We start from the raw sequence: 54,561 nt of genomic DNA on the forward strand, positions 1-54,561 counted from the left end.
AACCCAGCTTGAACCCCACATGCTCTTCAACACGCTGGCCAACCTGCGTGTGCTGATCACCACCGACCCACCGCGTGCCGTGGCCATGCTCGACCGGCTCAACAGCTACCTGCGTGTCACGCTCACCGGCTCGCGCGCACTGGCACATCCGCTCGCGGCCGAATTCGAGCGGCTGTCCGACTACCTGGAGCTGATGTCGGTGCGCATGGGCAAGCGCCTGCGCTACACGATGGAACTGCCCGACGACCTGCGCCAGGTGCCGGTACCGCCGTTGCTGCTGCAACCGTTGGTGGAGAACAGCATCCGCCACGGCCTGGAGCCCAAGGTCGAAGGCGGCGAGATCACCGTGCGCGCGCACCGCCACGGCGCGCAACTGGTCATTGAAGTGCTCGATACGGGCGTGGGCCTGGTCGACCCTCCTGGCAGTAGCAACCTGGGCATTGACGGCGATGACATGGGCGGTGGTGGCTTTGGCAGCAGCGGCTTTGGCATCACCCAGGTGCGTGAACGGCTGAGCACCGTCCACCAGGACCGCGCGCATCTGCAACTGTCGCGCCGCGTGGGCGGCGGCACCGCCGCCACGCTCACGCTGCCGCTGACCGAACAGAGCCCCCCGCCATGACCTTCACCGCCCTCATCGCCGAAGACGAAGCCCTGCTGGCCCAGGCGCTGCGCGCCGAACTCGCTGCCGCCTGGCCCGCGCTGGAGGTGGTCGCGACGGTGGGCGACGGCCTGAGCGCGGTGCGCGAGGCGCTGCGCCTGCTGCCACAGGTGGTTTTTCTCGACATTCGCATGCCTGGCCTGGACGGGCTGGGTGCCGCTGCAGAACTTGCCGACCGATGGCCGATCGACGAGGCGCCCATGCCGCAACTCGTGTTCGTGACCGCGTACGACGAATACGCTGCGCGCGCCTTCGACGCTCAGGCGATCGACTACGTGCTCAAACCCGTGCAGCCCGCGCGGCTGCAGCGCACCGTGACGCGCCTGCAGCAGGCGCTGGCGGGTGCGCAGACGGCAAAGTCACCGGACGAAGTGCTGGCAAGCACCCTGGCGCAGTGGCGCCAGTTGCTGGCTGCAGCAGGGGGTGCGCTGCCGGCGGCTGCCAGCCATCAGGGCGCAGTTCCCCTCAAGTTCATCGCCGCCAGCGATGCGGGCGCGTCAGGCGCGGTCGTGCGGATGGTGCCGGTCGATGAGATCCAGTACTTCGAGGCGGCCGACAAATACGTGCGCGTGTTGACCGTGGGGCATGAATACCTGATCCGCACGCCGCTCAAGCAGTTGTTGCCGCAGCTCGACACGCAGCTGTTCTGGCAGGTGCACCGCGCGGTGGTCGTCCGCAGCGATGCGGTCGAATCGGTGCACCGCGACGACATGGGCAAGACCCACCTGATGCTGCGCGGTCGCCCGGAGAAGATTCCGGTGAGCCGACTCTACGCGCACCTGTTCCGCGCGATGTAGGGGTCAGTTGGCGAGCTCCGCCGAAGGGGTGCGACGGCGCAGGCAAGGCCCGGTGGTCGAGCCTGTACCCGGCCTCGCGAATCAACGCCAGTCGCGACGGTGACCGTGGCCGTGGCGAGGGCCGTAGTCGCCCCGATAGCCTTCACGGTAGTAGCCGCGGCCCGGGCCGTAGTACGCCGGCGGCGGCGGCGGCGCGTAGTACACAGGCGCCGGACGGTAGTACCGCGGCGGGGGCGGTGCGTAATAAGCCTGCGGCGGCGGGCCATAGTAAGCGGGGCCACCGACGCCGACCACCACGCCTGGCACCGAGATGCCGACGGAGACGCCGACACCTGCGTTGGCCGAGGCCATGCCGAAAAGGCCTGCTGCAGCCACTGCACCGGCAGCAGCCATCTTGTAGAACGTTGAACGGGTCAGACTCATCGTGAACTCCTGAATCGGGCTGGAAGAGCCCATGGAACAATTAAACGCGTCAGGTGTTACTCAGGTTCGAGGTCTCCGGTGAAGTTCGTGAGGAGACGTAACGCGCAGAAGCCCCCGCCTAGAATCGCGGGATGACCTCTCCTGCAGACAAAGACGGCGCGAAAAACGCCGTGGCGCCCAGTAATTTCCTGCGCCACGTGATCGAAAACGACCTCGAAACCGGCATCTACCAAGGCCGACAGTGGGGCGGTTCGCCCGGCGACGCCCAGCACCATGCCAACGGCATGCCCGACCCGGCCAAGGTCCGCATGCGCTTTCCACCGGAACCCAACGGCTACCTGCACATCGGCCATGCCAAAAGCATCTGGCTGAACTTCGAACTGGCCAAGGAATACGGCGGCGTGTGCCACCTGCGTTTCGACGACACCAACCCGGAGAAGGAAGAGCAGGAGTACGTCGACAGCATCCGCGACGCGGTGAAGTGGCTCGGCTACGAAACCTACCTGGCCGACCGCCCCAGCGCGCCCGGCACGCTGCAGCCGCACGAGTACTTCGCCAGCGACTACTTCGACTTCATGTACCGCGCGGCCGAGTACCTGATCGAGAACGACCTCGCCTACGTCGACGAGCAGACGCCCGAGGAGATGCGCGCCAACCGCGGCGACTTCGGCAAAGCCGGTATCGACAGCCCCTTCCGTTCGCGGACGGTTCAGGAGAACCTCACGCGCTTCCGGGAGATGCGTGACGGCCAGCTCGAAGATGGCGCCGCCATCCTGCGCGCCAAGATCGACATGGCGAGCCCCAACATCAACCTGCGTGACCCGGCCCTCTACCGCATCCGCCGGGCCACGCACCACAACACCGGCGACAAGTGGTGCATCTACCCGATGTACACCTTCGCGCACCCGATCGAAGATGCGCTGGAGCAGATCACGCATTCGATCTGCACGCTGGAATTCGAAGACCAGCGACCGTTTTACGACTGGCTGCTCGACCGCCTGGCGGAAAAGAGGACGCTGCCTGACGGCACCGTCGTGGGCGGCCTCATCGCCAGCCCGCATCCGCGCCAGTACGAATTCGCGCGCCTGAACGTGACCCACGTGCTCACCAGCAAGCGCAAGCTGCGCCAGCTGGTCGAGGAAGGCCACGTCGACGGTTGGGACGACCCGCGCATGCCCACCCTCGCCGGCCTGCGCCGCCGCGGCTACACGCCCGAGGCGCTCAAGCTCTTCTGCGAACGCAGCGGCACCACCAAGTCCGCCGGCGGCTGGACCGACTACGCCGCCCTCGAAGCCGCGCTGCGCGAAACCCTCGACCCCATCGCCCCGCGCGCCATGGCCGTGCTCGACCCGGTGAAGCTCGTCATCACCAACTGGGGTGAACTGATGGGCGGCCCGAACAAAGATGAAAGTGTGCTCGACGACTGCACGGCGCCTGTGCACCCGCACCACCCCGAGATGGGCGAACGCCACTTCAAGATCGGCCGCGAAGTCTGGATCGAACGCACTGATTACGAAGACGTCCCGCCCAAGGGTTTCACTCGCCTGTTTCCGGCCTACACCAACACCAGCGGCCAAGCCATCGCGGCCAGCAAGGTGCGCCTGAAGTACGGCCACACCATCGAGTGCACCGGCGCTATGCGCAGCGCCGACGGCCAACTGCTCGAAGTGCAGGCCAAGCTGGTGCCCGACACCAAGAGCGGCACGCCGGGTGCAGACGCGATCAAGGTGAAGGGGAACATCACCTGGGTCGCCGTGGCGGATGCGGTGGCGGCGGAGGTGCGGTTGTATGAGCGGCTGTTTGCCGAGGCGCAACCGGGTGGTGGGGAACTGCTGGATGAACTGAACAAGAACAGCTTGGTGAAGTGCTCGGCGTTCGTGGAGCCTTCACTGGCGAATGCCGAAGGCGGGGCGGGGTTTCAGTTCGAGCGGCACGGGTACTTTGTGACGGACGCGAAGGTGGATGGCGCGGGGCAGCATGTGTTCAATCGTGCGGCTGGGATGCGGGACAGCTGGGGAAAGTAGCGATGCACCAGCAGTTCTGGGGTTGCAGCAACTATCTGCGCTGCAAATCCGTGTTAGTGAAGCGCTCGGCGTAGGCAGTCTTCACGGCACTGCAGACCGGCTTCATTCAACGATGACGCACGCCGCCGAACCATCACCCACCCAGCGCGCCGCATTCCGCAACGCCGCCGAACATCGGCCGGGCATCGGCCGCGATTGGCGCGACCCGATCATCGGCCTCGGCGCGCACGATGCGCGACTGTGCATCTTCGGGCGTAACCGGGGGCGCACGGAGGTGGAACGCGCCCTGCCCTTCGTCGGCAAAGGCGGGCAGCTCGAGGCCGAGGTGTTCTGGCTCAACACCGTCCCCTACAAGCATGGTCGATGGCGGTGAAGCGGCGCTTCCAGCCGCTGATGGCCGATCTGCTGATGAACACCTGGCAGAGCCACGGCGGGGAGCGCACGGTGATCGCGCTGGGACGCGAGGCGTTCTTATGGTTCGGCATCGCGCAAACCGCCGAGGTGCGCTGGGCGCTTGATGCCTTCTGAGCGCGGGGCGAGGCGCGCTACCGCGAGACGCTGCGCATCGACTATCAGCTGGGCGAAGCGATACACCCGATCACGCTGGCACCGCTGCCGCATTCTTCGCCGGCCAACGCGGTGTGGTCCTCGCGCTTTCCGGCGCTGATGGATGCCCGGTTGCGACAGTGCAGAGTCCTTGACACGCGAGTGTTTGCGATAAAATCTGACCTCTATAGTCAGACCACGGGTTTAGTATGCAAACATGGCAGATGCAAGACGCCAAGGCGCGCATGTCCGAACTCGTGAAGTCCGCGCAGACCCAGCCACAGGAGATCACGGTGCACGGCAAGTCCGTTGCGGTGGTGATCTCGCGCGGCACGTTCGACCGACTGTCGCAGGCACAGGGGTCGCTGGTGGATTTCATGCAGCGCTCGCCACTGTTTGACGCCGACGATGTGGTGTTTGATCGCGATATGAGCCTGACCCGCGAGACGGGGTTTTGAGCTACCTCGTCGACACGAACGCGCTTTCGGAACTGCGGCGCAAGGCGCCGGATGCAAACGTCGTGAGCTGGTTCGCCAAGCGACCGCCCGTGACCCTGTACCTCAGCGTGCTGACGCTGGGCGAAATCCGCAAGGGCGTGGAAGGCGCCGCAGACACAGCGCGCCGGCAGGCGCTGACGGACTGGCTCGAAACCGATCTGCCTTTGTTCTTCACCGGCCGGATTCTGAGCCTGGACGCCGCCGTTGCCGATCGCTGGGGCCGCCTAGTAGCAGAGGCGGGCCGACCGCTGCCCGCGATCGACAGCCTGCTGGCAGCCAGCGCGTTAGTACACGATCTGGTGCTGGTCACGCGCAACACCAAAGATTTCGCGGGACTGCCGGTGCAAGTCTTCAATCCCTGGACGGGCGATTGAATCGATAGCTGCCAGCCCCATCCCTACATTCCCTCTGCCCGAGCCACCCCGCACCGCCCTACGATTACCCCTCTTTCCTCAGCCAGGACATACCGCATGCCCATCACCCCAATCGATTTCGAACTGACCGCCAATGACGGCACCCCGATCGAGGCCCACCGCTGGCAAAGCGACGCGCCGCGCGCCATCGTGCAGTTGGCGCACGGCATGGGCGAGCATTCGCTGCGCTACCAGGCGCTGGCGGACGCACTCACGCAGGCCGGCTACGTGGTCTATGCGAACGAGCATCGCGGCCACGGCAAGGGCGCGGCCGCGCGCGATGCGTTGGGCGACTTCGGCCCGCGCGGCTTCCAGGGTCTGGTCGACGACATGGCGCTGTTGAGCCAGCACGCGCGCGAGGCGCATCCGGGCATGCCGTTGATCCTGCTCGGCCACAGCATGGGCTCCTTCGCCGTGCAGCACTACCTGACCCGTCACAGCGCGCTGCTGGCGGGTGCAGCGCTCTCGGGCACCACGGCGCTCGACCTGCTGGCCGCTGCCACGCAAGCCGGTTTCAAGCTGGAGGACCTCAACGACGCGCTGCCCGATGTGCGCACGCCCTTCGACTGGCTCACCCGCGACCCGGCGCAGGTCGATGCGTACATGGCCGACCCGCTGTGCGGCTTCACGGTCACGCCACAGAGCTGGGTGTCGATGTTCGCGGGCCAGGACGAACTGACGCCCGCAGCGCTGCGTTCGCGCGTCCGCCCGACGCTGCCGCTCTACCTCTTCATCGGCGACCGGGATCCGGTCAGCAACAACGCCGAGTGGTTCTACCCGCTGGTCCAGCGCTACCGCGAAGCCGGTCTGCAGGACGTGTCGTGCCATGTGTTCGGCGGCGCGCGCCACGAGACGCTCAACGAGACCAACCGCGACGAGGTGGTGGCCGTGCTGCTGGCATGGATCGCGAATGTGGTGCGCAAGGCCTGAAGCCTGAAACCTGAATCTGGCGCCCCTGCATGACCCTTGCACCCACGGCTGACGCCGCATTCGCTGGCGCCTCGTCCCGCCTGCTGCGCTTCAACAAGCCCTACGGCGTGCTCAGCCAGTTCACGCCCGAGGGCCGCTGGCAGGGCCTGAAGGACTTCATCGACCTGCCCGGCGTGTACGTCGCCGGCCGGCTCGATGCCGACAGCGAAGGCCTGCTGCTGCTGACCGACGACGGCAAGCTGCAGGCACGCATTGCCGATCCGCGCTTCAAGATGGAGAAGGTGTACTGGGTGCAGGTGGAAGGCGTGCCCGACGACAGGGCGCTGGCCGCCTTGCGCAACGGCGTGACGCTCAACGACGGTCCGACACGCCCGGCCCGCGCACGCCGGCTCGACCCGCCACCCACCGTGTGGGAACGCACGCCACCCATCCGCGTGCGGCAGGCCATCCCCACCACCTGGATCGAGCTCGCCATCAAGGAAGGCCGCAACCGCCAAGTGCGGCGCATGACGGCGGCCGTGGGGCACCCGACGCTGCGGCTGGTGCGCGCGGCCATCGGCCCCTACACGCTCGAGGGGCTGGCGCCGGGAACCTGGGCTGGCTGAAGGCTCAGCGTTCGCCGAGGAAGGCGCCGTCCACCGGTTTCTTCAACCACCCGAGGATGTCGCCACCGAGCGCGTGGGCCACGGTACCGACCATGCTGCAGGTGCTGCGCGGAAAGCCGATGTACATGAACATCTGCCGATGGGCCGTGAAGTGGACCGGCGCGGTGCTGGGTCGCTCCAACGTGCCATGCAGTTCAACGAACTTCGGGCCGCCATACATGCCCCCCGCATTCGCGAGCAGGTCGGTCACTTCGACCTTGAGCACCGGCGCGGACGCAGCACTCGGCGTCGGTGCCGCAAGCAGGTACAGCAACGGCGCTTCGAGCTGGTTTTCGACAGCCTGGCGCAGCAGCGCCGGCACTTTGCAATTGTCATCGGACTGCTGCAGGGGCAGCCCCTTGCCGGTGGTGCCGTAGGTCACCGCGGGCATCACAAGGCTGTTCTGCGCCGTCGCTTCCGGTGGCGGTGGTTCCGGTGTTTCCACGGCAGGCTGGCGTGTGCCACAGGCGGTGATGAGGCCGGCCGCGGCCAGCAAGGTGCCCAGCCGCATGGCCTTCGCCGTCGATTGCGTGCGATTGATCAAGTTGAATTCTCCCTGTATGACCCGCGCCGGAGCGCGACCCGCGATTGTCGAGGCGCCCCGGCACCGCCCGCAGAGCAACACATCGATGCAGGAGGCGCAACGTGACTTTGCCCACACTTGCAACGCTGCGTACAGGGTGCCACCCGCGCTCGCTCGCTCGCTGGACTTGCCCGATCGTTCCCCCCACTCTTCGAAAAATTCGGCGGCGCATCGAGCTGGGCCTACAAACAGCCGCTGACTTGCCGTTATAGAGCCATGCATCAATCCCGAAGCACGGACTGATGTGACGTAGCCCTTTCCACCAAGACCCTCAGGAGCCGTCATGGCTGCACACCGCCACACCGCCACCGCTCTGGCCACCGGCCGCCGCTCCGTGGGCACGGTCGGCTTCTCCATCATGTTCTGACTCACGCAGTCATAGGTGCGCGTATGAAACTCACCATCCAACAGAAAATGCTGGGCTTCAGCCTGATCGGCCTGACACTCATGGTGCTGATCGGCGCCACAGGCTATTCGGCAGTCCACATGCTGTCGTCGCACACCGACAAGATCGCCACCATCGGCACGGCCGTGCGCGTGCAGATGGACGCCGACATGATGCATGACGCCTTGCGCGCAGATGTGCTCAGCGCCATGCTCGCTTCGCTGGAGAATGACGCGGCCGAAGAGAAGCTCACCCAGGCTTCCTTGACCGAACACATCGACAAGTTCCGCGAATCGTTCAAGACCCTGGACGAACTGCCGCTGGACGCCGAGATCGTTAAAGCTTCCGCTCTCGTGCGTCCGGCCTTGAACGCCTACCTGGCGAGCGCCACCGAGATCATCGGCCTGGCCTTCACCAACCGCGATGCAGCGAAGGCCAAGCTGCCCTCTTTCAAAGACGCCTTTGAGAGCCTGGAGAAATCCATGGGTGAGCTGGCCGACCTGATCGAATCCCAGGCCAAGGTGGCGCAGGCGGCCAGCGACCGCACGGCCGCCATCGCACGCGCTGTCATGGTGGCCACCGCACTGATCGCCGGCGCCTTGTTTTTCGGCATCGGCCATGCGGTCAGCCGTGGGGTGGTGCTGCCCATTGGCCGTGCCGTGAAAGTGGCGCAGGCCGTGGCCAGCGGCGACCTGACATCGCAGATCGACACCCGCGGCACCGACGAAACCGCCCAGTTGCTACAGGCCCTCAAGGCCATGAACGACAGCCTGATCCTGACCGTGGGCTCCGTGCGCCGAAGCAGCGAGAGCATCGCCACCGGCTCCAGCCAGATTGCCAGCGGCAACACCGACCTGAGCCACCGCACCGAAACCCAGGCCAGCAACCTGCAGCAAACCGCCACGTCGATGGAAGAGCTCAGCAGCACCGTGCGCAACAACGCCGACACCGCGCGCCAGGCCTCGCAGCTGGCCAGCTCTGCCAGCGACGTGGCGGCCAAGGGCGGCAGCGTGGTGGCCCAAGTCGTAGGCACCATGGCCGAGATCACGCAGTCCAGCCACAAGATCAGCGAAATCATCGGCGTGATCGACGGCATTGCGTTCCAGACCAATATCCTGGCGCTGAACGCCGCTGTGGAAGCCGCCCGTGCGGGCGAGCAAGGTCGAGGCTTCGCCGTGGTCGCCTCGGAAGTGCGCAGCCTGGCACAGCGCAGCGCCAGCGCCGCCAAAGAGATCAAGGGCCTGATCAACGACAGCGTGGAAAAGGTGCTGAACGGCTCGCGCCTGGTGGACAACGCAGGGCAGACCATGGAAGACATCGTCGCCCAGGTGCGCCGCGTGACCGACCTGATCGGCGAGATCAGCTCCGCCACGCAAGAGCAGACCAGCGGCATCGAACTGGTGAGCGGCGCGGTGGCCCAACTGGATCAGGTCACGCAGCAGAATGCGGCGCTGGTGGAAGAGTCCGCGGCAGCAGCCGAGGGCCTGAAGCACCAAGCCTCCGAGCTGGTGAGCGCCGTCAGCGTGTTCCGGCTGACGCACGGATGACGCAGACTCACGGCGAACAGCGGTTTTCCGTGAGGTGTGGGTAAGGCAGCATTCACTCGCGGTCCAGTGACGCCAGGAATTTCTCAATTGCCGGGTTCACTGCTGTGGGATGCGTCAGATTGGCTGCGTGGCCCGCGCCGGGCACAGTGACGACATGCGCGTTCGGCAATGCATTGGCCATGGCCATGGCACGCGACAAATCGATCGCCTGGTCGGACTCGCCATGAACGACCAGCGCGGGCACCGCGATCTCCGGGACGCGGTCGCTGATGTCGTCGCGTGCTGCCAATGTCGTGAAGCATTGCAGCAGGTTGACGGGGAGGGTCTGCTTCCATTTCGTGTGCCATGGTGCAGCGCCCGGCCATCCGTCGCCGAGGATGATGTGCTCGATCACCTGAGCGTTGGCGTCGCTGAGCCCGTTTGTCACCCAGTCTTCCACCAGCGCCTGATGATGCGGCATCTGCGCCGGGTCTTCGAGCATCGCCTGCGTGTCGATCAGTATCAGGGCGCGCACCAGTGCCGGATGGGTCAGGGCACAGCGCAACGAGAGGTATCCGCCCTGCGACATGCCCGCGAGCACGGCGCGCTGCACGCCGAGGTGCGCAAGCAAGGCAGCAAGGTCGTTCGCGGAGTCGTAGTATGTGAAAGGTGTGCACGTGTCGGTAGCAGTTCGGCCATGGCCCCGCTCGTCCCACACGATGCATCGGTATCGCGACTTCAACGCAGCCACCTGCGGCTCGAACATGCTGCTGTCCATCAGCAGGCCATGGGAAAAAATAACAGCCGGGCCGTCACCACCGCTGTCTTCAAAATAGAGGTCTTGTCCGTTGAGGTGCGCGATGGGCATGTGCTCTTCCTTGATGGGTGTTTGACGTTAGGCGCCACCGGAAATGCTGTCCATAAGGACTCAAGCCGATACGAGTCGCGCGGGTGACTCCAAAGTCCGCTGCGAACCGTCTCGCGCCCGGCTCTCGTTCCCACACTTGCAACGCTGCGTACAGGGTGCCGCCCGCGCTCGCTCGCTAGACTGACCCGATGGTTTCCCCCTACTCTTTTGTCTCTTCTCCCCTCTCCTCGCATGCGTCCCAGCGTCGCACCGCCATGCTCGGTGCGGTCGGCGCGCTCGGCACCCTGCTCCTGCCGGCGATGCCTGCCCATGCAGCAACGCCCGTGACCACGCCCATGCTCTGGCCGCAGGCCGCTGCGGTGCCGGGCGGCGTGGTGCGGCTGTCGCTCGGCCCGGCGGCTGCGCGCCCTGCCGCGTACACCGAAGGCGAGGTGCCCGTGCTGGTGACCGGCGACCCGATCGAATGGACCGCGCTGGTGGGCATTCCGCTGGCCGCGCCGGTCGGCAATGCGCACATCGTGGTGCGTGACGCCGGTGGCAGCCAAAGATCCATCGCCTACGCCATCGCCCCCAAGCGCTACAGCGAGCAGCGCCTGAAGGTGGCGCCGGGCACGGTCGACCTGTCGGCCGCCGATCAGGCGCGCTACGAGCGCGAGCGCGACCACCAGGCGGGCGTGATGGCGACCTTCACCGAGGCGCTGCCCGCCGACCTCCAGATGGCGGTACCGGTGCCCGGCCGGCGCTCGAGTTCCTTCGGCCTGCGTCGCGTGTTCAACGGCCAGTCGCGCAATCCACACAGCGGCATGGACATCGCCGCAGGCACCGGCACGCCGATCCGTGCCCCGCTGCCGGGCCGCGTGATCGACACGGGCGACTACTTCTTCAACGGCGGCACCGTCTGGCTCGACCACGGCCGCGGCCTGCTGACGATGTACTGCCACCTGAGCGCCATCGACGTGAAAGTGGGCGACATGCTGCAGACGGGCGACCGGTTCTGCGCCGTCGGCGCCACCGGCCGCGTGACCGGGCCGCACCTGCACTGGGGCGTGATGCTCAACCGAACGATGGTGGACCCGGCGCTGTTCGTGCCTGCCTGAGCCCGATGCTGCCTAGCGCGCCAGGCGCGCGCCCGGCCACAGGCGGACGGCCAGCGCACCCAGCGCGCTCACGGTGGCCAGCACCACCACCGCACGCCAGCCCCACTGCGCCAGTGCCAGGCTGCCCAGCGCCGCACCGGCGGCCATGCCGATGAACATGCCCACGAACAGCACCGCGTTGAGCCGGCTGCGCGCAGCGGGATCGATGCTGTAGACGATGCTCTGGTGCGACACCAGCGTGGCCTGCACGCCCAGGTCGAAGCCAATGGCGGTGGCCACCAGCAGCACGATCTGCGCGTGTGTGGACAGCAGTGGCATGAAGGCCATCGCGGCGAACGAGACGGCGGCCAGCCCCACGCCCAGGCGGGTCACCAGCTCCGGCCCGCGCCGATCGGCGATGCGCCCTGCGATGGGCGCAGCCAGCGCACCGGCCGCGCCAGCCAGGCCGAACGCGCCGGCTGCGGCGCTGCCCAGGTGGAAGGGCGCGCCATGCAGCATCACCGCCAGGGTCGACCAGAACGCGCTGAAGCCGACTGAAAGCAGCCCCTGCGCCAGTGCCGCGCGGCGCAATGCGCCGTGGCGCCGCCACAAACCGACCAGCGACCCCATCAGCGCGCCGTAGCTCAGCTGCGTGGTCGGCCGGAAGCGCGGCAGACCGCGCCAGGCCGCAGCGCCGATCAGGGCGATGCTCGCCGCTGCAGCGAAAAACATCGAACGCCAGCCGAAATGCTCGGCCACGAACCCGCTGACCACCCGCGACAGCAGAATGCCCAGCAGCAGGCCGGTCATCACCGTGCCGACGATGCGGCCCCGGTGCGCCTCGGGTGCCAGCACGGCAGCGGCAGGCACGATGTCCTGCGCCAGCGTGGCGGCCAGGCCGATCGCCAGGCTCGCCACCAGCAGCACCCCGATCGATGGCGCAGCGCCCGCCAGCACCAGCGCCGCGCACAGTGCCGCCGCCTTCATCAGGATGATGCTGCGGCGGTCGTAGCGGTCGCCCAACGGTGCCATCAACAGGATGCCCAGCGCATAGCCGAGCTGCGTCAGCGTGGGTGCAAAACCCACCATGCGGTCCGACGCGCCGATGTCTGCACCCAGGATGCCCAGCATCGGTTGGCTGTAATAGAGCGCTGCGGCTGCCAGGCCAGCGGCGCTGGCCAGCAACAGCACGAGGGACGCGGGCAGCTGCGGGGCGTCCGTACTGGCATGCGTGGTGGGAATGGTATTCATGGGTAGTAACCCTCGATCAACAGAACAAGAGCGTGAGTCTGCGCGGCAATTGCCTCTGGCGGTAGCCACGAACTCCGAACAATTGTTATACGCTCAGCGCATGACAAAAGCTGCCTTTTCGGCGTTGCCCGGCGCCTCCGACCGCATCGAGTTGATGCAAACCTTTGTGCGCATCGTGGAAGCCGGCAGCCTGTCGGCCGCAGCCGTTCAACTGGGCGCGACGCAGCCCACGGTCAGCCGACGTCTGCAGGCGCTCGAACGCTCACTGGGCATGCGCCTGCTCCAGCGCTCCACCCATGCGATGAAGCTCACCGACGACGGCGAACGCTGTTTCGAACGCGCCAAGGCGCTGCTGGCCAACTGGGAGGTGTTCGAGTCCGATCTGCGCGGGGCCGGCGAAGAGCCCGAGGGCACCCTGCGCGTGGTGGCGCCGCACGCCTTCGGCCAGGAAATGCTGGTCGGGCCGCTGGCGCACTATTTGCGGGCTCATCCACACGTGACCGTCGAATGGCTGCTGCACGACCGCGCGCCCGACTTCATCGCCGACGGCATCGACTGTGCCATTCAAGTCGGCGAACTCGTCGACCCGGCCCTGGTGGCGATCAGGCTGTCGGAGGTGCCCCGCGTCGTGGTGGCGGCGCCCTCGCTGCTCGCCGGCCAGCCGACGCCACAGCACGCGACCGACCTGGCCGCCTTGCCATGGCTGGCGCTGCGCACGTTTTACCGCACCGACATCCTGCTGACCCATGCGATCACCGGCGAGAGCTGCCGGCTACCGATCCGCCCGCGCATGAGCACCGACAGCCTGTATGCAACCCGCAGTGCGGCCCTGCTCGGCCTGGGTGTGGCCGTGGTGTCGGCGTGGGCGGTCGCCGACGATCTGGCGCAGGGCCGGCTGCTGCACCTGGTACCGCGGTGGCATGCCGCGCCGCTGCAGATCCATCTGGTGTATCCGTACGCGCGCTTCTACCCCGCCAAACTCAGGCGCTTCATTGATCTGATGCGCCACGCCCTGCCGCAGGGCGTGGACACCCGGAACCCGTTGCACGCAGCAGGCGCAGAAAGCACCGACCGCACCGGTCAGCCGGGGAGCGCTTCCAGCCCAGGCACGCTGCCGATTTCCGACGGCTTGTAGATCTTGTGCTGCGCCGCGGGGGTGGTGGCATCGGTCACCACGGCCAGACGCCACGGATCGCCGCGCTGGGCGCCCGCACGCTCTTCACTCGACAGCTGGAACGTCGATACGCCAGGTGCGGTGCCCTTGATCGCCAGCTTGAGCAGGGTGGCGCCCTTCTTGTCGAACACCTCGATGTCGTGGCCCAGTTGCTGGCTGCTCACGTTCTCCGCCTTGTAGCCGTAGCTGGAGAAGTGCTTGGTCAGATAAGCGACGGCGGCAGCCTGCGCTTCTTGCGGCGACGACTGCACGATCACGACCTCGGGCTCTGGCGCGGGAACACTGCCGCGCGCAAGGCCCGCCTGCAGGTCTTCGTCCGTCGGCACCCAGCCGCGCGCGCCGCGCACGAGCACGGCGATCTTTTCGTCGGCGTCCCAGCGCGCGACATGCCATTCCTCATCGTCGGGCACCCGCACCGACACTTTGGCGGCCTTGTCGGTTTCCAGGTCGGCAATGGCCACCCGGTTGGTCTGCAGCACGGCGCGCACGCCCTGCCCTGCGTCCATGGCACGTTTGAGCAAGGCGATCCGGTCCTTGGCACGCTGCAACTGCAGCGCGCTGCGCTCACCACCGTCGGCGCGACGCGACGCGTCAAGCGACTCCAGGCAGAACCACCGCCCACCGGCACCGATGCTCACGAACTCGGCCCAGATGGTGGCAATGATGTTGTCGCCCGTCGCCAGCCAGGCCGAATCGGACGCTTTCTGGCGTGCATCGAAAACGCCCATCTTGGAAATGATCTCGACGGGCGTGCGCTTGTCGCCCAACAGGCGCTTTTCATTGATGACCGACAAAACGGCGGGGACGACTTCTTTTTCCATTCGGCGCGATTGAACTGAGTTGTGATCGCTCGAAGTATGCCGCGACTTCCGGCCGTCGCTGCCACGCTCAGCCGCGACGCTGCGGCGTGGTGCTCCAGACGATCAATGCCAGCAGCGCCACCTGCAGCGGCAGCCGCGCCACCAGCGCCCACCAGGGCACCGATGCAAAGCGCTCGGGCTGCTGCAGCATGTAGAAGTGCGCCGGCGTCACCGCCAGCGTCAACACGAACAGGCCCCAGCCGGCGGCGCGGCGGGTCTTGCGCCACAGCAGGCCCATCGCACCGACGAGCTCGAACACGCCGCTGACCAGCACCGCCTCGCGCGGCCAGGCGATGTAGGGCGGCACGATGCGCATCTCGGTCTCGGTCAGCGCGAAATGCGCGATGCCCCCGATGAAGAACCAGAGGAACACGAACCCCAGGCCCGCGAGACGCCAGCGGCTCATGGGCGGCTCAGAGCGGCCGGGTGAGGTACACGGCTTCCCGCCCGACGATCGGCGCGCGCGTGGGCATGAAGATGGTGCAGTCGTCGCAGGGTGAGCGAATTTCCTCGCCGCCGTTGTTCGCGATGAGCTCCCCCTTGGCAAAGGTCTCGAAGCCGACCAGCGGTCGCGTGAAGCTGAAGTCCGCCGACTTGACCATGTGCGTCTCCAGCAATTCGAAGCGGCGTTGTGCCGGCGGAGCGGCGGCGGCCGGCTCCTGGTCGATCAGGCCGAAGTGCGCGAGAAAGTCGAGCGTCACCGCGGTCGCGAGTTCAGCCGCCGAGCGCTTGAAATGCTGGCCGCACTCGACCACCATCGCCGCGCCGTGGCCCGCCGGGTCGCCATGGTGGCCATACTGGATCAGCGGCGTGCCCGAACCCAGGCCGCTGGGCATGACCAGATGCACCGGCGGCCGACCGATGGCCAAGGCCACCTGCGCATTGCGGTCATACGCCGGGTAGACCCAGAACGGCACCACGTCCTGGCTCGTCGAATGGATGTCCAGGATGTAGTCGGCCGCGTCGATGACCGGGCGCAGCACGCGGGCGCGACGCAGCTCCGGGCTGTCTTCGCCGCCGTCGAGCAGTTCGGCCGACCAGATGCGGTTCATGTTGTGCACCAGCTGGCGGCTCTCGAAGGGCTGTGCCTCGTTGAACGACTCGTAGGCCTCGACATTGGAGAAGCAGACGGTGAGCGTGCCGATCTTCGGGCGCACGCCGGTGTCGAGCAGGTGCGTGGCGGCGACCATGCCGCAGATCTCGTTGCCGTGCGTGAGCGCACTGATCAGCACGTGCGGACCCGGCTTGCCGGATTCGAAGCGATGCACGTAGTCGATGCCGACATTGCCTTCGCGGTAGGCAGACAGATCGCGGGGAAGGATTTCGAAAGCGGGAAGATTCTGGGTCATGACGGGGCAACAGGCGCAAGCAACGATGGAACGAACGAGTTTGCTACACATCGACACCGCCTGCCAGACACGCGTGTCATCTAATATGCGCCATCGGATGGCCGGCAGCGGTCGTCTCCACCCTAGAGAGGAAGTCCCGCCATGCCCCAATTTGCAACGATCGTCGGTGCCGTCACCTATACCCCGGGCGATGGTGTCCCCATCGCCATCCCCTTGGGCACGACCGTGGAGGTCAATCTCGCCCCCGACAGCGCCACGCTGAGCTGGGAAGCGGAAAGCGGCGTGCTCGGGCTCACCGCCATCCCCCGCATGCAGTACGAAGAGTATCTGGAAGCAGGAAAGATCAAGCTCAAGGACTGAACGCAGGGCCGGCCGGCCCGCGGCGCGGCGCGCGTCAGTGCACCTTGCGCCGGGCGCCGTCGGTCAGCGCTGCCATCGAGGGCGAAATCCAGTGCGGATCGTTGAGCACGCGCTGAAAATTTTCGCGCAGCCAGACATGCGCCGGATCGGCATGAAAGCGCGGGTGCCATGCCATGCGCATCGCCTGTGCCGCCACCTCGACAGGCAACGCGAAGATTTCCAGGCCCATGCTCGCGGCCATGTTGCGCGCCATGCGCTCCGGCACGCAGGCCACCAGGTCGGTGCGTGACGCAGCGCACACCGACGAAAACGTACTGGGCACGCGCAGCACCACACGGCGCGACAGCCCGTGCCCGGCCAGGGCAGCGTCCACCGACGAGGTCTCGCCCGGGCGCAGCGTCACGCTCACATGGCGCGCCTGGGCAAAACGTTCGATCGACATCGTCCGCTTGCCCGCGCGTCCGGCGAGGAACGGATGCGCGTCGCGCACCGCACCGACGAGCGATTGCTGCGACAGCACCAGCGCTTCGGTTTCCGGATCGCCGTTGCGAAAACTCCCCACGTCCAGATCGATGCGCCCTTCGCGCAGTCCGCTCGCGTCATCGTGTGTTTCCGGCAGGAACTGCAGCGTTGCCAGTGGCATGTGTTGTTCGAGCGCGTGCGACAGCGCTGCGCCGAACACCACGGCCACGCCTTCGGGCGCGCGCACCACGAAGCGTCGCTCCAGAGCGGCCAGGTTTTGAGCGTCGACAGGCGCGCGCAAGGTCTGGGCCTCGGCCAGCAACTGACGCACCGGCGCTGCCAACGCCAGCGCGCGCGGCGTGGGAACCAGGGCGCGTCCGGCCCGCACCAGGATGGCGTCGTCGAACACATCGCGGATGCGCGCGAGCGTGTGGCTCATGGCTGGCGTGCTCAGGTTCAGTTGTTCGGCCGCCTTTGTCACGCTGCAGGTTGCGAGCAAGGCATCCAGGGCTACCAGCAGGTTGAGGTCGTACGATTTCATCGAACGAAATCATATATTGAAAATATTGCACTGGACGAAACAATGGCCCCGCCAGACACTGCGCGCCAGATTCACTCGGTGCCTACCCCCATGTCATTGTCCGTCCCTGCGCCCGACGCTTGCGCCCCGGCCTCCACCTTTACTTCCATCCGACCGGTCATGGCGATGCTGATGCTCATCCTCGTGCTGGCCGCACTCGACCAGACGGTCCTGTCGACCGCCCTCCCCGTCATGTCGCGCGAGCTGCCTGGGCACCTGCCGCTGGCATGGGCCTTCTCGTCCTACCTGCTGGCCGCCACGGTGGTCATCCTGCTCTACGGCCGGCTGGCAGATCTGTTCGGTCGCAAGCCGATGCTGCTGTTCTCGATCGGCCTGTTCGTGCTCGGCTCCCTGGCCTGCGCGCTCAGCCAGAACCTGCTGCAACTGGTGCTCGCCCGAACGCTGCAGGGCGCAGGCGGCGGCGGGCTGATGACGCTGACGATGCTGGTGGTGGCCGACATGTTCTCACTGCAGGAACGCGGACGCTACCAGGCGCTGCTGGGTGCAGCGTATGGCATCGCGACGATGTTCGGGCCGCTGGCCGGCGGTTGGCTTACGCAGCATCTGTCGTGGCGTTGGGCGTTTTCGGTCAACGTGCCGCTCGGGCTTGTGGCCTTCGCCGTGCTGGCCGCAACGCTGCCGCCTCGCAGGCCGGCGGCACACCCCGCCGCCGAACGGCCGACGGTGGACAGCCTGGGCTGCCTGCTGATGGCCGTGTCGCTCGTCGCGCTGCTGCTGGCCACCCAGCACGACCGCCTCGATCTGCCAAAAAGCGCATCGAGCTGGCTGCTGGGCGTCACAGCAGCCGTGGCTGGCACGGCTTTCCTGTGGCGTCAGCACCGGGCGGTGCATCCGCTGCTGCCGCTGTCGCTGTTTGGGCGCGCCGACTACGCGGCAGCCGCGCTGCTCAGCACCGCCACCGGCGTGGCCTTGTATGCCGCCGTGGTGTTTTTGCCGCAGCACCTGCAGATCGCCCGCCATCTGAGCCCGACCGCTGCCGCCTGGTACCTGCTGCCGCTGATGGCGGGCATGACACTCGCAGCCATCACCAGCGGCAAGCTGCTGCGCGCCCGCAAGCCGCCACGCCAGCTGGCCATCGCCGCCTCGGGGCTGATGGTGTTGGGTTTCGCGCTGCTGGCGCTGGCGTTGCACTTCCTGGAGGATGCGCCCTTGGCCCTCTCCGCCTGCCTGGCACCCCTGGGCTTCGGCTTGGGCCTGCTGTTCCCGATCGTCAGCGTCGTGTCCCAACGCAGCGCACCGCAGACGCAGCTGGGCATTGCCACCGCCACGCCAGTGATGCTGCGCAACCTGGGCGGTGCGGTCGGCGTCGCGCTGCTGGCGTCGCTGCTGCAACTGCGGATCGCGGCAGGCGTGGCGCCGCTTCAGTGGGTGTTTGTCTGCGCGGCGGGCGTGAGCGTCGTGGCGCTGCTGGCCTGCCGCTGGTTGCCGGTCGATCTGCGGCCGGTGTCAGCAATGGCGTCGACGGCATCGGCCCCCAGGCAGGTAGCCTGAGGCCGGGCAACCTCAGTGCCCGCCGCCCAGGTACGCTGCCTTCACCGCCGGATCGCTGCGCAGCTTTTCAGCCGGCCCGTGCAGCGAGATCTTCCCGTTCTCCAGCACATAGCCATAGTCGGCCACGCCCAATGCGGCGGCGGCGAACTGCTCGACCAGCAGCATCGTCACGCCCTCGCTTTTCAGGCGCTCGATGATGCGGAACACTTCGGCCACCAGGATGGGCGCCAGCCCCATCGAAGGCTCGTCGAGCAGCACCACCTCGGGGTTGAGCATGACGGCACGCGCCATGGCGAGCATCTGCTGCTCGCCCCCGGACAGCGTGCCGGCCAGCTGGGTGCGCCGCTCCTTCAGGCGGGGGAACAACTCCAGCGCGCGCTCCAGGTCGCCGGCCACGTCGCCGCGCGGGCGGCTGCCCGTCAGCCGGGGAAAGGCGCCGAGCGTCAGGTTGTCGGTGACGGTCATGGTGGCGAATACGCGCCGCCCCTCGGGCGAGTGCGCCAGGCCCAGCTTGGCGATGTGATAGCTCTCCAGGCCGTCGATGCGCTTGCCGTTGAGCGTGATCTCGCCGGCCGTCGGCGCGATCATGCCGGAGACCGCACGCATGGTGGTCGTCTTGCCCGCGCCATTGGAGCCGATGAGGGTGACGACCTTGCCGCGCGGCACTTCGATCGAGATGCCGTGCAGCACCTGCACCTTGCCGTAGCCGGCCGATAGATTGTGGATGGTCAGCATGTGTGGCTTTCTGATCAGGTCGCGGTGCTGCCACCGAGATAGGCTTCGATCACTTTCTCGTCGGCCTGCACTTTCGCCGGCTCGCCCTCGGCGATCTTCTGGCCGAAGTCGAGCACCGAGACGGTGTCGCACATGCTCATCACCACATCCATGTGGTGCTCGATCAGGATCACGGTGATGCCGTGGTCGCGGATCTTGCGGATGATCGCGATCAGCTCCTTGATGTCCGGTGCCGTCAGGCCGGCCGCGGGCTCGTCGAGCAGCAGCAGTTGCGGGTCGAGCGCCAGCGCACGCGCAATCTCCAGCAGCCGCTGCTTGCCATAGGGCAGGTTGCGTGCCTCTTCGGCCACGAACTCGCCCAACCCCACGAAATTCAGCAGCCCGAGCGCCCGGCTGACCGCCGCGTCGCTCTCGCGCCGGTAGCGTGGCGTGTGCACGGCCACGTCGAACAGGTTGCTCGCAAAGGTATGGTGCAGGCCCACCTGCACGTTCTGCAACGCGGTCATTTCGCCGAAGAGCTGCACGTTCTGGAAGGTGCGTGCAATGCCCGACAGCGCAATGTCAGACGACGTGCGCCCGACCAGCGAGCGGCCCGCGAAACTGATGGCGCCCGCCGTCGGCACGTAGATGCCCGTGAGCACGTTCATCATCGTGCTCTTGCCCGAGCCGTTCGGCCCGATCAGGCCGTGGATGGTGCCGCGACGGATGCTCAGGTCGACGTTGTTGAGCGCCTTGAGCCCACCGAACTGCATCAGCACACCGCTGGCCTGCAGCACTTCGGCGCTGCCCCCTGCATGGGCGGCGGTGGCGACCGCATCGGTCGGCGCCACACCCTCGACGGTCGGCGGCAACTGCACCACCGGCCGGCGCATGTTGAAGGCCTTGCGCACGAAACCGACGATGCCGTCCTGCAGGTAGTAAACGACGAACAGCATGATCACGCCGAAGATCGACAGACGCCAGTCGGTCATCGTGTCCAGCCAGAACGCGAGCGCGGCCAGCGCAATGCTGCCGACCACGGGAATGGCCATCTGCGCCGGCGTGGCCCGTTCGCGCCGGATGGCGACCGCCGCGGTGACCAGCACCAGCACCGCCAGGACCACCGAGACATAGCGAAACAGCACCACGTCGTCCAGCAGCTTGGGCAGCAGCACGATGATGGCTGCGCCCAGCAGCGAGCCGATGCGGCTCTTGCGCCCGCCCATGATGACGGCCAGCAGGAACAGCACCGTCAGCTCGAAGTTGTACGAGTTGGGCGAGATGTATTGCTCGGAATAGGCGTAGAGGCAGCCTGCCAGCCCGGCAAAGCCTGCGCTGATCACAAAGGCGTACACCTTGTAGCGGTACACCGAAACGCCCATGCAGTCCGACGCCACCGGGCTGCCGCGCAGCGCCTCGAATGCGCGGCCCAGGTGCGAGCGCAGGATACGATGCACCACCACCAACGCCAGCACCATCAGCACCACGACCACCCAGTAGAACTCGCGTTCGTCGAGCTTGTGACCGAGCAGCGAAGGCTTGTCGAGCTTGATGCCCATCGGGCCTTCGGTCAGGAAGCTCATCTCGTTGATGAGGATCTGGATGATGGTGCCGAAGGCCAGCGTGACCATGGCCAGGTAGGGCCCCGACACACGCAGCGCCGGCAATGCCAGCAAGGCGCCGAAGCCCGCCGTGAACAGGATCGCCACCGGCACGGTGATCCAGAACGGCGCCGCCAGCTTGAACACCAGCACGCCAGCCGCGTAGGCGCCCAGGCCGAACAGACCGGCATGCCCCAGGGACACCTGCCCCGTGTAGCCGACCACGATGTCCAGCCCGAACAGCACGATCGCGTAGATCATGATGGTCTCGAGCAGGTGGATGTAGTACGGGTTGTCGATGCCGATCGGGAAAAGCAGCAGCGCAGCGACGCCCGCGATGGCCAGCAGCAGATGGCTGGTCTTCATTTTTTCGGATTGCAATGCCACGTCGTCACACCTTCTTGATGGCAGTCTTGCCGAACAGGCCCGCCGGCCGCACGGCCAGCACGATGAGCAGCAGCACCAGGCCCGGCACATCCTTGTACCCCGTGCTCAGGTAGAAGCCGGTGGTCGTCTCCGCAATGCCCAGGATGATGCCGCCCACCACGATGCCCATGCCGCTGGTCAGCCCGCCGATGATGGCCACTGCAAAGGCCTTCAAGCCGAGCACCGCGCCCATGGTCGCGCCGGTGAGCGTCAGCGGTGCAATGAGCACGCCCGCGAACGCCGCCGTCATCGACGACAACGCATAGGAAAACGTGATGACCAGCCCCGTATTGATGCCCATCAGCTTGGCGGCATCACGGTCGTTGAAGGTCGCGACCACGGCCTTGCCGTAGATCGAACGCCGGTTGAACAGCTCGACCGCCAGCATCATCAGGAGCGCGCCGACCACCACCAGGATTTCCATGGGCAGTACGTTGGCGCCGAGGAACTTCAGCGGCGACTCCGGCAGCGGCGACGGGAACTTCAGGTCGTCCCGACCCCACACGTTCTCGGCCACGTTCTTGAAGATGATGCCCAGCGCAATCGTCGACATGATCCAGCCGAACTCGCTCTTGATCTTGATCGCCGGCCGCACACCGATGCGCTCGACCACCGCGCCCTGGAACGCGCCGAAGAGACACACCAGCGGAATCATCAGCCAGTAGTTGACGCCCAGGCCGACCAGCGTGAGCCCGACCAGCGCGCCGAGCATCAGCGCATCGCCCTGCCCGAAGTTGAGGGTGTCGGAGGTTGCGAAAGTCAGCTGGTAGCCGAACGCGATCACCGCATAGATCATTCCCAGCGCAATGCCGCTGAAGATGAGTTGGGTCAGGATTTGCATGACGTCTCTCGAGGGCGTGGGTCGCAAAAGAAAAAGGGGCGCACGGCGCAAAACACGCGCGCCGCCACGGGAGCAACCCCCGGGGCGGCGCGCTCACTGCGGCTTACTGCTTGACGCGAACCTTGTCGGCGCTCTTCTGGTCGTCGGCGTTCGCAAACACCACGCGGCCGGCCTTCACTTCGCCGAACACCGGGATGTTGGAGGTGATGGCGTCATGGTCGGTCTTGGAGAACGGCTTGTTGTAGGTCGTCACCACGCCTTCGACCGGGGTGCTCAGGTCTTCCAGCGCGGCCTTGATCTTCGGTCCCTCGGTGCTGTTGGCCTGCTTGATGGCCGCAGCCAGCAGGTAGATCGAGTCGTAGCCCTGTGCCGCCGACACCGGCGAATCCATGCGGTTGTTCTTCGGCTTGAAGGTCTTCACGAAGTTGTCGATGAAAGCCTTGCGCTTGGGCGTGGTCGGCTCCTGGATGAAGGTCTGCGGCATGCGCGCACCATCGCCGCCGGGGCCGGCGTTGTCGATGAAGTTGGCCATGGCGAGCGTCCAGCTGCCGATCATCGGCACCTTCCAGCCCAGCTTGGTCATGCCGTTGGCGATCTGCGCGAGTTCAGGGCCGATGCCATAGGTCAGGATGGCCTCTGCGCCGGCTTCCTTGGCCTTGAGCAGCTGGGCCGTCATGTCGACGTCCTTGATGTTGAACTTCTCGACGGCCACCGGCGTGATGCCCTTGGCCTTGAGCGCCTTTTCCAGATCCTCGCGGCCGAGCTGGCCGTAGTTGGTGGAGTCGGCCAGGATCGCGACCTTCTTGTAGCCGCGGCGGCCCACGGCCTCCTCCACGATCATCGGCGCCTGGATGCTGTCGTGCGCCGCATTGCGGAAGATGTAGTTCTCAGGTTCCTTGTCGAACTGGTGCGTGATGACCGAGCCCGTCGCCACGTTGTTGAGCACCGGAATCTTCGCTTCCTGGAAGAAGCGCTGCGACGCGAGCGCCACGCCGGTATTGATGTAGCCCACCACGGCCACGACTTTTTCCTTGTTGATGAATTCCTGCGCAATCTGCACGCCACGCTCGTTCTTGGCTTCGTCGTCGCGCTCCACCAGCTGGATCTGGCGGCCCAGCACGCCGCCGGCCTTGTTGATCTCGTCGGTGGCCAGACGCACGCCGTCGCGCATGCTCACCCCCATGGAAGACGAACCGCCCGTGAACGGGCCGTCCACGCCAATCTTGATGGGGTCGGCTGCAAAGGCAGCGGCGGAAACTGCGATGAGGCCGGCTACGGCCAGGCGCTTGAACGGGAACTGCATGAGGATGATCTCCAACGGTTGTGATCTGAATGACAGCAAAGTCATCCGACGAACATATAACCAACGATGGAGCTTGCAGAGAGTGACAACCCTAGCGATTCGGGGCGCACTTTGGTGCGCCGCGTAAGGACTGCGTCAGGACCGCATCAGGGGGCCTCGGAAGGCGGGGCCGCCCGTCGCAACTTGGGCGAGCGCTTGACCTTGCTGGTGGCCTTTTTCTCGAGCCGCTCGGCGTCGACCTTCTGCCCTTCGGCCAGCCACTGCGCGAACTCCGCAGGCCGCTCCAGCGTGATGCGCCCCATGCTGCCGTCGCGGAAGGTGTGCATCACGATCTCGGCCGCCTTCTGCAGATTGATGCGCCCCTTGCCCAGCAACGCGCCCCGTTTGCGGCCGATGGCTTCGAGCAGCTCCTCGTCCTTCATGGCAGCGATGTCGGCCGGGTCGGACGCCAGCTTGAAGCGCGCCTCGACCAGTCCCGCATAGTGCTGCTTGAGGTAGTCGAGCAGTTCCAGCGCGACCTCTTCCTCGTCGAAGGCATTGCGGCCCACGGCGCCGCTGGCGGCCAGGTTGTAGCCGCTCTTGGCCACGATGATGCGCGGCCACAGCATGCCGGGCGTGTCCCAGAGATAGAAGTCGTCGGCCAGCGTGATGCGCTGCTCCAGCTTGGTGATGCCGGCCTCGTCGCCCGTCTTGGCCTTGCGCGTGCCGCTGAGCGTGTTGATCAGGGTCGACTTGCCCACATTCGGAATGCCGCAGATCAGCACCCGCATCGGCTTGGCCAGGCCGCCACGGTTGGGCGACAGTGCATGGCAGGCGTCGACCAACTGGCGTGCCGGGGTGGTCAGGCTGGCGTCCAGGCCGATCGCACGGGTGTCGGGCAGCGCGTTGTAGTGCGCCAGCCATTCGGCCGTGCAGGCCGGGTCGGCCAGGTCCTGCTTGTTGAGGACCTTCAGGCCCGGCTTGTGCCCGGTGAGCTGCGCGAGCATCGGGTTGGCACTGGAGCCGGGCAGGCGCGCATCGAGCAGCTCGATCACGACGTCGATGTCCTTGATCCGTTCGGCAATGGCCTTCTGGGTCAGGTGCATGTGACCGGGGAACCATTGAATGGCCATTCGCTTTCTTTCTTGGGAGACTGGGGAGGGTGTGCATTGTCGGGGCGCTGCGGGTTCCCCCTCGACATTTGAATGAATTGGTGCTTTTCGATGCCGGCCGCAGGTTCTATGATGATTCGGTCGCGGCCCGTGCCGGGCTGCATCAACCACTTGCCGGAGGGCTCCGATGAAACCCGTTTCCGAACTGCTCAAGCGCCGCGACTCCGCCGCATGGCGCACCGAGCCCGGTGTCGCTGTTTTCGACGCGCTGCAGGCATTGGCCCGCTTCGAAGTCGGCGCGCTGATGGTCATGACCCAGGGCCAGCTGGTGGGCATGTTCTCCGAGCGCGACTACACGCGCAAGATCGCCCTGCAAGGCCGCAATTCGCGCGAGGTCAAGGTCTCGGAGATCATGACGCCCAATGTGCTGACGGTCAAACCCACTGCCACCACCCGCGAATGCATGACGCTCATGAGCCAGAAGCGCATTCGCCACCTGCCGGTGGTCGATGGCGACAAAGTGATCGGCCTGTTGTCGATCCGCGACCTGATGGACGACATCATCGCCGACCACGAACAGACCATCGAACAGCTCACCACCTACATCCAGAGCTGAATCCCGCACACCGGCCCCGCAGAGGCCGGACGCCGATTTCTCCAGCGACTGCTTCAGACCGACTGTTCGGCCTTCGCGCGCTGGTAGGCCGCGTGCAGGCGTTGGAACACCGGGCCGGGCTCGCCGGACCCGATGGGCTTGCCGTCGAGTTGCGTGACCGGAAGCACTTCCTTGCTCGCGGAACTGAGCATCAACTCGTCGGCCGTGCGCACTTCCGCCTCGGCGATCGGGCGCAGGACAAACGCAATGCCTTCCACCGCACACAGTTCGGCCAGCAGGTCGTAACGGATTCCCTCGAGCACATGCGCGCTTTTGGGTGCGCCATACACCGTGCCGTCACGCACCACCCACACGTTGGACGAGGATGCTTCGGTCAGCAAGCCGTTTCGAAACAGAATGGTTTCCGTCGCGCCGACGTCGGCCGACATCTGGCGCGCCAACACATTGCCCAGCAGCGACGTGCTTTTGATATCCGCGCGTTCCCAGCGGAAATCGTTGGCGCTGATGCAGCGCACGCCATCGGCCAACTGCACCTGCGAAACGGGCTTCATCGGCGTGGCCATGATGAACACGGTGGGCGTGACGTCCGTTGTCATGACATGGTCGCGCACCGCCACACCGCGCGAGACCTGGATGTAGATCATCTGGTCTTCGGCGGGTTGGGAGGCGATCAGCTTGCGGCAGCGCTCAATCCATTCCTCGCGGGTGTGCGGGTTGACGATGCGCAGGCTCGCCAGGCTGCGTTCGAGGCGCGCCAGATGCGCGTCGAGCCGAAACAGCTTGCGCGCATAAACCGGGACGACATCGTAGATGCCGTCGCCGAAGATGAAGCCGCGGTCCAGAACGGAAATCTTGGCTTCGTTGAGGGGCGTGTAGGCGCCGTTGAGATAACACAGGGTGGTCGGCAGAGCGTGCATGCAGAGAGATCCAGGAGAGATGACTGGATTGTCCCGCAACTGCCACCCGGCTCACCACGGGCGCGACATCCGCGCCTGGGCGGTCACTGGGCGGCCAGCGAGGGTCAGCGAGGGTCAGCGCCAGACGTAGTGGCCGCGTACGACGCGGCCGTGTTCCCGATGCGTCGGCACCCAGACTTTGCGCTTGCCATGACGGTCATGGCGCTGCACGGGGCGCATCGTGTTGGCGCGCTCGCGGTCAACGTGGCGCTCCATCCGCGGGCCCTGTGGCGGCGGGCCGTCGCGCGTGGGCTGCGCCAGGGCGGTGGCTGAAACAGCAGTGAAGGCCAGAGCAAGAAGCAGCTTTTTCATGTTTTCATTTCCTGAGATTTTGCGTGTGCCAAGCGGCACGCTGCACAGCATATGGGCCTCGTTGCGTCTCGCGTGTAGGCCACACAGCTTGAATGCTGTGCGCATCCGCGCGCATGCGCAACGGCCGCGAGTGTCGGGCAACACGCCTCACGCATGTTGCCCCCACGCCTACGAGCAGGCTCGCCCAATGGATGCATAGTGAGGGCATCGTCAACCGAAGAAAGCAAAGGCACATCGCATGCAGATTCAATTGAACACCAGCAACGGCATCGAGAACAAGGAAGGGCTGGACCGTTGGGCGGACACCGAGCTGCGCCAGCAGCTGGCGCGTTTCGCCAACGACGTCACCCGCGTCGAAGTGCATCTGAGCGACGAAAACCATGCCGCGGCAGGGGAAAAGGACAAGCGCTGCCTCATCGAGGCCCGCATGGCGCATCTGCAGCCGATCGCCGTCACGCACCATGCCGATGGCGTGGATGAGGCCTTCCGTGGCGCGGCGGACAAGCTCAAGCGCGCGCTGGACAGCGCCCTGGGCAAACAGGCCAAGCATCGCGACCGCGAGTCGATCCGCAGGGACGACGGCGCACTGGCCGACCCGGACTGAAGGGTCCCTACACGCATGGCAGACAAGCACAGTTGGCAATTTTTCCGTGCGGGAGGCGTCGATCAGCTCCTGATCCGCAATGGCGCAGACATCGCGCACATCCGGGAGCTCGACCAAAAGCTGTGGGTCGCGCTGGCCTGCCCCACACGCGGCATTGAGTTCGACACCCGCACGCTGGACCTGATCGACACCGACCATGACGGCCGGGTGCGGCCTCCTGAAATCATCGCCGCCTGCGAGTGGGTCTGCGCCCAGTTGCGCGACCCCGACGAACTGCTGCAGGGCGGGGACACGATCGCCCTGGCGTCGATGGCGCCGGGCCAGGGTCCGGGTGCGTCGCTTGCAGACGAAGCACGCCGTATCCTCGACGTTCGCGGCAAGCCCGAAGCGGACACGCTGACGCTCGCCGACGTCACCGACCGCAGCGCGCTGCTCGCAGCCATGCGGTTCAACGGCGACGGCGTCATCACGCCCGACACCGCCGAGGACCCGGCCACCCGTGCCGTGGTGGAACAGATCATCAAGAGCCTGGGCGGCGTGCCCGATCGCAACGGCAAGTTGGGCATCGATCGGCACCGTGCCGAAGCATTCTTCAAGGCTGCGCAGTCGCTCTCGGACTGGCAGGCCGGCGCCGCGGCCTCGCAGTCCGAAGGCGCCCTGCCCCTGGATGGCGACACCCTGGCCGCTGCGCAGGCCGTGAACACCGTGCGTGCGAAGGTCGACGACTTCTTTGCACGCTGCCGGGTGGCCGCCTACGATCCACGTGCCATCGACGCCATGAATCCGTCCAAGGAGGACTATGAAGCGCTGGGCGCACAGGACCTGCATCTGCAGGCCGCCAGCATCGCAGGGCTGCCCCTCGCACCCATTGCCGCGGACCGGCGCCTGCCGCTGGCCCACGGCGTCAACCCCGCCTGGGCCGACGCCGTGCAAGCCCTGCACCGCGACGCGGTCCGACCGCTCCTGGGCGACCACGTCGACGCACTCTCCGAAGCCGACTGGCACGCACTCAAGCAGCGTGTCGCACCCTGCCAGCGCTGGCTCGATGCCCGGCCCGACACGCCGCTGGGCACCGGGTCCACCACGCAACTCCTGCAGATCACGCAGGCGCTCACCCAGCAGCAGGCGGTGATGGCGCTCATCGAGGAAGACGAACGCATCGAGCCGCACAACGCGCGCATCGTCGAACTGGAAAAGCTGATCCGCCTCAAGCGCGACCTGGTGCACCTGCTGCACAACTTCGTTTCGTTCAAGGAGTTCTACCGGCGCGAAGGCGCGATCTTCCAGGCTGGCACCCTTTACCTGGACGGCCGAAGCTGCGAGCTGGCTGTGCAGGTGGCCGATGCGGCCAAACACGCGCCACTGGCGGGGCTGGCCAAGGCTTACCTGGCCTATTGCCTGTGCACCCGCGAAGGCAAGACCATGACCATCGTCGCGGCGTTCACGGCGGGCGACGTGGACTTCCTGTTCATCGGGCGCAACGGCGTGTTCTACGACCGCCAGGGCCGCGACTGGGACGCAACCATCACCAAGGTGATCGAAAACCCCACGAGCGTGTCGCAGGCCTTCTTCTCGCCCTACAAGAAGTTCCTGCGCGTGATCGAGGAGCAGGTGGCCAAGCGTGCGGCCGCCAGCGACACAGCCGCGCAGGGCTCGCTCGGCAACCTGGCCACCACGCTGACCACCGCCGACAAGGCCGGCGTGGCGGCACAGCCGGGCAAGGCGGCGACACCACCGGTCAAGATCCCCGGACGTTTCGACGTGGGCACCGTGGCTGCCATCGGCGTGGCGCTGGGCAGCATCAGCGCCGTGATGGTCGGCATCTTCAGCAAGTTCATCGATCTCGGGCAGTGGATTCCGATCGCGCTCGTGGGCATCGTGATGGCGATCTCGGGCCCCAGCATGCTCGTCGCCTGGCTGAAGCTGCGCCAGCGCAGCCTGGGGCCGATCCTGGACGCGAGCGGCTGGGCCATCAACGGCCGGATGCGCATCAATGTGCAGCTGGGCGGGTCGCTCTCCCAGACCGCGCACATTCCGCCGAATTCGCGGCGGCTGCTCAACGATCCGTTCGCCGAGCGGCACGGCAAGGCAGGCGTCATCGCCGCCGCGGTGCTGATCGTTGCGCTGGCCGTACTGGCGTGGCGCATGAACTGGCTCGACGGGTACCTGCCCGTGCGCTTGCAGCACACGCCGTCGGCGCTGGTGGTGCCAGCGGCCTGATCAGCGTGCGGCCCGCGCCGCCGCCATCGCCTGACCGACTTCGTTGGTGCCTTGTGCGGCGCCACTCTGAGGCACCTGGTCATCCGCGCGGCCCGTCACTTCGGCCAGGCGCGCGGCGAGTTGCTCGGGTGCATCGTCGCCCAGGCCGATGAAGGCGCCGCGCGTCAGCGTGATGTGGGCCGCCTCGAACGTGCCTGCGCCCGCACAAAGAATGGTGCGTGTAGGCGCGTCTTCGCCCGCGAGCACCAGCATGGCTGGCACGACCGCTTCGGGCTTCAGCGCTTGGAGCACCTCCTGGGGCATCAGATCTTCGGTCATGCGGGTGGCCGCCGTCGGCGCCAGGCAGTTCACGCGGATGTCGTTCTTGGCGCCTTCGATGCTCAGGGTCTGCATCAAACCCACCAGCGCCATCTTGGCCGCACCGTAGTTGCTCTGCCCGAAATTGCCGTACAGGCCGGAGGACGATGTGGTCATCACGATACGCCCGTATTTCTGCGCATTCATGAAGGGCCAGACGGCCTTGGTGCAATTCACGGCGCCCATCAGGTGCACGTCGACGACCAACTGAAAATCGGCAAGCTCCATCTTGGTGAAGCTCTTGTCGCGCAGAATGCCTGCGTTATTGATGAGCACGTCGACCCGGCCCCAGGCGTCGACCGCCTGCTGCACCATCGCCTGCACTGCCGCAGCGTCGGTGACGGAGGCACCGTTGGCCAATGCCTCGCCGCCTGCCGCGCGGATCTCGTCGACCACCGCCTGCGCCGCACTGACCGACCCGCCGGAGCCATCGCGCGTGCCGCCCAGATCATTGACGAGCACCTTGGCACCCCGGCGCGCCAGTGCCAGCGCATGCTGGCGACCCAGACCGCCCCCTGCACCGGTGACGATCGCGACGCGGCCCTTGAAATCGATACGGCTCATTTTTTGGCTTCCTTGGGATGAACGGACGGTTGAAAAAACACCGCGTGCGTTTTAACCCAGAAGCGTGCGTCCGGCAGCCGCGCAGGCGACCGTCGCGCTGCCCCGTCAGTGGCTGGTGCCGCCGCCTGCGCCGCCCACCGACTCGCAGTACTGCACGAGGAGATCGATTTCCGCGGACTTGTCGAAGAACGCATCTGCTCCCAGGGCACGCGAGCGCTCGCGCATGTCCGGCGTTGCGTAGTTGCTGAGCACCACCACCTTCTGGTGATGCTTGCGGTTGCGGCAAGCCTGGATCACGCCGAAGCCATTGCCCTGGGCCAGGAACAGATCCACGATGGCAAGGTCCCAACAGTCACGGTGGTCGCCGAGCCAGGTGACCGCTTCAGTTTCGGTGGTGGCATGGGCGATGACCTGGGCATCGGCGACGTCTTCGAGAAAACTCACCAGGTTCTCCCGAATCACCGCGTTGTCTTCCACCAGATAGGTCTTGAAAGGCATAGTGTGGTTCAAGGTGATCCGTATGTGTAAGCGAGCGAAATCCACTCGATGCGCACATCATGGCGGCCGTCCGTGCCTGCAGGGTGGGCCATGCAGGCCAATGCGGGTAGGCGTCCACCTACCCGTGCCGCCGGGTGGCGACGGTTGGGGTGTCGGCGTCGCCACCCCGCCGGTGCCCTTCAGGTCGTGACTGCCACCCGTTGGCGTTGCCCGATGCCCAGCCGGGTCGGTGACACGTACTGTTGGCGGTACACCTCGAAAGGCAGCGTGTCGGCGGCTTCGATCTTCTTTTGCGCCTCCACCGACTCGGCGGTCGCGGCTTCGAAATGCGCCTGCATTTCGGGTGAAAACGGCAGGTCGAGCAACGACTGGCGCGTGGCCTCGGAACGGGCGCGCACAAAGCCCACGAACGCGTCGTCGTGTGACGCTGCCATGGCAGCGAGCACGCGGGCCGACGGCAGGCTGGCGGGATTGTCCAGCGACGCCGCCGCGCCGCGCACGGCGTCGCCATACAAAGTGCCACCGTGGGCGGCATCCAGAGCCGCCGCAATCGGCGCGCACTGGGCAACCAGGTCGCCCCCCCATTCGGTGAGCGTGACTTCCTTGCCGGCGCGCTGCAGGCGCAGGCCGGGTTCACGGCCGCGCGCAGCCGTCAGGTGCTGGTTGTGCGCGAGTTCCGTGATTTCCTGGGGCGTGTCGTCAGGGCTGTCGCTCAGCAGGCAATGCATCAGGAAGACGTCGAGAAAGCGCATGGTCTGTGCATTGATGCCGACAGGCTCGAACGGGTCCAGATCCATCAGCCGCACTTCGACGTACTCGACACCGCGCTCGCGCAGCGCATGCAGCGGACGTTCGCCGGGGTAGATGACGCGCTTGGGCCGGATCGTGCCGTAGAACTCGTTCTCGATCTGCAGCAGCGTGGTGCCCAGTTGGTTGTAGTCGCCGCCCGGATTCTGGATGCCGATGGCCTCGTAGGCCGGCCAGGGCCGCGTGAGCGCGTCCTGAAGCGAAGCGCCATAGCCTTCAAGGCTGTTGTAGCTGACCTTGAGCGACGCCTGCGCTTCGCTCTGGTAGCCCAGCCGCCCCATGCGCAAGGACGTGCCGAACGGCATGTGCATGGTGCTTTCGCCCAGCGGCTGGAGTTCGTGCGACCGATTCGCCACGAAGCTCGAACACAGCGCGGGCGACGCGCCAAAAAGGTACAGCAGCAGGAACGCGTGGCGGCGGAAGTTGCGGATCAGCGCAAAGTACTGTTCGCTGGACACGCCGGGCAGCGACCAGTTGTAGTGAATGCCCGAGATGGTCTGCATACGGCGCCCGTAACGGTGCGCCAGGCCCATGCGGTAGACGCTCTTGGCGCGCCCGACGTTCGACGAGCCATAGCGTCCGAGTGGAATGGTCTCATCGGTGGGCAGGCCGCACGGCATGCTCGACACCCACAGGCGCTCATCGCCAGCCTGTGCCAGCACGCGGTAGGTGTACTGATGCACCTGCACCAGCTCCTCCAACGCGGCGTCCACCCCGGCATGCACGCCGGTGATGAGTTCGAGCTGCGACTCGCTGAAGTCGGTGGTGATGTGCGGATGCGTCAGCGCCGAGCCGAGCGCCGCGGGATGCGGCGTCAACGCCAGCTGCCCGCCGGGTTGCGCACGCAGGCTTTCCTTCTCGATCCCCCGACGCACCCCTTTGAGGCGTTCCGGTCCCAGTGCGCCCAGCCGCTCGAGCAGTTTGTTCATTTTTATTGGTCCCATCGATCTTTGTGGGCGTGGAAGTTATCACGGCTGCGTGGCGACTGCTGGCGCGGGGAGACTCGGCGTTGCGCTAGGAAAGCACGCGCAGCAAAAAGGCGTTCAGGTCAGCGATTTCCTCGATGCAGACCGAGTGCTGCATCGGGTACTCGTGCCATTCCACTGCATGTCCGAGCGCCTGCAGCGCATCGCGCGTCGCCGTGGCGCGCGCCAGAACGACCACGTTGTCGTGGGTGCCATGTGCCAGGAACACCGGGGTGTCGTGGTTGGCGGCATGGCGCTCGGCAGCGAGCGTGGCCGCCAGCGGCAGATAGCCCGACAGGCCGACGATGCCGGCCAGGCGCTCGCCGTGACGCAGGCCAGTCATCAGCGCCATCGCACAGCCTTGCGAAAAGCCTGCGATCACGATCCGGTGTGCGGGAATGCCGCGCGCCTTCTCATGGGCAATCAGCCCCTCGATGACGGCCTGCGAACGGCGCAGGCCGGCCTCGTCCTCACGCCGCGTGAGGTCGGGCAGCATGATGTCGTACCAGGCGGGCATCGGGCGGCCGCCATTGATCGTCACCGGGATGTGGGGCGCGTTCGGAAACACGAAGCGCACCGGCCCCACGCTGGACAGGTCGAGCTCACGGGCGATCGGCACGAAGTCGTTGCCATCGGCGCCGAGGCCGTGCATCACGATGACGGAGGCGGTGGGTTGGGGGGCGGTCTCTATTTCGATGGGAGCGAGTGACATGGAAAAACCTGGAAAAAAGGGTGCGCGGACCTCCACCTTAGCGCAGACGGCCGACACGGACGCGCCATCTGCGCGCCTACCCTGGTGTGCACATTCCACGAAAACCATTCCCAAACCATCCCATGACCGACAACGTCCTCCTCCCCGCCCGCCCCGTCGCCGATCCCGCCACGGATCGGCCTGCGGCCACGCCTGCGACACCAGGCAAGGAAAAAGCGCCCTTCGTCAAGACGCGCTACACCGGCGCCGTCCTGATCTGCAAGCAGTGCCAGAAGCGAAGCAGCGGGCCGGCCAAGCTCAAGGCCAAGGACCTGCAACAGCCCTTCAAGCGCGCACTGGGCGGTGCGCGCCTGCGGCTGCGCATAGTGCAGACCACCTGCCTGGGCCTGTGCCCCAAGAAGGCAATTGCAGTGGCCGCCTTTGCGGCCGACGGCCCGTCACTGCTTGCTGCCGTTCGCGACGAGGAAGAGGTGGCACCGATCGCGGGGCGCCTGCTGGGCCGCGCAGCGGATTGACAGATTCCCGCCCTCGCGGCCTACCAACGGTAAGCCACCGTGACCACGGCGTTGCGCTCGTCGCCGTAGCGGCAGGTGGACAGACAGTGCACATAGCGCTTGTTGGTCAGGTTCTGCACCTTCAGGCTGGCCTGCCAGTGGGCATCGATCTGATAGGACAGCAACAGGTCCATGACCGTGTACCCCTGGGTCTGGCGGGCCGACGCCGATGTGGCGGTGACCAGCGGGCCGACGTGGCGCAGGCCCGCGGCGATGCGGGCACGGTTCAGGCCGAGCGCGGCCAGTTGATAGTCGGCCCAGACCGAGGCTGTGTGTCGCGGCACGCCGACGGTGCGCTGGCCGACCAGGGTGGGATCGTTGTCCGCGACGGTACGTGCATCCGTGTAGTTGTAGGACGCCATCACGCTCAGCGCGCGCAGAGGTGAAAAGCGAGCTTCGACTTCAAGGCCGCGCGAACGGACCTTGCCGGTCTGCACGTCGAAGCGGCTGTCGACCAAGTCTTCAGTCAGCACGTTCTTCTGTTCGAGTTGGTAGATGGCCGCGCTCAGCGACGTGCGCCCGTCCGTCGGCTGGTAGCGCACACCCACCTCGTACTGCTCGCCCAGCACGGGTTGGAAGGGCGCGCCGAAACGGTCGGTGCCGCTGGCCGGGAAGAAGGACTGGCTGAAGCTCGCATAGGGCGCCAGCCCGTTGTCGAACAGCCGGACCAGGCCGACGCGCCCGGAGAACTTGCGATCGTCCTGCGCCGTTCGCACGCCGGTGGCGTAGGCGTCGGTACGGCTGTCGGACCAATCGTAGCGTCCGCCGAGCACCATCACCCAGCGCTCGTCCAAGCGAACCTGGTCTTGCAGGTAAACGCCGCTTTGCGTACTCACCTGCCGCGATCCGCTGTTGGCCCCGCTCACCACCGGCAGCCGGCCATACACCGGGTTGGCCAAGTTGAGCATCGGCGCGGTGCCAGAGAAACGTTGGCCGTCGTAGTCCTTGCGGTAGATGTCGAAGCCCGCCAGCACCGTGTGCTGCCAGCGACCGCTGCCCAGTTGCCATTCGAGGCTGGTGTCGCTGGTCATGGCCGTGGATTCGTCGTCGCGTGCGTCATAACGGCGCGCCAGATTGCCCCGCGTCACCGCACCCGGCGTGAGGTAGCTGTAACGCACGTCGGCGACGTAGCGACGCAGCCCGTGACGCAGCTTGGGGCCGCCGGCAAAGCTTTTTTCCAGCAGGTAGCCGACGGTCGTCATCTTGCCCTCGTACCGGTCGAAGCCGGGCTCCCCCGTGAACAGGGTATACGGAATCTTCAGGCCGGCCGTGCGGCTGTAGATCGTGCTGTCATAGGCCATGGGGGCCACGAATTTCGTGTCGATGCGTTGCTCGCTCGCCAGCACGGTAAAGGAGGTGCTGGCATCGGGGCGCCAAGTCAGCGCGGGCGCGATGTAGCGCTTGTCATCGTTCACCTCGGCCAACTGAGTGCCGCTCTCGCGCACCAGCGCCGTCAGGCGGTACGACAGGCTGCCATCCGCACTCAGCGCGCCGGCATGGTCGGTGGCGATCTGCCGGCGGTCGTGGCTGCCGGCCTCCAGCACGATCTCGTGCAGCGGCTCGGCCGTCGGGCGTTTGCTCACCGTGTTCACCAGGCCGCCGGGCGACATCTGGCCGTAGAGCACGGACGACGGCCCCCGCAGCAGTTCGACCCGCTCCAGGCCATAGGGCTCCTGGCCGCCATCGAACTGCGTGGCCTGAAGCTTCATGCCGTCGCGCAGCACGCTGCCGGTGCGGCCGCCGGCATCGAAGCCGCGAATGCTGTAGTCGTCGGCCACGCGCGAAAAGCCGGCGGGCTGGCTGACGATGCTGTTGGCGTAGCCCAGGGCATCGGCCAGCGAGTCGGTCTTGCGCGCCGACATCTCCTGCGCACCGACGACCGTGACGGACTGCGGTGTCTCTCGCAGCGGTGTGTCGGTCTTCAGCGCGGTCCCGCTGCGGCGTGCGATGTAGCCGTTGACCGGGCTGGTCGCGCTGGCTTCCATGCCGTCCGCGGACACGGTGACTTCGGTCAGCGTGGTGACGCCTGCGCCCGCGGGCACGGGTTCGAGCGTGAGCGTCGCACCGCTGCGCCGTGCGCGCAGTCCGCTGCCGCGCACCAGATCGGCCAGCGCCTCGTCCACATGGCGCCGGCCCGTGACCGCGTTGCCGCGCAGGCCGTCGGCCAGGCCGGCAGCGAAAACGATCTGTGCACCGGCCTGCCGGGCAAACAGGGCCAGCGCCGAAGGCAGGGGTTGGGCCGGAATGTCGAAGTGGGCCGCGGTGGCGGCCGTGTCGACCTGGGCGGCCAGCGGCAGGGCGAAAAGGGCCACTGCGGTGGCAGCGGCGCCGTGCCGCAGAAGGCAGGTCGACGGACGGGGAAAGCGGTGCATGGGTGTTCAGGGCCTCGGTGAAGAAAGGGACTTCTGGCTACAACGGGCCAGGCCCGGCATTTCCTGAACGGGAAGGTGCACATCGAGGCGAAAAAAGTGGGGCCCTGCGGGGCGGCCGAGGCTGCCGATTCAGTCCTTGCGGGGACCGATGGCCCAGCGCCCGGCTTCGAGGGTCGAGCGAACGGGAAGGATGTCCGGCAATGCGCGCAGAAAATCCTCGGCCTGCGCGATGCGCACCTGGCCCGACAGGCGCAGGCCGGCCACGCGCGCATCGACCGCCACGGGCCGCGGCAGATACCGTTCGAGTCGCGCAACGGCGTCATCGAGCGGCATGTCGGACAGCGCCAGCATGCCGTGCCGCCACGCGGCCGCCTCGGTGGCCAGCGCCATCCGCGCAAAAGCCCCACCCGCGGCACCGGGAAACACACGCAGCGCTTCACCGTCATGCAATGTCTGTGTGCCCTGCACCCGACCCGCCGCATCGAGCACATCGACACGGACGCGACCCGACTCGACCTGCACGTCGACCGCCTTGCCGGACAGGCGATCGACGCCGAAACGCGTGCCCAGCACCGTGATGCGCACGGTCGGCCCGCTGCCGTCTGCCGCGCGTTCGCCAGGCACATCGACCACGAACGGCCGGCGGGCATCGCGCACCACCTCCAGAAAGACAGCGCCTGCCATCAGCCGCACCCGGCGGTCTGCCGCGTCGTACGCCGCCCGCACCTGGGTGCGCGCATCCAGCGTCATGACGCTGCCGTCCGGCAGCACCCGGCGCAGCGAACGCCCCAGGCCGGTCGACACGAGTTCCTGCCATTGCGGCACCGCAACCCGCCACCATTGCCATCCGCCCAGTCCCGCCGTGAGGCCTGCCACACCCAGCAGCGCGGCCAGCGAACGCCGCCGGCCGCCGCGTCGCATCGCCATCGTCGGTGCGGCCGGGGTGGCTGGAACAGCGTTCGCGATCGAACTCGCATGCCACCGCTCCATGGCCGCCTGCACGAGATCCATGGCGCGGATCATGTCGCGCTCGATCATGTTGCGCGACACGCCATATTCCGCCGCAAGCGCCGACTGGTCCTCGCCATGCACGCGGTGGCGCAGGAAGACCTGGCGCGGCCGTTCGGGCAGGCCCGCCAGCGCCGCCTCGATCGCGGTCACCGCCTGGCGGTACATCAAGGCTTCGGTGGCATCGGGCCCACCTGCTTCACTGCCCGGGTGCGCCTGCGCATGACGGTGCGCGACCTGGTCGCGACGCTGCCGGTCGATGCACAGGTTTCGCGCCACGGCAAACAGATAGGCGCGCGCTTCGCTGCCCTCGGTCATCGACGGCAAGGCGCCCTGCTGCGCGAGTTCGGCCAGCTTCAGCCAGGTGTCGTGCGCCAGGTCGCGGGCATCGTCGGCCGAACCGGTGCGGTGCGCCAGATAGCGCAGCAGGTCCCGGTAGCTCAGGCGAAAGCTCTCCAGCAGGGGCGACCGGGCGGTGGCTTCAGGACTCATTCGGAGGGGGCGGGTCGATGCTGAAAAAGGGAGTCAAGCATAACAAACGAGAATGGATCGCATTCTCACGGCATCCTTCATGCATACGACCTTGCGCAAGGTCGGGCGAGGGCCTAACGTCCACCTTCCCAACCTGCCCCTGCCCCTGCCCCTGTCCATGTCCTTCTCCTCGCCACACGCCCTCAGCAGCCACGCCGCGCGCTGTTTTTCCGGCAGCTATGCCGAAGCCCGTCGCAAATTCCTGGATGCCGCAGCGCTCCACGATGCCCATGTCGAGTCCTTCATTCATCCCGAACTGGGCGCGGTCGGCGAGGTGCTGGCCACCGACGTGGCCTATCTCGGCATGCCCGATGCCGACAAGCTCCTGATCGTCAGTTCCGCAACGCACGGCCCCGAGGGCTTCGCCGGCTCGGGCTGCCAGGCCGCCACGCTGGCGGATGCCGACCTGCGTGCACGCCTGGCTCAGGCCGGTATCGGCCTGCTGCTGGTACATGCGATCAACCCGCATGGCTTCTCTCACCTGCGTCGCACCAACGAAGACAACATCGACCTGAACCGCAACTGCATCGATTTCAGCGCGCCGCTGCCCGTCAATGCGGCCTACGCCGACGTCGAGCCGTTCGTATTGCCCGCCACCTGGCCACCGACACCGGCCGACGAATCGGCCCTGGCTGCGTACATCGCCACGCACGGCCTGCCGGCGTACCGCGCGGCCATCAGCGGGGGCCAATACGCGGTGCCCGACGGCATCTTCTATGGCGGCCAGGCCCCCTCGTGGAGCAACCGCACCATGCGCACGATCCTGCGCAGGTACGGCGCGAAGGCCCGCCATGTGGCGTGGATCGACATCCACACCGGCCTGGGGCCCTACGGCCATGGCGAGAAGATCTACCCAGGGCGCAACGATGCGGCCGACATGAAGCGGGCACGCGCCTGGTGGGGCGCCGACGTGTTCGCCCCCTTCGACGGCGTTTCAGCATCCGCCGACGTGACCGGCCCCGTGGTCAGCACCGCCTACGACGAATGCCCGCACGCCAGCGTGACGCTGATGGGCCTGGAGTTCGGCACCCTGCCAGACCTCGAGGTGCAACGACGCCTGCGTGCCGACCACTGGCTGCACCGCCACCCCGAGGCACCCGAAGCGCAGCATCTGGCCATCCGCGCGGCACTGCGCGACGCCTTCTACTGCGACAACGACGAATGGAAGGGCATGGTGCTCGGGCAAACCCGCACGGTGCTGCTGCAGACGCTGCTCGGACTGCAAGCCGCTGCCTGAGCGCGGGGGCCGGAGGCTGGGCGCCGGTACACTTGCACGCATGGCTTTCCAACCCTCCCGGGGACCTCGCATCCTCGAACGCGGCGTGCTCTGCGTCGTCATCGGTCTGGTCGTGCTGATCAGCCCACGCTTCCTGCAGTCGTCCCGCTGGTACGACATGGTCGCGGGCGCTTACCTGGTCGGCTGGTTCGCGCTGGTGCTCGGCGCTGCATTGATCGTCCTGGCACTGGTCCAGCGCAGCAAGCGGCCGCGCAGCTGACACACACAGTCGCCTGCGGCGCACCCCGCTATAGCCTTCGACCTACAGCGATTTAGAACTTTGCTATTAATATAGCTGCCAGCTGGCGCAGCATGCGTGACTGCGTTCGCGCCCCACCCGTAGTGCCTTTTCCAAGGCCTACCTGTCGAGCGCGACCATGCCAGATCAGACCTTCCTTACTTCCTCCCACCACCCGTGGGCCGTGGCCGCGTCGGTCGCAATCGCCATGTTCGCGTCCTATGTGGCACTCGACATGTCGCGCCGGCTGCGCCGTGCCAACGGCGGCTTCGCCCTGGGTTGGTGGGCTGCAGGCTCGCTGGTGCTGGGCACCGGCATCTGGTCGATGCACTTCATCGGCATGCTTGGTTTCTCCCTGCCCATCCCCCTGGGCTTCACACCGGCGCTGACTTTCCTGTCGTGGATCGCGGCCGCGGTGGCTTCCGGCCTCGCGCTGTGGCTGTCGAGCCTGCACGCTTACAACTTGCGCACCTACAACCTGCGCGCGGTGCTGCCGGGCTCGCTGGTCATGGGCGCTGGCATTTGCGGCATGCACTACATCGGCATGATGGCACTCGACATTTCGCCGGGTATCGTCTGGCACCTGCCGACGGTGGCGCTGTCGGGCGTCATCGCTGTCGCCGCCTCGGCCACCGCGCTGCTGATCTTTCGTTTCATCCTGCTCGTGACCGACGAGCGGCGGCTCGTCGCCCAGTTGCTGGCAGCGCTGGTGATGGGCGTGGCCATTTGCGGCATGCACTACAGCGGCATGGCCGCAGCGCAGTTTCCCGCCGGTGCCATCTGCCTGAGCGCCAACGCACTGGGTGGCAACGGCTTCACGGCATTCGTGGCGGCCGCCGCATTCACGCTGCTGCTCGGCACGCTCCTGACCTCGCTGCTGGAAGCACGCCTGCAGATCGTTGCCCAGAAACTGGCGCATTCGTTGCATGAATCGAACCTGCAGTTGCAGTTGGCCAACGAGGAACTGCATCAGCGCGCCTTCTCGGACCCGCTCACCAAGCTGCCCAACCGCCTGCTCTTCGAAGATCGGTTGAGCCACGCGCTCACGCGCCTGGCGCGCGCCAACGCACTGCGCGTGGAAGAGCGTCTGGCGGTGCTGTTCGTGGATCTCGACGGCTTCAAGCCGATCAACGACTCCTTCGGCCATTCGGCAGGCGACGAAATCCTGTGCGCGGCAGCCAGGCGCCTTCAGGAGGAAGCGCGCGCGAGCGATACCGTGGCCCGGGTCGGCGGCGACGAATTCCTGCTGCTGCTCGAAGGGGTGAACGACCTGGGCGACTGCGTGGCGGTCGCCAACCAGGTGCTGCGTGCGCTGGCGCGGCCATTCTTCGTGTCTGGCCGCGAACTGCAGATCGCATGCTCGATCGGCATCGTGCTGCATCCCGACCAGGGTGAAGCCGACAAGCTGGTGGCCCATGCCGATGCAGCCATGTATGCAGCCAAGCGCGCGGGCGGCGGCAACTATGCCGTGTTCGCCTCGCACATGGGCGGCGATGCCGGCGCACAGCTCGAACTCCAGAGCGACCTGCGCAAGGCGCTCGACCGCGAACAATTCGTGCTGCACTACCAGCCGAAGATCGACGGGCGCACACAACGCATCAGCGGAGTCGAAGCGCTGGTGCGCTGGAACCATCCGGAGCGCGGGATGATCGGCCCGATAAGCTTCATCGGCCTGGCCGAGCGCTTCGGGCTGATCGTGCGCCTGGGCGACTGGGTCATCGAGGAAGCCTGCCGCCAGATGGCCGCGTGGCAGCGCGAAGGCATGCCACTGCGCGTGGCGGTCAACCTGTCGGTGCTGCAGTTGCGCGAAAGCGGCCTGGCCGACCGGCTGGCCGATGCGCTGCGCCGCCATGGGGTGCCGGCGTCGCAACTGCTGTGCGAAATCACCGAATCGGTGGCGATGGAAGACATCGGTGCCACGCGTCGCACCTTCGAAGGGCTGGCGCGCATCGGCGTGTACCTGTCGATCGATGACTTCGGCACCGGTTATTCGAGTCTGAGCCAGCTGCGGCAGTTGCCCGCCCGCCAGCTCAAGATCGACCGCAGCTTCGTCCAGGAGCTGGAAACGCAGGAGGACGCGCGCGCGGTGGTCGAGGCCGTGGTGCGCCTGGCACACGCGTTGGGCTTGAGCGTGGTGGCCGAAGGGGTGGAGACCGAGGCCCAGCGCGCCATCCTCTTGGCCATGGGGTGTGATGAACTCCAGGGCTTTCTGTTCGCCAAGGCAATGCCGGCAGCCGACGTGATGCGATGGTCGCTCGACGGAGGTTTCGCGCCCTCGCCCCGCCTCCTGGCGGCCTGAGCGGGCCGGCAGGTGGGAGGCCGGGCTGGGACCGGGTCGCTCAGCGCTTGCCGCGCAGCCGCTTGACCAGCTCAACGCCGGCGAGCACGACCGTGCCCGCCAGGATGCCGACCACCGCATTGGCGCCCATGCTCCCGAGCGTGCCAGCCACGCCGCCGATGCGCGTCGCCCAAGCCTCGACGGCGTGCCCCACAGCGGGCACCCCGTGCACGAGAATGCCGCCGCCGACCAGGAACATGGCAGCGGTACCGATCACCGACAGCGCCTTCATGAGCCAGGGCGCCATGGCCAGGATGCCGCGACCCAATGCACGTGTGCCGGCGCTCGCGCGCTGGCTCAGGTAGAGCCCGGCATCGTCGAGCTTGACGATCCCGGCCACCAGGCCATACACGCCCAGCGTCATGATGAGCGCGATGCCGCTCAATACGGCGAGCTGCGTGCCCACGGGTTGGCCCGCCACCGTTCCCAGCGTGATCACGATGATCTCGGCCGACAGAATGAAGTCGGTCCGGATGGCGCCCTTGACCTTCTGCTTCTCCGCGGCCACCACGTCGACCGCGGGATCGAGTGCGGCCTGTGCGGCATGCGTCTTGGCAGCCGCATCCTCGTCCTTGTGCAGAAACTTGTGGGCGAGCTTTTCAACGCCCTCGAAGCACAGGAACGCCCCGCCGAGCATCAGCAAGGGCGTGACGGCCCAGGGCACGAAGGAGCCGATCAGCAAGGCCGCCGGCACCAGAATCACCTTGTTGACAAGGGAGCCCTTGCAGACGGCCCAGACCACCGGGAGCTCCCGGTCGGCCTTGACGCCGGCAACCTGCTGGGCGTTGAGGGCAAGATCGTCGCCCAGCACGCCAGCGGTCTTTTTGGCAGCCACCTTGGTGAGGACGGAGACGTCATCGAGGACGGAGGCGATGTCGTCGAGCAGAAGCAGGAGGCTGGCGGCCATGGAAGGTTCTTGAAAGCTGAAAACGGCGGAGCTTAGCGCGCCGCCAGCGCCATCAAGGGAAAACCCGCACACGTCCTACATGCAGGCGGGCTGCCGCGGCCCAGTGCGTCACGTCACGCTACGTTGCGCTTGAGGCGAACTTCCTCGATCTTCACCGCACCGACGGAGGTCGTCTTGGCCGTGGTCATCTGGCGCTTGAAGCCGGCGAGCTCATGAAAACGGATGGCGCGGTCGTTGCGCAGGGGCACCCACACCGTGACGGTGGTGCAGCCTTCTTCTTCGAGGCCATCGCGGGCCGCATCCCAGAGTGCCACGCCCACGCCCTTGCCCCAATGCTCCGGCAGAACGTAGATGGCCCAGATCTCACCGGTGGTCGAGGGCGTCTTGGCATCGCGCGAGCGGTCGTATCCGACAAAGCCGACCACCTGCTCGCCGCACACGGCCACCTGCACCTGGGGCTCGCTGAACTCGATGGCCTCGCGCCACTTGGCTTCACGCGTGGCTGGCGCCAGGGCGCGCAATTGGTCTTCGGGCAGGATGCCGTCGTAGGTTGCGCGGGCAGCGGCAGCATGGACTTCGGCGATGGCTTTGGCATCGCGCATGACGGCGGGGCGTACTTCGTAATCTGACATGGATGGCGTCGAGTTCTTCTATGGAACCGCGTATTGTCGCCGCCCCGCTAAACTGCCTGCCCTGTATCTCCTTTCTCCCTCATTCCCGAAAGTCCACCATGGCGAAAAGTCAGCAACGCAGCACCAAAGAAGCCAAGAAGCCGAAGAAGGACACGTCGCCGCCGAAGCCGGTGACCGGCGGCATCGTCGAGCCCGTGCGCACCATCACCACGGCCGTCATCCCGCGCGGCAAGCTCAAGAACAAGTGAGCCGCGCGTGACGCAAGCGCCTCCTTCCGCGGCCCAGCCGCGCAACCCCCTGCACGGGCTGACGCTGGAGGCGATCGTCACGGCGCTGGCCGACTGCTACGGCTGGGAGGGCCTGGGCGAGCGCATTCCGGTGCGCTGCTTCACCAGCGATCCCAGCGTGGCGTCGAGCTTGAAATTCCTGCGCAAGACCCCGTGGGCGCGCGAAAAGGTCGAAAGCCTCTATCTCTTCATGCTGCGCGACCAGCGCCGCCAGCAGCAGGCCGATGCACGGGACTGAGCGCCCGGCGCACGCGGACGCAGCCGGTGCACGCCGGATGCGGGTGCGCATTGAGCCCGGCGGATTCGTCTTCGAAGCCGATCCGGCACGCACCCTGCTGCAGTCGGCCGAGGACGCCGGCATCGAACTGCCGAGTTCCTGCCGCAACGGCACCTGCCGCAGTTGCCTGTGCCGACGGGTCGAGGGCACGGTGCGCTATCGCATCGAATGGCCCGGGTTGAGCGCCGAGGAAAAAACCGAGGGCTGGACCTTGCCCTGCGTGGCGGAGCCGCTGTCCGATCTCACCCTGGACGTGCCGCACGCCCGTTCGGTGTTCTAACCAGCCAAAGCCTCCTCGCCGGACGCAACGCGCCAGCCATCGCGCCCAGCGTGCTTGGCGGCGTACAAGGCCGAATCGGCACGGTCAATGGTGTCTTCGATGGTGTCGCCCAAGGTATGCGCGGCCACACCCGCCGAAAAAGTCACTTCCAATTTCTTCAGCAACGCGGCCGACGGCGGTGGTTGGTGCACCTGCAGGCGCAACCGGGCCAGCGGCGCCACTGCGGCGGTATCGGAACGAGCTTCCGGCATCAGCAACAGGAACTCCTCGCCGCCCCAGCGTGCAGCGCTGTCGGCGGACTGCATGGCCTCTCGCACGGCGTCGCCGAAACATCGCAGCACTTCGTCCCCAATGCTGTGGCCGTGCGTGTCGTTGATGCGCTTGAAGTGGTCGAGGTCGATCAGCGCCACCCGGAACGGCAAGCCGGTGCGCTGCGCGCGCTCGCTCTCCCTCTGCAGGAGTTCCAGCATGTGCCCGCGGCTGAACAGCCCCGTGAGCGTGTCGCGGATGACCAGTTCCCGCATCGAGGCGATCGCGGCTTGCAGCGCCAGCTTCTGGGTGGTGAGCGCGATGCGGCGACGGCTGCGATGCACCGTGATGGCCGTGATCACCACCAGGATGGCCATGCTGGTCAGCAAGGGGAACGCTTCCTTGCACACATCGAAATGGGGGATGCCACCCGAAGCGCCCAGCACCAGCAGGCCCGCCAGCAGACTCACCGCGATCACCCCGGTCACCGCGATCTGCCGCGGCCGCAGTCCGAAGAAGCCGAACACCTGCACCAGGCAAATGACCTGCAGCAGCGCCGGGCGCAGCGTCGGCGACATGACGAAGGCGACGGAGCCCGACAGGCTGCCCCAGATCATCTGGGGTATCACCAGACCTGCGTCCTGCATCCGGGCCGTGCAACCCGAGCGCACCCAGGGGTAGAAACCCAGTACGCCGACGACATTGCTCACCAGCATGATGCGTGCGTCTTCCGGGGCGATCGCCCCGACGCTGACGGCGTAGAAGTAGATCATGGCCCAGGCCAGATGCAACGCCACAGAGACCAGGCAGAAGCGCAGCCTCGACGCATGGCGTGGATCGTCGCCAAGTGCCAAGCGGCGCAGCCGAGCCACGATCGCCGGCCCGCGCCCTGCGCCGGACGACACGGCAGGGGCCGCTTCAGGCCCGGTACTGGACGACACGGCCGCGCCCCTGTTGCTTGGCCGCATAGAGCGCCTGGTCGACGCGCTCGAGCGCCTGGCTCAGTGTGTCGTCCGGCCGGTGGCCGTACACGCCCACGGAGACGTCAACCTGAACGCCGGGTGCAACACTCGCCCAATCGTGGTCGCGCAGACGCTCGCGCAGTCGGTTCATGGCCTGAACCGCTGCAGGCACCGGTGTATCGAGCATCAGGATCAGGAACTCCTCGCCACCCCAACGGGCCACTGTGTGGGCACCGGCCAGGCTCTCACGCGCCAACTCGACCAGACCGCGCAGCACCCGGTCGCCGACCGCGTGGCCATGGTGGTCGTTGATCTGCTTGAAGAAGTCGATGTCCAGCAGGCAGACGGACAGCGGCTGCCGCGTCTGGCGCTGGTGCGTCTGCGCATGCTCGAAGAGCACCATCGCCTGGCGCCGGTTGGTCGCACCGGTGAGCACGTCGCGCTCGGACAGCGCCTGCAATTGCGAAAGTGCGGTTTCCAGCGCCTCCTTCTGCCGGCGCTGGCGCTGCTGGGCGCTGCGCACCACATGGCCGATGCCCATGAGCGCGGGCAGGTAGGCCACGGCCATCACGAAATTGAGCAGTTCGTCCTGGAGCGCGTGCTCGCCACTTGGAAACAACCAGGCGTTCAGCGGCGACAGCGCGAGCCCGCACACCATGAGGCCGGAGGCCACGGCGATCTGCAGGCGCGACAAACGCGCGGCATCGTAGGCAATGATGAGGAAGAACACCTGCAGTGCGACGCCGCGGAATTCAGGAATGAGTGCGCAGCAAAGCGCCACCACGCAGAAGCCGACGAACAGGTGGGCGAGCGCTCCGGTGGGCTCCTTCCAGTGCGCAGTGGCATTGGTGTAGAAGGCCGCGTACAGAGCCAGATGCGCCATTAGACAGAACGCGCAGACGATGGCCACCGCGCGCCCGGACATGGTGCCGACCCAGGCGCCAATCACCAGCAGCACGCACAGCGCGCCATAGCCGAGCGCAGCGAAGAGGAATCGACGAAGGCGCCGCAGCCTCGCCATGTCGGGCGCAGGGCTGTAGCGAGCGCCTGCAGGAATGTCAGTCGGCGCGAAAGTCATGTCAAAGGCGAAGCACGCTCTCCGGATAACGAGGGAATGCCATGACTATCGGCAGAAAAACCCGAAAATTGAGTGGCGGTCGACCCTCCTCAAGGTCCGACTGCGATGCGATCGCGCTGTGCCAGAGAGGGGAACAGCTTGAACCACAACGCCGCCACGGCAATGGTTCCTACCCCGCCGAGCACCACCGAGCCCACCGGACCGAGCAGCGCCGCAGTGGCGCCCGACTCGAATTCGCCCAGCTGGTTGCTCGCGCCAATGAAGATGGAATTGACCGCGCTCACGCGCCCACGCATGGCGTCGGGCGTCTCCAGCTGCACCAGCGTCTGCCGGATCACGACATTGACCATGTCGGCACCGCCGGAGACTGCCAGTGCCACCAACGAGACCGTGAAGGTGCGCGACACGCCGAACACCACCATGCACACACCGAACAGCGCCACCGCCAGCAACAACGTCCGCCCGACATGGCGTTCAATCGGCCGCCGCGTCAGCAGAACCGATGCGACCAGCGCACCCACCGCCGGCGCGCTGCGCAGCAGGCCCATGCCCCAGGGCCCCGTGTGCAGGATGTCCTTGGCGTAGATCGGCAGCAGCGCCACGGCGCCACCGAGCAGCACCGCGAACAGATCCAGCGAAATCGCGCCGAGCACCGGCTTGCGCCGCCAGATGAAGTCCACCCCCGCGAACACGGTCGCCAAGGTGATCGGCTCGCGCGTGCGCACCGGCTGAACATAGCGCAGCCCGCCGATGAGCACCCCACCGACGACAAAGAGCAGCAGGCTCGCGCCATACACCACGCCAGTGCCGGCCGCGAAAAGCAGCCCACCGAGCGCCGGCCCGCCGATGATCGCGCCCTGCATGCCGGCAGAACTGAAGGCCATGGCGCGGGGCAGCATCAAGGGCGGCACCAGCATGGGCGTGAGCGCCTGCTGTGCAGGCATCTGGAAGGCGCGCACTGCGCCCAGCATCACCGACAGGCCCAGCAACAGCTCGCGCGAATCATGACCCGACTGATGCGCTGCGAGCAGCGCCAGCGCAACCGCGGCCTGCACGCCGTAGCAGATCGCCACGATGCGGCCACGATGGTGGCGGTCCACCACGTGGCCGGCATAGAGCGCCAGCACCAGCGCCGGCACGAACTGGTACAGGCCGACCAGGCCCAGATCCCAGGCGCTGGCCGTCAGGTCGTACATGTGCCAGCCGATGGCCACCAGCAACATCTGGCTGCCCGCCGTGCCGAAAAGGCGCGCCATCCACATGCGCATGAAGGAACGCTCGCGCGTGAGATCGGAAAAGCTGGGAGCGGCATCGGGCATCGTCTCGAGGATAGCCCAGACCTAAACTCCCAGCCTGACGCTCCACCATGCAGATCCTCCCCCTCCAACTCCACCACGAAGACGCCCACCTGCTGGTGCTCGACAAACCCGCCGGCCTGCTGTGCGTGCCCGGGCGCGGCGAAGACAAGCAGGACTGCCTGAGCGCGCGCGCCCTGTCACGCTGGCCCGACGCCCTGGTCGTCCACCGGCTCGACATGGCGACCAGCGGCCTGGTGCTCATGGCGCGCCACCCCGAAGCGCAGCGCGCGCTGGGCGACGCCTTTGCGCGCCGGGAGGTCTTCAAACGCTACGAAGCCATCGTCGACGGGCAGCCCCCACGGTCAGGGATGCGCGAAGACCACGCCTGGTCGGAGATCGACCTGCCGCTGATGGCCGACTGGCCACGACGCCCCATGCAGAAAACAGATCCCGCCGGCAAGCCGAGCCTCACGCGCTGGCGACTGCTGGAACCGTTGCCCGAGCGCGGATGCAGCCGCCTGCTGCTCGAACCCCGGACCGGGCGAACCCACCAGCTTCGGGTGCATCTGGCGGCCATCGGCCATCCGATCCTGGGCGATGCGCTGTACGGCGACGCGCGCGTGGAGCAGGCCGCCGACCGCCTGTTGCTGCATGCGAGCGTTCTGCAGTTGCGCCACCCGGTGAGCGGACAGGCCCTGCGCTTCGAGAGCGCTGTACCTTTCTAACGCCTTTTCGGCGCCGCCTCAGCCGCCCTTGACCACCAGGACGGGCATCGTCGCGTCCTGTAGCACGCGCTGCGTGACGCTGCCCAGCAGCAGCCGTTCGAAGCCCGCGCGCCCATGAGACCCCATGACGATCAGGTCGGCCCCCAGCGCCTGCGCCGTGTCGACGATGCCCTCATGCACCACGTGGCCGTCGATCACGCGCTGGTCGCTGTGCAGGCCCTCGGCCGCCAGCGCGGCCACGCCGCGTGCCAGTGCCGTGTTGGCGCTGCTCGTGGCCGCGGCGATGTACTCGTTCTGCCCCAGTGCGTAGTCGGCACCCACACCGATGAACGGGTAGTTGTCGATCACGTGGATCAGCGTGATGCGGCTGCCGAAGGCCAGCGCCAAGCCACTCGCCTTGCTGACCGCCAGCATCGAAGTCTCGGACCCGTCGATGGGAACCAGGATGTGATTGAACATGGCAGACCTCTCCTTGCAGTGAGTGGCCCGCGGACGAGCCGGAGCCACGACTGTACATCCGCCCTCCTGCCGCCGTTGTAGGACGACAGACGGCCGCGGCTCAGTCGCCCTGGAACGCCCCCGCGCGGCAGGTCACGACCAGGGTGTCGCGATGGCCAGGGGCGCGCTCGTCCAGCGGCTGGATGGGCGTCGACTCGTGGATCACGCGCGCGTCGTCGAGCAGCAGCAGCGTCCAGGGCGCGGTCATCGTGAAGCGCTCGCCGCGCCGGCCATTGGCCTCGAACACGCGCGTCTCGCCACCCTTGATGCCTTGCCGTTCGACCAGCATCACGGCCACGAGGTCCACGCCATCGCGGTGCGCCCCTTCGGGCGTCGGCCGGCCAATGCCGTGGGCGGTATCGATGCGGAACTGGTGCGCTTCGACGAACCAGCGGCGCTCGCCATGCAGGTCACTCGCACAGGCGGCCAGCTTGCACATCAGACGCGACCACGCCGGCTGCGCCACGGTGTGCGCCTCCATCGGCCCGAACCAGCGCTGCATGCCCCCATGCAGTGCGTTGTATTCCACCGGCTGCCAATGGGCGCGATGCGGCACTTGCAGCATCTGCGCACCCTCGACGGTGAAGCAGGCATGGCGCCGCTGGCGGTACTTGCCTCCATCCTTGAGGTAGTCATCGGGCGGCAGATGCTCCCAGTCGGGCTTGAGCGCGTCGAGCTGGGCCAGCGGCAGACCCAGCCATTCGGCGACGCCGGCGGGATCCAGCACCGCATAGCCCTGCATGTGCAGGGCTTCGGAGACTTTGGCGGGCGCGATGGAAGGTGGAGCGAACGCCGGCGCGTTCACGGTGCGACCTTCACGCCCTTCCAGAACGCGACGCGGTCCTTGATGGCTTCCGCTTCGGGCTTGGGCTCGGGGTAGTACCAGGCCGCATCGGCGTTGAGTTCACCGTTGACCAACAGCGAGTAGTAGCTGGCCGACCCCTTCCACGGGCAGGTCGTCTTGTGATTGCTGAAGGTGACGTGCTCGCGGTTGAGCGAATCCAGCGGAAAGTAATGGTTACCTTCCACGACGACGGTGTCGTCACTCTCGGCGATGGTTACGCCGTTCCAGGTTGCTTTCATGGTCCGATTCTCCGGTGTCCGCACCACGCGGACAGCCCGTTATTGTGCAGCCGGCGCGCGCAACCAGTGCACACTGAACAAACGGGCCGGATCGGTCCATACCGCTGTGGGGACGAAACCGGCCTTGACGGCAAGCTCGCGCAGCCCTTCCACGGTGAATTTGTGGGAGTTCTCGGTATGGATCGTCTCGCCCTCCGCCAACGCGAACCGCTCTCCGTACAGCGTGACGGTCTGGGCGCGCCGGCTCACCAGGTGCATCTCGATGCGCTGCAGCGGCGCGTTGTAGAACGCCGCATGCGTGAAGCCGTCGAGGTCGAAATCGGTGTCCAGCTCGGCATTGGCACGCCGCAGCAGGTTGAGGTTGAAGGCCGCGGTCACGCCCTGCGCGTCGTTGTAGGCCGCATGCAGAAGTGCGGGGTCCTTGACCAGATCCACCCCCAGCAGCAGACCGCCGCCGCGCAGCAGGCGTGCGGCCGACTGCAGGAAGGACAGCGCCTCGGGCGGACTGAAATTGCCGAGCGTGGATCCCGGAAAGAAGCCCATGCGTCCGCCTGCATCGTCACCAGGTGCCGACAGCACGAGAGGCATCGTGTAGTCGGCGACGATCGGCTGCACGGCAAGGCCCGGGTAATCGGCACGCAAGCGCTGGGCCGCAGCCTCGAGATGTTCGCCGGAGATGTCGATCGGCAGGTAGCGGCGCGGCGCCTCCAGCGCGTCCAGCAGCAGGCGCACCTTGGTGAGCGAACCGGCGCCGAACTCCACCACCTCGGCGCGTGCGCCGACGTAGCGCGCGATCTCTGGCGCATTCGCGGTCAGGATCTGCAGCTCGGTGCGCGTGGGGTAGTACTCGGGCAAATCGCAGATGCGGTCGAACAGCTGCGAGCCGGCCACGTCGTAGAAGAATTTGGGCGAGATGCTGCGCACCGGCCGCGACAGGCCGGCCCGCAGCTCACGGCCGAATTCGCTGGGCGTTTCGACAGGGGCGCTGGCGCGCGGCGTATCGACAGAAAAAAGAGGATTGCGCATCAGAGGTCTTTCGCGAGCCGCAGCCCCGAGAACTGCCAGCGTGCGGCTGGCGGGAAGAAGTTGCGATAGCTCGGACGAACGTGACCGTCCGGCGTGGCAAGGCTGCTGCCGCGCAGTACGACCTGCCCGACCATGAACTTGCCGTTGTATTCGGCGGCCACGCCGGGCATTGGGCGAAACCCTGGGTAGGGGTCATAGGACGATCGCGTCCACTGCCACACGTGACCCGTCATCTGGGTGACGGCAGGATCGGCCAGCGCGGCCTCCCATTCGAACTCGGTGGGAAGCCGGGCCCCGGCCCATTCGGCATAGGCTGCGGCCTCGTATAAGCTCAATTGGGCGACCGGCGCAGCCCGGTCGAGCGGCCGCACGCCATTCAGCCCGAACACCTGCCAGCCGCCGGCCACGCTGCCCTGGTGCGCAAGCCGCGGGTCGTCGGCGTCCAGCCAATAGGCCGGAGCCCGCCAGCCCTGCGCCTTGACGGCCGCCCATCCGTCGGACAGCCAGAGATCGGGCCGCTGGTAACCGCCATCGGCGATGAACTGGGCGAAGTCGCCGCAGGTGACCAACCGGTCGGCCATGGCATGGGGCTGGAGCAGTGCGGTGTGGCGGGGCGTTTCGTTGTCGAAGGCAAAGCCTTCCCCCGCATGGCCGATCTCGACCAGGCCGCCCGGCCTCGGGCACCAGCGCATCGGCTGTGGCGCCGAAGCCAGCCGCAGCGCAGGCGCACCTGCAGGCCGGTAGGCGGGCAGCAGCGGATTGCAGGAAAACGCGTGCAGGATGTCGGTGACCAACAGCTCCTGGTGCTGCTGCTCGTGGTGCATGCCGAGCGTGACGACGGACGCCACGGCGTCCCAGTCGGCATCACCAGGCGCATCGAGCAGCCGCTCGACCGCGGCGTCGACATGCGCGCGGTAGGCCAGCACCTCGTCGTGGGATGGCCGGGTCAGCAAGCCGCGCTGCGGGCGCGGGTGCCGGGGGCCCAGCGCCTCGTAATAGGAGTTGAAAAGGTAGTGGAACCGGGGGTCGAAGGCGTGATAGCCGGTGGCATGCACCTGCAGCAGCACCGTCTCGAAGAACCAGGTCGTGTGGGCCAGATGCCACTTGGTGGGACTGGCGTCGGGCATCGACTGGATGCACTGGTCTTCCGCCGACAGAGGCGACGCCAGCGAGAGGCTTTCGGCGCGCACGGCGCCGAAGCGCTCGCGCAGTGCGTTGGCCGCATGGGGCGTGGGCCGGGTTGATGTCATGGGCGCTCCAGGATTCGCAACGTGTGGTTGTATGCGAACCGGCGGGTCCATGCCCGTAGGACAACCCCGCGCCCCTGTGCTGTGCAGGGGTGTCACCGCCGAGACAGGCGCAGGGATAATGGTGTCATGAGCAAGTACACCGCCCTCGACAGCGCCCTGGGCAGGCCCCGCGTCCTGATCATCGGGTGCGGCTTCGGTGGCCTCGAAGCCGCCCGCAAACTGCAGCACGCCGACGTGGACGTCACCATGGTCGACAAGACCAACCACCATCTGTTCCAACCCCTGCTTTACCAGGTCGCCACGGCGGGCCTGGCCGCGCCCTCCATCGCGGCGCCCACGCGGGTGCTGTTCCGCGGCCAGCCGCGCATCACCACGCTGCTGGGCGAGGTCACGGACATCCGCCCTGCCGCGCGCGAAGTCGAGCTGAAGGACGGCACCTTGCTGTCCTACGACCATCTGATCGTCGCGGCCGGTGCCACCCACAGCTATTTCGGCCGCGATGAGTGGGCGACCTTCGCGCCCGGACTGAAGACGCTGTCCGACGCGTTCGAGATCCGCCGCCGCGTGCTGATGGCCTTCGAGGCCGCGGAGCTGGAAAACAACCCGGTGCGCCGTGCCGCGCAACTCACCTTCGTCGTGATCGGCGGCGGACCGACCGGCGTCGAAATGGCCGGCACGCTCACCGAGATCGCGCGTCACACGCTGTCGGGCGAATTCCGCCGCATCGACCCTGGCAGCGCCAAGGTGCTGCTGATCGAGGGCAGCCCGCGCGTGCTGCAGGCGATGCCCGAAGCGCTGAGCGCCAAGGCGAAACTGCAGTTGGAAAAACTGGGCGTGGAGGTGCGGCTCAACGCCCGCGTCACCCTGATCGATGCCAACGGTCTGGAGGTCGAGACCGGTGGGGGTGCCCACGGCACACCCGCCAACCGCTACCGCATCGAGAGCCACTGCGTCGTCTGGGCCGCTGGCGTGGCCGCCTCACCGCTCGGACGCCTGCTGGCCGCCGCCACCGGTGCCGAGACCGACCGCCCCGGACGCATCAAGGTGCAGGCCGACCTGAGCCTGGCGGGGTTTCCGGAGATCAGCGTGGTGGGCGACCTGGCCGCGGCCCTGAGCCACGCACCCGGCAAGGAACCGACACCGGTGCCGGGCGTCTCGCCCGCCGCCAAGCAGATGGGCCGCACCGCAGCCACCAACATCCTGCACCGCCTGGCGGGCCGACCGACGCAGGCCTTTCACTATGCCGACTACGGCAACCTGGCCACCATCGGCCGCAACTCGGCCGTGGTCGACCTGGGCACGCCATTCGGCCCGCTGCGCTTCAGCGGCAAGCTGGCCTGGCTGTTCTGGTTGTTCGCCCACGTCTACTTCCTGATCGGCTTTCGCAACCGGTTCGTGGTCCTCATGGACTGGGCGAGCGCCTATTGGAGCTTCCAGCGCTACGCACGCGTGGTGGCGCACGTGGAATCGGACCCCAACGAGGGCTGAACGGCCACACGCACCGCCGCGGAGCGGCCTTAGCCCTCTCAGCCCGCCTCGGCCTCCTGCAGCAGCCGCCACATGACCTTGCCCGCGCCGCTCTTGGGCAACGCGTCGACGAACTGCACCTGGCGCGGGATCTTGTAGACGGCCATGTTCTCGCGGCACCAGTCGATGATCTGCTGGGCGGTCGTGTCCTTGTGCGTGGCACGCAACACCACCACGGCCTTGACCGATTCGCCCCGGTACGCGTCCTTGGTCGCGATGATGCAGGCCTCCTGGATGGCGGGATTCTTGAACATCAGCAGCTCGACCTCGGCCGGCCAGACCTTGAAGCCACTCGCGTTGATCATGCGCTTGAGGCGGTCGGTGATGAAGAAGTAGCCGTCTTCGTCCATGCGGCCCATGTCGCCGGTGCGAAAGAAGCGCCGCCCGTCGAACTCGACGAACGCCGCGGCAGTGGCCTCGGGCCGCTTCCAGTAGCCCTGGAACACCTCGGGCCCGCAGGTGATGATCTCGCCCGACTCGCCGATGGGCATTTCCTGCAGCGTGTCCGGGTCGACCACACGCGAATCGCTGCTCATGTACGGGATGCCCAGGCACTGCTGCTTGGGGTTGTCGTGTGGATTCGCATGCGAGGGCGCGGCCGTTTCGGTCAGGCCATACCCTTCCTGGTAGCGCAGGCCGTACTGCTCGAACAGGCGC

The 54,561-nt window shown here is 66.9% G+C and carries 58 protein-coding genes (2 of these 58 cut by a window edge); 26 read left to right on the forward strand and 32 right to left on the reverse strand.

Translation table 11 applies throughout. The features are described from left to right. Window positions 1-622, forward strand: the 3' portion of a protein-coding gene (locus tag J2W36_RS07270) for a sensor histidine kinase (RefSeq protein WP_307689028.1). 485 nt of this gene lie to the left of the window's left edge; only the last 622 of its 1,107 coding nucleotides appear in the window; its start codon lies beyond the left edge, outside the window; the stop codon is at window positions 620-622. Further along, the gene (locus J2W36_RS07275; RefSeq protein WP_307689029.1) at window positions 619-1,458 is read left to right on the forward strand and encodes a LytR/AlgR family response regulator transcription factor; all 840 of its coding nucleotides are present in this window, start codon (window positions 619-621) and stop codon (window positions 1,456-1,458) included. Before J2W36_RS07270 ends, J2W36_RS07275 begins: the two co-directional genes overlap by 4 nt. Window positions 1,459-1,539: 81 nt before the next feature. On the opposite strand, the gene J2W36_RS07280 is transcribed toward J2W36_RS07275, so the two are convergent. Further along, on the reverse strand, window positions 1,540-1,881 hold the full coding sequence (locus tag J2W36_RS07280) for a hypothetical protein (protein ID WP_307689030.1): 342 nt from the start codon (window positions 1,879-1,881) through the stop codon (window positions 1,540-1,542). Between the two features lie 131 nt (window positions 1,882-2,012). On the opposite strand from J2W36_RS07280, the gene glnS reads away from it, so the two are divergent. The 7 genes from glnS to J2W36_RS07315 all read left to right on the forward strand — a co-directional run bounded on the left by glnS (window position 2,013) and on the right by J2W36_RS07315 (window position 6,896). Next, a complete protein-coding gene (glnS, locus tag J2W36_RS07285) occupies window positions 2,013-3,905 on the forward strand; it encodes a glutamine--tRNA ligase (RefSeq protein WP_307689031.1) in 1,893 nt (630 codons plus the stop codon). A gap of 112 nt (window positions 3,906-4,017) precedes the next feature. Beyond that, window positions 4,018-4,278 carry a uracil-DNA glycosylase family protein gene (locus tag J2W36_RS07290; RefSeq protein WP_307689032.1) on the forward strand — a complete coding sequence of 87 codons (261 nt, stop codon included), beginning with the start codon at window positions 4,018-4,020 and terminating at the stop codon, window positions 4,276-4,278. Further along, window positions 4,269-4,433, forward strand: a complete 165-nt coding sequence (locus J2W36_RS07295; RefSeq protein WP_307689033.1) for a hypothetical protein — start codon at window positions 4,269-4,271, stop codon at window positions 4,431-4,433. The genes J2W36_RS07290 and J2W36_RS07295 overlap by 10 nt, the downstream gene beginning before the upstream one ends. A gap of 227 nt (window positions 4,434-4,660) precedes the next feature. After that, entirely contained in the window at window positions 4,661-4,909 is a 249-nt protein-coding gene (locus J2W36_RS07300) for a type II toxin-antitoxin system Phd/YefM family antitoxin (protein ID WP_307689034.1), read from the forward strand. Further along, entirely contained in the window at window positions 4,906-5,322 is a 417-nt protein-coding gene (locus J2W36_RS07305) for a type II toxin-antitoxin system VapC family toxin (RefSeq protein ID WP_307689035.1), read from the forward strand. The genes J2W36_RS07300 and J2W36_RS07305 overlap by 4 nt, the downstream gene beginning before the upstream one ends. Before the next feature lie 96 nt (window positions 5,323-5,418). After that, window positions 5,419-6,291 (forward strand): alpha/beta hydrolase, encoded by an 873-nt coding sequence (locus J2W36_RS07310; protein WP_307689036.1) that lies wholly within the window; start codon window positions 5,419-5,421, stop codon window positions 6,289-6,291. Between the two features lie 29 nt (window positions 6,292-6,320). Further along, the gene (locus J2W36_RS07315) at window positions 6,321-6,896 is read left to right on the forward strand and encodes a pseudouridine synthase (RefSeq protein WP_307689037.1); all 576 of its coding nucleotides are present in this window, start codon (window positions 6,321-6,323) and stop codon (window positions 6,894-6,896) included. A gap of 4 nt (window positions 6,897-6,900) precedes the next feature. Here J2W36_RS07315 and J2W36_RS07320 read toward each other — a convergent pair whose 3' ends face one another. Next, a complete protein-coding gene (locus J2W36_RS07320; protein ID WP_307689038.1) occupies window positions 6,901-7,479 on the reverse strand; it encodes a hypothetical protein in 579 nt (192 codons plus the stop codon). Between the two features lie 429 nt (window positions 7,480-7,908). Between J2W36_RS07320 and J2W36_RS07325 the strand changes: the two genes are divergently transcribed. Beyond that, window positions 7,909-9,450, forward strand: a complete 1,542-nt coding sequence (locus J2W36_RS07325; protein WP_307689039.1) for a methyl-accepting chemotaxis protein — start codon at window positions 7,909-7,911, stop codon at window positions 9,448-9,450. Between the two features lie 52 nt (window positions 9,451-9,502). Here the strand turns inward: J2W36_RS07325 and J2W36_RS07330 are convergent, their stop codons facing one another. Continuing rightward, window positions 9,503-10,297, reverse strand: coding sequence for an alpha/beta fold hydrolase (locus J2W36_RS07330; RefSeq protein WP_307689040.1), 795 nt, complete (start codon window positions 10,295-10,297; stop codon window positions 9,503-9,505). Window positions 10,298-10,485: 188 nt separating this feature from the next. Here J2W36_RS07330 and J2W36_RS07335 point away from each other — a divergent pair, with 188 nt between their 5' ends. Beyond that, complete coding sequence (locus J2W36_RS07335) at window positions 10,486-11,394, forward strand: peptidoglycan DD-metalloendopeptidase family protein (protein WP_307689041.1); 909 nt, start codon at window positions 10,486-10,488, stop codon at window positions 11,392-11,394. Window positions 11,395-11,406: 12 nt separating this feature from the next. Here the strand turns inward: J2W36_RS07335 and J2W36_RS07340 are convergent, their stop codons facing one another. Next, window positions 11,407-12,624 (reverse strand): MFS transporter, encoded by a 1,218-nt coding sequence (locus tag J2W36_RS07340; protein WP_307689042.1) that lies wholly within the window; start codon window positions 12,622-12,624, stop codon window positions 11,407-11,409. Window positions 12,625-12,724: 100 nt separating this feature from the next. Between J2W36_RS07340 and J2W36_RS07345 the strand changes: the two genes are divergently transcribed. After that, window positions 12,725-13,759, forward strand: coding sequence for a LysR family transcriptional regulator (locus J2W36_RS07345; RefSeq protein WP_307689043.1), 1,035 nt, complete (start codon window positions 12,725-12,727; stop codon window positions 13,757-13,759). Here J2W36_RS07345 and J2W36_RS07350 read toward each other — a convergent pair. The 3 genes from J2W36_RS07350 to J2W36_RS07360 form a co-directional block, all read right to left on the reverse strand. Continuing rightward, window positions 13,705-14,619: a protein NO VEIN domain-containing protein gene (locus J2W36_RS07350; protein WP_307689044.1), complete on the reverse strand. Its 915-nt coding sequence runs from the start codon at window positions 14,617-14,619 to the stop codon at window positions 13,705-13,707. The genes J2W36_RS07345 and J2W36_RS07350 overlap by 55 nt on opposite strands. A gap of 67 nt (window positions 14,620-14,686) precedes the next feature. After that, on the reverse strand, window positions 14,687-15,064 hold the full coding sequence (locus tag J2W36_RS07355) for a DoxX family protein (protein WP_307689045.1): 378 nt from the start codon (window positions 15,062-15,064) through the stop codon (window positions 14,687-14,689). Window positions 15,065-15,071: 7 nt separating this feature from the next. After that, on the reverse strand, window positions 15,072-16,007 hold the full coding sequence (locus J2W36_RS07360; RefSeq protein WP_307689046.1) for a M14 family metallopeptidase: 936 nt from the start codon (window positions 16,005-16,007) through the stop codon (window positions 15,072-15,074). 141 nt (window positions 16,008-16,148) lie between these two features. On the opposite strand from J2W36_RS07360, the gene J2W36_RS07365 reads away from it, so the two are divergent. Further along, window positions 16,149-16,367, forward strand: a complete 219-nt coding sequence (locus J2W36_RS07365) for a hypothetical protein (protein ID WP_307689047.1) — start codon at window positions 16,149-16,151, stop codon at window positions 16,365-16,367. 34 nt (window positions 16,368-16,401) lie between these two features. Here J2W36_RS07365 and J2W36_RS07370 read toward each other — a convergent pair whose 3' ends face one another. Further along, a complete protein-coding gene (locus J2W36_RS07370; RefSeq protein ID WP_307689048.1) occupies window positions 16,402-17,370 on the reverse strand; it encodes a LysR family transcriptional regulator in 969 nt (322 codons plus the stop codon). Window positions 17,371-17,460: 90 nt separating this feature from the next. On the opposite strand from J2W36_RS07370, the gene J2W36_RS07375 reads away from it, so the two are divergent. Then, the gene (locus J2W36_RS07375) at window positions 17,461-18,921 is read left to right on the forward strand and encodes an MDR family MFS transporter (protein WP_307689049.1); all 1,461 of its coding nucleotides are present in this window, start codon (window positions 17,461-17,463) and stop codon (window positions 18,919-18,921) included. A 12-nt stretch (window positions 18,922-18,933) separates the two neighbouring features. On the opposite strand, the gene J2W36_RS07380 is transcribed toward J2W36_RS07375, so the two are convergent. From J2W36_RS07380 to ylqF, 5 genes are all read right to left on the reverse strand, one after another. After that, complete coding sequence (locus tag J2W36_RS07380; RefSeq protein WP_307689050.1) at window positions 18,934-19,656, reverse strand: ABC transporter ATP-binding protein; 723 nt, start codon at window positions 19,654-19,656, stop codon at window positions 18,934-18,936. A gap of 14 nt (window positions 19,657-19,670) precedes the next feature. Continuing rightward, a complete protein-coding gene (locus J2W36_RS07385; RefSeq protein WP_307689215.1) occupies window positions 19,671-21,602 on the reverse strand; it encodes a branched-chain amino acid ABC transporter ATP-binding protein/permease in 1,932 nt (643 codons plus the stop codon). A 25-nt stretch (window positions 21,603-21,627) separates the two neighbouring features. Continuing rightward, window positions 21,628-22,503 (reverse strand): branched-chain amino acid ABC transporter permease, encoded by an 876-nt coding sequence (locus J2W36_RS07390; RefSeq protein WP_307689051.1) that lies wholly within the window; start codon window positions 22,501-22,503, stop codon window positions 21,628-21,630. Window positions 22,504-22,606: 103 nt separating this feature from the next. Further along, on the reverse strand, window positions 22,607-23,806 hold the full coding sequence (locus J2W36_RS07395) for an ABC transporter substrate-binding protein (protein ID WP_307689052.1): 1,200 nt from the start codon (window positions 23,804-23,806) through the stop codon (window positions 22,607-22,609). 146 nt (window positions 23,807-23,952) lie between these two features. Then, window positions 23,953-24,918: a ribosome biogenesis GTPase YlqF gene (gene ylqF, locus J2W36_RS07400; protein ID WP_307689053.1), complete on the reverse strand. Its 966-nt coding sequence runs from the start codon at window positions 24,916-24,918 to the stop codon at window positions 23,953-23,955. Window positions 24,919-25,084: 166 nt separating this feature from the next. Between ylqF and J2W36_RS07405 the strand changes: the two genes are divergently transcribed. Continuing rightward, the gene (locus tag J2W36_RS07405) at window positions 25,085-25,513 is read left to right on the forward strand and encodes a CBS domain-containing protein (RefSeq protein ID WP_307689054.1); all 429 of its coding nucleotides are present in this window, start codon (window positions 25,085-25,087) and stop codon (window positions 25,511-25,513) included. 53 nt (window positions 25,514-25,566) lie between these two features. Here J2W36_RS07405 and J2W36_RS07410 read toward each other — a convergent pair whose 3' ends face one another. Further along, a complete protein-coding gene (locus J2W36_RS07410; protein WP_307689055.1) occupies window positions 25,567-26,430 on the reverse strand; it encodes a D-amino acid aminotransferase in 864 nt (287 codons plus the stop codon). Between the two features lie 114 nt (window positions 26,431-26,544). Further along, entirely contained in the window at window positions 26,545-26,781 is a 237-nt protein-coding gene (locus J2W36_RS07415; RefSeq protein ID WP_307689056.1) for a hypothetical protein, read from the reverse strand. Window positions 26,782-27,019: 238 nt separating this feature from the next. Here J2W36_RS07415 and J2W36_RS07420 point away from each other — a divergent pair, with 238 nt between their 5' ends. Beyond that, entirely contained in the window at window positions 27,020-27,385 is a 366-nt protein-coding gene (locus tag J2W36_RS07420; RefSeq protein ID WP_307689057.1) for an HPF/RaiA family ribosome-associated protein, read from the forward strand. A gap of 15 nt (window positions 27,386-27,400) precedes the next feature. Beyond that, entirely contained in the window at window positions 27,401-29,605 is a 2,205-nt protein-coding gene (locus J2W36_RS07425) for a hypothetical protein (protein ID WP_307689058.1), read from the forward strand. Here the strand turns inward: J2W36_RS07425 and J2W36_RS07430 are convergent, their stop codons facing one another. From J2W36_RS07430 to J2W36_RS07445, 4 genes are all read right to left on the reverse strand, one after another. Next, window positions 29,606-30,526: an SDR family oxidoreductase gene (locus J2W36_RS07430; protein ID WP_307689059.1), complete on the reverse strand. Its 921-nt coding sequence runs from the start codon at window positions 30,524-30,526 to the stop codon at window positions 29,606-29,608. A gap of 105 nt (window positions 30,527-30,631) precedes the next feature. Further along, a complete protein-coding gene (locus J2W36_RS07435) occupies window positions 30,632-31,024 on the reverse strand; it encodes a response regulator (protein ID WP_307689060.1) in 393 nt (130 codons plus the stop codon). A 179-nt stretch (window positions 31,025-31,203) separates the two neighbouring features. Further along, the gene (gene gshA / locus J2W36_RS07440) at window positions 31,204-32,760 is read right to left on the reverse strand and encodes a glutamate--cysteine ligase (protein ID WP_307689061.1); all 1,557 of its coding nucleotides are present in this window, start codon (window positions 32,758-32,760) and stop codon (window positions 31,204-31,206) included. A gap of 85 nt (window positions 32,761-32,845) precedes the next feature. Next, complete coding sequence (locus tag J2W36_RS07445; protein ID WP_307689062.1) at window positions 32,846-33,508, reverse strand: alpha/beta hydrolase; 663 nt, start codon at window positions 33,506-33,508, stop codon at window positions 32,846-32,848. Between the two features lie 122 nt (window positions 33,509-33,630). Between J2W36_RS07445 and J2W36_RS07450 the strand changes: the two genes are divergently transcribed. Beyond that, window positions 33,631-34,023, forward strand: a complete 393-nt coding sequence (locus J2W36_RS07450) for a hypothetical protein (protein ID WP_307689063.1) — start codon at window positions 33,631-33,633, stop codon at window positions 34,021-34,023. A gap of 20 nt (window positions 34,024-34,043) precedes the next feature. Here the strand turns inward: J2W36_RS07450 and J2W36_RS07455 are convergent, their stop codons facing one another. Continuing rightward, window positions 34,044-36,434: a TonB-dependent siderophore receptor gene (locus tag J2W36_RS07455; RefSeq protein ID WP_307689064.1), complete on the reverse strand. Its 2,391-nt coding sequence runs from the start codon at window positions 36,432-36,434 to the stop codon at window positions 34,044-34,046. 129 nt (window positions 36,435-36,563) lie between these two features. Beyond that, a complete protein-coding gene (locus J2W36_RS07460) occupies window positions 36,564-37,934 on the reverse strand; it encodes a sigma-70 family RNA polymerase sigma factor (protein WP_307689065.1) in 1,371 nt (456 codons plus the stop codon). 157 nt (window positions 37,935-38,091) lie between these two features. On the opposite strand from J2W36_RS07460, the gene J2W36_RS07465 reads away from it, so the two are divergent. From J2W36_RS07465 to J2W36_RS07475, 3 genes are all read left to right on the forward strand, one after another. Continuing rightward, window positions 38,092-39,210, forward strand: coding sequence for a M14 family metallopeptidase (locus J2W36_RS07465; RefSeq protein WP_307689066.1), 1,119 nt, complete (start codon window positions 38,092-38,094; stop codon window positions 39,208-39,210). Between the two features lie 40 nt (window positions 39,211-39,250). Then, window positions 39,251-39,469 carry a hypothetical protein gene (locus J2W36_RS07470; protein WP_307689067.1) on the forward strand — a complete coding sequence of 73 codons (219 nt, stop codon included), beginning with the start codon at window positions 39,251-39,253 and terminating at the stop codon, window positions 39,467-39,469. 157 nt (window positions 39,470-39,626) lie between these two features. After that, window positions 39,627-41,786, forward strand: coding sequence for a putative bifunctional diguanylate cyclase/phosphodiesterase (locus tag J2W36_RS07475; protein ID WP_307689068.1), 2,160 nt, complete (start codon window positions 39,627-39,629; stop codon window positions 41,784-41,786). A gap of 40 nt (window positions 41,787-41,826) precedes the next feature. Here the strand turns inward: J2W36_RS07475 and J2W36_RS07480 are convergent, their stop codons facing one another. Together J2W36_RS07480 and J2W36_RS07485 are read right to left on the reverse strand one after the other, a co-directional pair. After that, the gene (locus J2W36_RS07480; RefSeq protein ID WP_307689069.1) at window positions 41,827-42,732 is read right to left on the reverse strand and encodes a DUF808 domain-containing protein; all 906 of its coding nucleotides are present in this window, start codon (window positions 42,730-42,732) and stop codon (window positions 41,827-41,829) included. A gap of 113 nt (window positions 42,733-42,845) precedes the next feature. Then, on the reverse strand, window positions 42,846-43,364 hold the full coding sequence (locus J2W36_RS07485; RefSeq protein WP_307689070.1) for a GNAT family N-acetyltransferase: 519 nt from the start codon (window positions 43,362-43,364) through the stop codon (window positions 42,846-42,848). Between the two features lie 98 nt (window positions 43,365-43,462). Here J2W36_RS07485 and J2W36_RS07490 point away from each other — a divergent pair, with 98 nt between their 5' ends. From J2W36_RS07490 to J2W36_RS07500, 3 genes are read left to right on the forward strand one after another with little or no spacing between them, the layout of a single operon-like run. After that, complete coding sequence (locus tag J2W36_RS07490) at window positions 43,463-43,612, forward strand: hypothetical protein (protein WP_307689071.1); 150 nt, start codon at window positions 43,463-43,465, stop codon at window positions 43,610-43,612. Window positions 43,613-43,619: 7 nt separating this feature from the next. Continuing rightward, window positions 43,620-43,889: a VF530 family protein gene (locus tag J2W36_RS07495; protein WP_307689072.1), complete on the forward strand. Its 270-nt coding sequence runs from the start codon at window positions 43,620-43,622 to the stop codon at window positions 43,887-43,889. Between the two features lie 37 nt (window positions 43,890-43,926). Continuing rightward, complete coding sequence (locus J2W36_RS07500; RefSeq protein ID WP_307689216.1) at window positions 43,927-44,208, forward strand: 2Fe-2S iron-sulfur cluster-binding protein; 282 nt, start codon at window positions 43,927-43,929, stop codon at window positions 44,206-44,208. On the opposite strand, the gene J2W36_RS07505 is transcribed toward J2W36_RS07500, so the two are convergent. From J2W36_RS07505 to J2W36_RS07515, 3 genes are all read right to left on the reverse strand, one after another. Continuing rightward, window positions 44,205-45,398: a GGDEF domain-containing protein gene (locus J2W36_RS07505; protein ID WP_307689073.1), complete on the reverse strand. Its 1,194-nt coding sequence runs from the start codon at window positions 45,396-45,398 to the stop codon at window positions 44,205-44,207. The genes J2W36_RS07500 and J2W36_RS07505 overlap by 4 nt on opposite strands. Next, window positions 45,376-46,497, reverse strand: a complete 1,122-nt coding sequence (locus tag J2W36_RS07510) for a GGDEF domain-containing protein (RefSeq protein WP_307689074.1) — start codon at window positions 46,495-46,497, stop codon at window positions 45,376-45,378. The genes J2W36_RS07505 and J2W36_RS07510 overlap by 23 nt, the downstream gene beginning before the upstream one ends. 89 nt (window positions 46,498-46,586) lie before the next feature. Next, window positions 46,587-47,816: an MFS transporter gene (locus tag J2W36_RS07515; RefSeq protein ID WP_307689075.1), complete on the reverse strand. Its 1,230-nt coding sequence runs from the start codon at window positions 47,814-47,816 to the stop codon at window positions 46,587-46,589. A 47-nt stretch (window positions 47,817-47,863) separates the two neighbouring features. Between J2W36_RS07515 and J2W36_RS07520 the strand changes: the two genes are divergently transcribed. After that, window positions 47,864-48,520 (forward strand): RluA family pseudouridine synthase, encoded by a 657-nt coding sequence (locus tag J2W36_RS07520; RefSeq protein ID WP_307689076.1) that lies wholly within the window; start codon window positions 47,864-47,866, stop codon window positions 48,518-48,520. Between the two features lie 18 nt (window positions 48,521-48,538). Here J2W36_RS07520 and J2W36_RS07525 read toward each other — a convergent pair whose 3' ends face one another. From J2W36_RS07525 to egtB, 5 genes are all read right to left on the reverse strand, one after another. After that, complete coding sequence (locus tag J2W36_RS07525) at window positions 48,539-48,979, reverse strand: universal stress protein (protein ID WP_307689077.1); 441 nt, start codon at window positions 48,977-48,979, stop codon at window positions 48,539-48,541. A 100-nt stretch (window positions 48,980-49,079) separates the two neighbouring features. Next, complete coding sequence (locus tag J2W36_RS07530; protein WP_307689078.1) at window positions 49,080-49,823, reverse strand: 2OG-Fe dioxygenase family protein; 744 nt, start codon at window positions 49,821-49,823, stop codon at window positions 49,080-49,082. Then, window positions 49,820-50,125 carry a DUF427 domain-containing protein gene (locus tag J2W36_RS07535; protein ID WP_503169902.1) on the reverse strand — a complete coding sequence of 102 codons (306 nt, stop codon included), beginning with the start codon at window positions 50,123-50,125 and terminating at the stop codon, window positions 49,820-49,822. The genes J2W36_RS07530 and J2W36_RS07535 overlap by 4 nt, the downstream gene beginning before the upstream one ends. 15 nt (window positions 50,126-50,140) lie before the next feature. After that, window positions 50,141-51,127 carry an L-histidine N(alpha)-methyltransferase gene (egtD, locus tag J2W36_RS07540; RefSeq protein ID WP_307689080.1) on the reverse strand — a complete coding sequence of 329 codons (987 nt, stop codon included), beginning with the start codon at window positions 51,125-51,127 and terminating at the stop codon, window positions 50,141-50,143. Beyond that, window positions 51,127-52,377 carry an ergothioneine biosynthesis protein EgtB gene (gene egtB / locus J2W36_RS07545; protein WP_307689081.1) on the reverse strand — a complete coding sequence of 417 codons (1,251 nt, stop codon included), beginning with the start codon at window positions 52,375-52,377 and terminating at the stop codon, window positions 51,127-51,129. The genes egtD and egtB overlap by 1 nt, the downstream gene beginning before the upstream one ends. A gap of 126 nt (window positions 52,378-52,503) precedes the next feature. Between egtB and J2W36_RS07550 the strand changes: the two genes are divergently transcribed. After that, complete coding sequence (locus J2W36_RS07550; protein ID WP_307689082.1) at window positions 52,504-53,865, forward strand: NAD(P)/FAD-dependent oxidoreductase; 1,362 nt, start codon at window positions 52,504-52,506, stop codon at window positions 53,863-53,865. Window positions 53,866-53,903: 38 nt separating this feature from the next. Here the strand turns inward: J2W36_RS07550 and J2W36_RS07555 are convergent, their stop codons facing one another. Continuing rightward, a protein-coding gene (locus tag J2W36_RS07555; RefSeq protein WP_307689083.1) for a long-chain fatty acid--CoA ligase crosses the window boundary here: on the reverse strand, window positions 53,904-54,561 show its end. Its footprint extends 1,031 nt past the window's final position; the window shows 658 of its 1,689 coding nt (coding positions 1,032-1,689); its start codon lies beyond the right edge, outside the window; it ends in the stop codon at window positions 53,904-53,906.

This window comes from Variovorax ginsengisoli, assembly GCF_030811835.1.
Classification (GTDB): Bacteria; Pseudomonadota; Gammaproteobacteria; order Burkholderiales; family Burkholderiaceae_C; genus Variovorax; species Variovorax ginsengisoli_C.

Excerpts from the sequence above, each read along its gene's own strand:
- J2W36_RS07275 (WP_307689029.1), top strand. The coding sequence starts at position 619 with ATGACCTTCACCGCCCTCATCGCCGAAGACGAAGCCCTGCTGGCCCAG.
- J2W36_RS07280 (WP_307689030.1), bottom strand. The coding sequence starts at position 1,881 with ATGAGTCTGACCCGTTCAACGTTCTACAAGATGGCTGCTGCCGGTGCA.
- glnS (WP_307689031.1), top strand. The coding sequence starts at position 2,013 with ATGACCTCTCCTGCAGACAAAGACGGCGCGAAAAACGCCGTGGCGCCC.
- J2W36_RS07290 (WP_307689032.1), top strand. The coding sequence starts at position 4,018 with ATGACGCACGCCGCCGAACCATCACCCACCCAGCGCGCCGCATTCCGC.
- J2W36_RS07295 (WP_307689033.1), top strand. The coding sequence starts at position 4,269 with ATGGCGGTGAAGCGGCGCTTCCAGCCGCTGATGGCCGATCTGCTGATG.
- J2W36_RS07300 (WP_307689034.1), top strand. The coding sequence starts at position 4,661 with ATGCAAACATGGCAGATGCAAGACGCCAAGGCGCGCATGTCCGAACTC.
- J2W36_RS07310 (WP_307689036.1), top strand. The coding sequence starts at position 5,419 with ATGCCCATCACCCCAATCGATTTCGAACTGACCGCCAATGACGGCACC.
- J2W36_RS07315 (WP_307689037.1), top strand. The coding sequence starts at position 6,321 with ATGACCCTTGCACCCACGGCTGACGCCGCATTCGCTGGCGCCTCGTCC.
- J2W36_RS07325 (WP_307689039.1), top strand. The coding sequence starts at position 7,909 with ATGAAACTCACCATCCAACAGAAAATGCTGGGCTTCAGCCTGATCGGC.
- J2W36_RS07330 (WP_307689040.1), bottom strand. The coding sequence starts at position 10,297 with ATGCCCATCGCGCACCTCAACGGACAAGACCTCTATTTTGAAGACAGC.
- J2W36_RS07335 (WP_307689041.1), top strand. The coding sequence starts at position 10,486 with ATGGTTTCCCCCTACTCTTTTGTCTCTTCTCCCCTCTCCTCGCATGCG.
- J2W36_RS07340 (WP_307689042.1), bottom strand. The coding sequence starts at position 12,624 with ATGAATACCATTCCCACCACGCATGCCAGTACGGACGCCCCGCAGCTG.
- J2W36_RS07345 (WP_307689043.1), top strand. The coding sequence starts at position 12,725 with ATGACAAAAGCTGCCTTTTCGGCGTTGCCCGGCGCCTCCGACCGCATC.
- J2W36_RS07350 (WP_307689044.1), bottom strand. The coding sequence starts at position 14,619 with ATGGAAAAAGAAGTCGTCCCCGCCGTTTTGTCGGTCATCAATGAAAAG.
- J2W36_RS07355 (WP_307689045.1), bottom strand. The coding sequence starts at position 15,064 with ATGAGCCGCTGGCGTCTCGCGGGCCTGGGGTTCGTGTTCCTCTGGTTC.
- J2W36_RS07360 (WP_307689046.1), bottom strand. The coding sequence starts at position 16,007 with ATGACCCAGAATCTTCCCGCTTTCGAAATCCTTCCCCGCGATCTGTCT.
- J2W36_RS07365 (WP_307689047.1), top strand. The coding sequence starts at position 16,149 with ATGCCCCAATTTGCAACGATCGTCGGTGCCGTCACCTATACCCCGGGC.
- J2W36_RS07370 (WP_307689048.1), bottom strand. The coding sequence starts at position 17,370 with ATGAAATCGTACGACCTCAACCTGCTGGTAGCCCTGGATGCCTTGCTC.
- J2W36_RS07375 (WP_307689049.1), top strand. The coding sequence starts at position 17,461 with ATGTCATTGTCCGTCCCTGCGCCCGACGCTTGCGCCCCGGCCTCCACC.
- J2W36_RS07380 (WP_307689050.1), bottom strand. The coding sequence starts at position 19,656 with ATGCTGACCATCCACAATCTATCGGCCGGCTACGGCAAGGTGCAGGTG.
- J2W36_RS07385 (WP_307689215.1), bottom strand. The coding sequence starts at position 21,602 with ATGAAGACCAGCCATCTGCTGCTGGCCATCGCGGGCGTCGCTGCGCTG.
- J2W36_RS07390 (WP_307689051.1), bottom strand. The coding sequence starts at position 22,503 with ATGCAAATCCTGACCCAACTCATCTTCAGCGGCATTGCGCTGGGAATG.
- J2W36_RS07395 (WP_307689052.1), bottom strand. The coding sequence starts at position 23,806 with ATGCAGTTCCCGTTCAAGCGCCTGGCCGTAGCCGGCCTCATCGCAGTT.
- ylqF (WP_307689053.1), bottom strand. The coding sequence starts at position 24,918 with ATGGCCATTCAATGGTTCCCCGGTCACATGCACCTGACCCAGAAGGCC.
- J2W36_RS07405 (WP_307689054.1), top strand. The coding sequence starts at position 25,085 with ATGAAACCCGTTTCCGAACTGCTCAAGCGCCGCGACTCCGCCGCATGG.
- J2W36_RS07410 (WP_307689055.1), bottom strand. The coding sequence starts at position 26,430 with ATGCACGCTCTGCCGACCACCCTGTGTTATCTCAACGGCGCCTACACG.
- J2W36_RS07415 (WP_307689056.1), bottom strand. The coding sequence starts at position 26,781 with ATGAAAAAGCTGCTTCTTGCTCTGGCCTTCACTGCTGTTTCAGCCACC.
- J2W36_RS07420 (WP_307689057.1), top strand. The coding sequence starts at position 27,020 with ATGCAGATTCAATTGAACACCAGCAACGGCATCGAGAACAAGGAAGGG.
- J2W36_RS07425 (WP_307689058.1), top strand. The coding sequence starts at position 27,401 with ATGGCAGACAAGCACAGTTGGCAATTTTTCCGTGCGGGAGGCGTCGAT.
- J2W36_RS07430 (WP_307689059.1), bottom strand. The coding sequence starts at position 30,526 with ATGAGCCGTATCGATTTCAAGGGCCGCGTCGCGATCGTCACCGGTGCA.
- J2W36_RS07435 (WP_307689060.1), bottom strand. The coding sequence starts at position 31,024 with ATGCCTTTCAAGACCTATCTGGTGGAAGACAACGCGGTGATTCGGGAG.
- gshA (WP_307689061.1), bottom strand. The coding sequence starts at position 32,760 with ATGAACAAACTGCTCGAGCGGCTGGGCGCACTGGGACCGGAACGCCTC.
- J2W36_RS07445 (WP_307689062.1), bottom strand. The coding sequence starts at position 33,508 with ATGTCACTCGCTCCCATCGAAATAGAGACCGCCCCCCAACCCACCGCC.
- J2W36_RS07450 (WP_307689063.1), top strand. The coding sequence starts at position 33,631 with ATGACCGACAACGTCCTCCTCCCCGCCCGCCCCGTCGCCGATCCCGCC.
- J2W36_RS07455 (WP_307689064.1), bottom strand. The coding sequence starts at position 36,434 with ATGCACCGCTTTCCCCGTCCGTCGACCTGCCTTCTGCGGCACGGCGCC.
- J2W36_RS07460 (WP_307689065.1), bottom strand. The coding sequence starts at position 37,934 with ATGAGTCCTGAAGCCACCGCCCGGTCGCCCCTGCTGGAGAGCTTTCGC.
- J2W36_RS07465 (WP_307689066.1), top strand. The coding sequence starts at position 38,092 with ATGTCCTTCTCCTCGCCACACGCCCTCAGCAGCCACGCCGCGCGCTGT.
- J2W36_RS07470 (WP_307689067.1), top strand. The coding sequence starts at position 39,251 with ATGGCTTTCCAACCCTCCCGGGGACCTCGCATCCTCGAACGCGGCGTG.
- J2W36_RS07475 (WP_307689068.1), top strand. The coding sequence starts at position 39,627 with ATGCCAGATCAGACCTTCCTTACTTCCTCCCACCACCCGTGGGCCGTG.
- J2W36_RS07480 (WP_307689069.1), bottom strand. The coding sequence starts at position 42,732 with ATGGCCGCCAGCCTCCTGCTTCTGCTCGACGACATCGCCTCCGTCCTC.
- J2W36_RS07485 (WP_307689070.1), bottom strand. The coding sequence starts at position 43,364 with ATGTCAGATTACGAAGTACGCCCCGCCGTCATGCGCGATGCCAAAGCC.
- J2W36_RS07490 (WP_307689071.1), top strand. The coding sequence starts at position 43,463 with ATGGCGAAAAGTCAGCAACGCAGCACCAAAGAAGCCAAGAAGCCGAAG.
- J2W36_RS07500 (WP_307689216.1), top strand. The coding sequence starts at position 43,927 with ATGCGGGTGCGCATTGAGCCCGGCGGATTCGTCTTCGAAGCCGATCCG.
- J2W36_RS07510 (WP_307689074.1), bottom strand. The coding sequence starts at position 46,497 with ATGACTTTCGCGCCGACTGACATTCCTGCAGGCGCTCGCTACAGCCCT.
- J2W36_RS07515 (WP_307689075.1), bottom strand. The coding sequence starts at position 47,816 with ATGCCCGATGCCGCTCCCAGCTTTTCCGATCTCACGCGCGAGCGTTCC.
- J2W36_RS07520 (WP_307689076.1), top strand. The coding sequence starts at position 47,864 with ATGCAGATCCTCCCCCTCCAACTCCACCACGAAGACGCCCACCTGCTG.
- J2W36_RS07525 (WP_307689077.1), bottom strand. The coding sequence starts at position 48,979 with ATGTTCAATCACATCCTGGTTCCCATCGACGGGTCCGAGACTTCGATG.
- egtD (WP_307689080.1), bottom strand. The coding sequence starts at position 51,127 with ATGCGCAATCCTCTTTTTTCTGTCGATACGCCGCGCGCCAGCGCCCCT.
- egtB (WP_307689081.1), bottom strand. The coding sequence starts at position 52,377 with ATGACATCAACCCGGCCCACGCCCCATGCGGCCAACGCACTGCGCGAG.
- J2W36_RS07550 (WP_307689082.1), top strand. The coding sequence starts at position 52,504 with ATGAGCAAGTACACCGCCCTCGACAGCGCCCTGGGCAGGCCCCGCGTC.